Origin of the sequence: Roseicyclus marinus (assembly GCF_036322625.1) — a bacterium.
GTDB lineage: Bacteria > Pseudomonadota > Alphaproteobacteria > Rhodobacterales > Rhodobacteraceae > Roseicyclus > Roseicyclus marinus_A.
In genome coordinates this window covers 65,001-122,671 of record NZ_AP027266.1, presented here as the reverse complement: position 1 = coordinate 122,671, position 57,671 = coordinate 65,001, and the positions used below count along the sequence as shown (strand labels likewise).

Here is a 57,671-nt window from a genome sequence, read left to right as displayed (position 1 = left end):
CGTCGCGCAAGAGGTTGTGCAGGCCCGAGGCAAGGTCGAACCCCTCCTCCAGCGCCTGAACCAGCACCTTTTTCCACGCGGCCGAGATCACGCCGCCCCGGTTGGCCACGCCGATCACCAGCGTCTTGGCCCCCGCCGCCTTGGCCGCCGCCAGATCCATGTCGGGCAGGCGCACATCGGCGCGGCAGCCCTCCATCCGGAACTGGCCCACCGCGTTGTCGGGCCGCCAATCGCGGATGCCTTGGGCGACCTTGGCGGCCAATTGGTCGGGCGCGTCGCCCAGGAACAACAGATAGGGGGTCTGGATCATGACAGGATCTCCGGGCCGGAATGCGAAAAGGGCGACTGGCGGGAAGGATAGGCCCCTTCCCGCGCAGATCGGTCGCAATCTTCGCAAGCTTCCCCGGTATCTGCGCAGGTTTCTTGCGCAAGTCAGCCCGGCTGCAGGAAATCCTCTCGGCGCTCAGGCCGAGGGCAGGAAACCCGCCACGACATCGCCCGGCGTTTCGAAATCGACGGGGGCGCGCGTCTGGGCGGCGGTGTTGCGCTTGAACTCGTAGCGCATCAGGTCGCCATCCTGTTCCGAGGCGACGATCAGCGCCTGGTAGAGATGCCGGGGACCGTCATAGATGTCGATCAACCCGCGCAGATGCGGCGCATCCTCGGCATCGACGCAGAAGCCCCGTTCGGTCATCTCGAGGATCGGATAGGCCTCGTCGCCCACATGGACCACGCGCGTCGCACGGCGGCGGCGTGCCTGCCTTTGCGCTGTGGCCAGTTCGTCGCGCACGGCCTTGGGGAGAAATTCAGACATGGCCCGTCCTTCCGATCAACTTGCTGTGAAAGTGGCGCAAATCCCGATTAGGTCAATGATTTGAATATGCTGCACCTGCATCCGTCACAGTGCGGCCACAGCCGCCTCTGGACGACAGGCCCGTAAACCCGCATCGTGACATCATGATGGCGGGCCCGTGGACAGGATGCAGACGATCAAGGTTTCCGGCATGACCCCCGGCCATCCGGCCCTCGCTTTCCTCAACACCGTCACGGATGACGGCAAGACGCGCAAGCACGACAGCTTTGCCGACGGGGCGGAATTCATCGCGATCCTCGAGGATGCGGGTTTCGTGCCGCGCGGCCTGCCCCCGCCCGGCCCCGGTCAGATGACCGCGATCAAGGGCCTGCGCGAGGCGGGCCATGCCGTCCTGTCGGCCATGGCCGCCGGGCGCCGCCCCGGCCGCGAAGAGGCCCTGACGCTCGAGGCGGCGATCAAATCGGCGGTGCAGGACGCCTCCTTCGCCCTTGGGGCCAAGGGGGTTCACCTCATGCCCGGCCCCTTGGGCGGGCTCTACGATCACCTTGCGCTGGCGCTCTTCGACCTCATGCAACGCACGGATCTGGACCGCTTGCCGGAATGCGGTCGCTGCACCCATCTGTTTCTCGACCATGGGCGCGGGCCCGGGCGGCGCTGGTGTTCCATGGCGCGCTGCGGCAACCGGGCCAAGGTGGAAAGCTTCCGCGCCCGGCACCGCGCGGCTCCCTGATCCCTTGTGCTCGACATGTGCGCCCCTGCGGGGGCGGGTCTGCGCAGGGTCCGGTTACATGCGCCCGCCCCCTCCCATACCTTGCAGGGGGATGGAAAAGGAGGGCGCGACATGGGCCTGTTGATCGACGGCGACTGGCATGACCAATGGTATGACACCAAGTCCAGCGGCGGCGCCTTCCAGCGTCAGGAAAGCCGCTTTCGCAACTGGGTGACCGCCGATGGCGCGCCGGGGCCCAGCGGCACGGGCGGCTACAAGGCCGAAAGCGGGCGCTACCATCTCTATGTCAGCGATGCCTGCCCATGGGCAAACCGGGCCATGATCTTTCGCAGCCTCAAGGGGCTTGAGGGTCACATCGACGTGTCGGTCGTCCATCCCGACATGCTGTCGGACGGCTGGACATTTCACACCGACGACCATGGCGCGACCGGCGATCTCTTGTTCGGCAGCCGCTACCTGCGCGAGATCTACCAACGCGCCGACCCGCAGGCCACGACCCGCGTGACCGTGCCCGTCCTGTGGGACAGGAAAACCGGCACCATCGTCTCCAACGAAAGCGCCGAGATCATCCGCATGTTCAATTCGGCCTTCGACGGGCTGACCGGCAACCGCGACGATTACTACCCGGCAGCCCTGCGCGACCGGATCGATGCGATCAATGCGCGCGTCTATGACGCGGTGAACAACGGCGTCTACAAGGCGGGCTTCGCCACGACGCAATCGGCCTATGACGGGGCGGTCCATGCGCTGTTCGACGCGCTCGACTGGCTCGAAGACCTGCTCAGCGAAAACCGCTACCTCGCGGGCGACCGCGTGACCGAGGCCGATTGGCGGCTCTTCACCACGCTCGTGCGCTTCGATGCGGTCTATCACCTGCATTTCAAATGCAACCGCAGCCGGATCGTGGATTACCCCAACCTCTGGGCCTATGCCCGCGAGCTTTATCAATGGCCGGGTGTGGCGGGCACGATCAACTTCGACCACATCGTGCGCCACTACCATTACAGCCACGACAGCATAAACCCGCACCGGATCGTGCCCATCAACCCGGTGATCGACTGGCACGCGCCCCACGACCGCGCCCGGCTGAAAGCCGCCTGACGGATGCAATGCTTGCGGGATTATGCAGCCTTGTTAGTCTGAGCCCGGACCTCGAACCGACAGGGCTGTTTTGACATGAAGCGTTTCTTGTGTGCCGGGGGCCTTGCCCTCGGGCTTTTGACCGGGGCGGCAAATGCCCAGCAATGCGGCGGGGATTTCGGGCAATTCCTGCAAGGCCTCAAATCCGAGGCCGTGTCGCGCGGCCATGCGCAATCCACGGTCGACGCGTTTTTCCGCAGCGCGCGCTTTGACCAGCGCACGCTCGATGCCGACCGGCGGCAGGGCTTCTTTCAACAGCCCTTCACCGAATTCGCCCGCCGCCTGATCTCGCAGAACCGGATGGATGCGGGCCGGCGCAACGCCGAACGCTTCGATGCCGTCTTCGACGAGGCCGAGCGCCGCTTTGGCGTCTCGCGCGGCATCCTGCTGGCCTTCTGGGCCTTCGAAACCGATTACGGCGCGTTCCAGGGCGATTACAACACGCTCAACAGCCTCGTGACGCTGGCCCATGATTGCCGCCGCCCGCATATCTTCCGGCCCCAGATCTTCGCCGCGCTGGAATTGTTCGAGAACGGCGATTTCGATCCGGTGAACACGCAAGGCGCCTGGGCGGGCGAGATCGGCATGGTCCAGATGCTGCCCGAGGATATCGTGGAAAACGGCATCGACGGCGATGGCGACGGGCATGTCTACCTGCAGACCTCGGCCCCCGATGCGCTGATGTCGGGGGCGAATGTGCTCTCGTCGCTGGGCTGGCGGCCGAACGAGCCGTGGCTTGTCGAGATCACCGTGCCGGGTGACCTCGACTGGTTCCAGACCGGCGTCCACACCAGCCGCCGCGTATCGGATTGGGAAGCGGCGGGCGTGCGCGCCCGGGCCGGCGGCGCGCTGCCCATGCCGGGATCGCAGGCCTCGGTCGTGCTGCCGCAGGGGCGCAACGGACCGGCCTTCCTGGCCTATCCCAATTTCACGGTTCTCTTCGAATGGAACCAGAGCTTCACCTATGTCCTGACCGCCGCCTATTTCGCGACACGGCTCGAGGGCGCGCCGGTGTTCGACCCGCGCAACCCCGATCCGGGCCTGTCGGGCGACCAGATGCGCGCCCTGCAACAACGGCTGCAGGCGCGCGGGCATGACGTCGGCGCCATCGACGGCATCCTCGGGGCTGGCACCCGTGCCGCCGTGCGCGCCGAACAGCAACGGCTTGGCCTGCCCGCCGATGCCTGGCCGACCACGCAACTGCTGAACGCGCTCTGACCGGGACCGCGCGCCGCCTCCGCGATCCCCGCAACACAACCGCCCCCGGCCTATCCTGCGGTCCCCAACCGCAGGACAGGCCCATGGACCCCATCCAACACATCCCCCTCGACCAGATCGACGCCGCCGCCCTCCCCCGCGACCGGCTCGACCTCGACCCCATCGCGCTCTCCGACCTCACCCTCTCCATCGCCGCCCACGGGCTGCGCATGCCGATCGAGGTCTTCCCCGCCACCGGCCCCCTCCCCTATGGCCTCATCTCCGGCTACCGGCGGCTGATCGCGCACCGCGAGCTGAACCAGCCCACCATTCCCGCCTTCATCCGCCAGCCCGCCGACATCCCCGCGGCGCTGGCCGCCATGATCGAGGAAAACGAGATCCGCGCCGAGATCACGCCCTGGGAACGGGCCAGCATCCTGCTCACCGCCCTCGAGCACGGCCATTTCGCCACGCTCGACGACGCGCTCCCGGCGCTCTACCCCACCTACGACCGCTTCCGCCGCGCCCGCCTGCGCGCCGTGGTCGAGGTTGTCCAGCATTTCGGCCCCACCCTGACCGAGCCGCTGTCGCTCTCGCAGCAAAAACTCACCCGCCTTGCCGCGGGGCTGCGCGCCGGTCTGGGCCCGGTGATGGACGTGGCGCTGGCCGAATCCTCCGACCGCTCCCCCGCGACGCAATGGAGCCTGCTCTCCGCCATCCTCGACGAGATGGAGGAGGAGGCCCGCCACCCCCCGCCCCCCTACCGCAAGGACCGCCCGAGGCACTACCTCCGCACCGCGATGTCCCTCACCATAAGGCGCGAGCGGCACAAGGACGGCTGGCTCCTGCGCTTCACCGGACGGGACGCCAGCGGCCCCCTGATGGAGGATGTGATGGATTACGTGGAGGCTTGGTTGGGGGGAGGTGAGGGGGGCGAACTGCCTGACGGCAGCGCGGTATGGCATTTAAAGAACCGTTGCGGAAGCAGACGTCCCGGTGGATAGTCGCGAAATTGCAGCCGGATCTATCCCGAGAGATGAAAGCCTTTTGCCGGCGGTGTGTCACACGAGGTAGAACTGCCGCTCGCCTGCCTTGCAACAATCAGGCCATGTGGCCGAGGCTCGACCTACAGTTTTTTGAATTTCCCATGATGGGCAATTCGCACAACTAGGCGGGCCTCTTAGCCTTCATATTGCTCCAAGCTTTGCTAATCAAAGTATTGAAAGTACTTCTGTTGACCCACTGCGTTCGATGGTTATTTGAAGTAGCATCGGATTTTCTTAGGGAGATGTAAAAAATTGCGGCTTGCACGTAAATTGTGCAGTCTGCACAATTGTCAAAGAGGGATCTTCTGCGGATCGCGTCACCATGCAGTCCAACAAAAATCGCTGCGATGGCGCGCACGGCATCATGTCGGTCTCTGTCATTAAATACTCGCAGTACTGGAACAATATCAGCATCTACATGATGTCGCCCTTGAAGGAAAGCTCCGATTACCCACATCAGCTGCCAATCATGGAGGCGTGCATCTTCAACTTTAGATCTAAGAAATGCCAGCACCTCGTCCCTGTCAGTGAATTTTCCTAGATATGAGCAGTAAATCTGAGCCATGGATGGCCTTTTGTCAAAAGATGAAATCACATGCTCAATGGCGTAATCAGATTTAGCTTTAATGAATAAGGGTATGCAAAATCTCTCGACCTCCTCTTCGTATCCGCTGTAAAGATTTACAGAATCAAACAAAGATTTCGTTGCTTCAAGGTGAATTTTTGCATCATCATCATCTCCTTCATCCTCCCAATCCCACTCCTCCTGAAACCCATAGGCAGTTGAAAAATCGTTTTCGTCAAGCTGCTCTCTTATTTCTGCAATAGCTAAATCAAATAGCTCTTGAAGGTCAGGCTCTTCTGCGGTGAGTACATTCTTGGGAAGTATTTTTGACTTCGCCTCATTAAGCGACAGGTCAAGCTCACGTAACTTTGGAATAATCTTCTTAAGAGTTTCCTCTGCCTGATTTACGCTTTCAAAGAAAATATAAATGTCGTCTACATATCTTGCAGACTGAATTCCGATGTCGCTCATAAAGCGATCAAAAGGCTCGAGGTAGAAATTTCCAATTAAATCGCTCGGAAAAATTCCCTGAATAATTCCTCGAGACGATCTCGAGTTTGTGAAGCTGGTGAGTGTGACCTCTAAGCGCTCCACCACATCCCTTGAGAGCCCATGATCTAGCAGGTTGTTGACTAGCACATGCTGATTTATACTACCAAAAAAGTTAGCAATATCAATTTTCATAACATACTTAATTTCATCCGGATCAGAATATTCCTTAATGGCCCGCTGAAAATCGGCCCAGCATGCACGTGTGGATTTGAATAGGCTTTCCGGGTTTTCATAGTCTATTTGGTGGCTAAATGACCTAGCCCTGTCGGTTTTGCCTTCCACCACTGTAAGCGCATAATCTGCACAAAATTGATAGAACAGCCTATCTTCAGGAAAAAGTATGCTTCCTGGCCGAGTGTAATTTGGCCCAGGTCTAGGCGGATTTGACCTGACGCTTATCCTTGAAGCCTTCGGGACTTCAATCGTCATCGGCGTGCCAAGAACGTAATTTCCGGCCCTTAACTTCGACTTTAAAGATTCGATCAATTCGTCTGCAGCATATCGATAAATTAGCCGAAGATGTGGGGCAAAAATAAAATCCGAATTACTATCCGCAGAAATCCTAGCAACGGAGAGGGCCCAATCTGAACCATTAACCTTTTCGGGCTCAAGTCCAAATCCCTCACCCAGTCGAACAGGCATGAATATTTCCTAAAATGTTGCACAAATCGTTACGCTCTTCCGGCGCAATGATCACCGTTAGATCTACCTGGGTCAAGTTTGAAGGTCTGCCTTGCGTGCGCAGCATCCGAAGTGTTCTGCCGAGGTTGACAGTTCGCCAAGGGCCGGTCCCCAACACTCAACCCACACCCAACTCCCCGATCCCCCACAACGAACCCGCTCCAAGCCCCCATCACCCCCTTACCAAAACCCTAACAAAATCCCCTTTCTCCAACGATTCCAACCCCTTGACCCCTCCGTGCAAGCTTGCACACGGGCCGCGTCCCGACCCGCGCCCGGTCAGGCGGGCGGGGTCCACTGGACGTCCGACAGCCGCGGCGCATGGGTGGCGAGCATCACCAACCGGTCGAACCCCAGCGCACAGCCCGCCGCAGGCGGCATCCGGGCCAGCGCCGCCAACAGCTCCTCGTCCAGCGGGTAGCGGGTGCCGTAGATCGCCTCCTTCAGGTCCATGTCCGCCTCGAACCGCGCCCGCTGCTCCGCCGGGTCCGTCAGCTCCCCGAAGGCATTGGCCAGCTCCACCCCGCAGGCGAACAGCTCGAACCGCTCCGCCGTGCGCGGGTCCTGCGCCGACCGCCGCGCCAGCGCCGCCTCGGGCGCGGGATAGGCGTCAAGGATCACGGGGCCGGAACCCAGCTCCGGCTCGATCCGCGCCGTCAAAAGCCGCGAGAACAGGTCCGACCAGCTGTCGCCCGCGCCCGGTGCGATGCCGATGGCGGCCAGTTGGGCGGCAAGGGCCGCGGCATCGGGCACGGGCCCGTCCAGCGTGGCCAGAAGATCGACACCATGGCGCATCGCCTCGGCCTGCAGCGTGGTGCGGCGCGGACCGGCAAAGGGATCGCAGACGACATCCCGGTGGCGCAGCTCTGTCACGCCCGAGGCCTCCGCCGCCACCCGCATCAGCGCCGCGCAATCCTCCATCAGCACCTCGTAGCCTTCGCCCGCGCGATACCACTCGAGCATCGTGAACTCGACCGCATGGCGCGGCCCGCCCTCCCGGTTGCGCCAGACGCGCGACAGGGTGAAAATCTTTTCCTCCCCCGCCGCGAGCAGTTTCTTCATCGCGAATTCGGGCGAGGTGTGCAGGTAGCGGCGGCGCGGCGTCAGGCTGTCGTCCATCGCCACGGTCTCGAACGCGTGCAGATGCGTTTCATTGCCGGGCGAGACCACCAGATAGGCGGGGTCGACCTCGACAAAGCCCTGATCCTCGAACCAACGCCGGATCGCGGCGAGGATGCGGCCGCGCGCCATCAGCGCGGGGCGGCGGTCGGCGTGGGTGTCACGATGCCACCATGTCATGGCTGGCCCTTTCGCGGCGGATGCGGTAACGGCTGCCTCTAACGCGGGGGCGGCAGGCCCTCAAGCGACATCAAGTTCTGGAGGCTTGTCATGAAGGTCATCGCGTCCCAGCTGCGCAAGGGCAATGTCGTCGATATCGACGGCGTTCTCTACGTCATCCTCAAGGCCGAGAATTTCCACCCCGGCAAGGGCACGCCCGTGACCCAGGTGGACATGCGGCGCATCGACAACGGCACCAAGGTCAGCGAACGCTGGAAAACCACCGAGGGCGTGATGCGCGCCCATGTCGAGGAAAGCAGCTACACCTTCCTCTATGCCGATGGCGAAGGCTACCATTTCATGGAGCCCACCAGCTACGAGCAGATCACCGTGACCGAGGATGTCGTGGGCGACGGCAAGGTCTGGCTGCAGGATGGCATGTCGGTCTATCTCTCGGTCCACAATGGCGTCGCCATCGCGATCGAACTGCCCCAAAAGGTGACGGTCGAGATCATGGAGACCGAACCGGTGGTGAAGGGGCAGACGGCCTCCTCCTCCTACAAACCCGCGACGGCGGACAATGGCGTGCGCGTGATGGTGCCGCCCCATATCGGCGTCGGGACCCGCGTGGTGGTGAACACCGAGGATGCCACCTACGTCGAACGCGCCAAGGATTGAGGGCTGCCTGCCATGGCCGATGATGCGCCCGGCCCGGTGACGGTGCCGGGCCTTTTGTTTCTGGTCGCCGTGCCGGGGCTGGAAGCGCCGCTTGCCGCCGAGGCAAAGGCTGCGGGCTTTGCCGGCGTGACGGTCCTGCCCGGTGGGGTCGAGGTGACAGGCGGCCTGCCCGAGGCGATCCGCGCCAACCGGACGCTGCGCTGTGCCGTGCGCGTGCTGTGGCGCGTCGCGGCCTTTCGCGCGCTGCATCTGGCCCAGCTCGACAAGCGCGCGCGCAAGCTGCCATGGACCGAATGGCTCGGCCCCGATCACCCTGTCCGGGTCGAGGCCGTGTGTCGCGGCTCGCGGATCTACCACCACAAGGCCGCCGCCCAGCGCCTTGCGGGGGCCATCACGGCGGCAGGCATCCCCGTTTCGGGCCCCGGTTCGGGCGATGCGGCGATCCCGCTCAAGGCCCGGATCGAGGACGATCTGTGCACGATCTCGATCGACACCACGGGCGAGCCGCTGCACCGGCGCGGCCACAAGAGTTTCGTCGGCAAGGCGCCCCTGCGCGAAACCATGGCGGCGGGATTCCTGTGGCAGATGGGGTTCGACGGCAGCCAGGCGGTCGTCGATCCGATGTGCGGCTCGGGAACGATCCCGATGGAGGCTGCCGAGATCGCCATGGGCCTTGTGCCGGGCCGATCGCGCGATTTCGCCTTTGCCCATCTGGCAGGCGGCGGGAGCGAGGGGCCCTGCCCCTCGCGCTCCCCGGCATATTTGGAGAAAGATGAAGGGGACGCACGGTTTTTCGGTTTCGACCGGGATGACGGCGCGATCCGGGGCGCACGCGGCAATGCCGAGCGGGCGGGGCTGTCCGGGATCTGCAGCTTTGCGCGGCAGGCCGTGAGCGATCTGGCACCGCCCGAGGGCATGGCGCCGGGGATCGTCCTGACCAATCCCCCCTATGGGGCGCGGATCGGGGAGCGGAAGCTCCTGTTCGCGGTCTATGGCGCGCTTGGCGCGACGCTCAAGGCGCGGTTTTCCGGCTGGCAGGTCGGCATCATCACCAGCGACAAGGGGCTGGCGCAGGCGACCGGCCTTGCGCTCGAGGCCGTGGGGCCGGTCGATCATTCCGGCACCAAGGTCTGGCTCTGGCGCGGGCGCGTCGCGTGAGCCCTGCAAAATAGGGAAGGTCGACCCCGGATCGGAACACCCACCCTGATGCGCGTTCTCTCAATGCGCAAGGGAGGAACATGTGTTCTTGATTGGGCATAATCTCAGTCATCTTGTCCCGGCGCGCACCCTTGAAGAGGTCGGCACAGCGGTATAGCTGCGCGCGATGGGCCATTGGCTGGCCCGATCTGGAGAGATGCGATGTTCGAGACGCTTGGCCTTGAGATGTCCCCGCAAACGGCTTCGGTCTGGTTCGGCCTGATCCTGGGCCTGGCCTTCGGTGCGCTGGCGATGTTGACGCGGTTCTGCCTGCGGCGGGCGCTGGTCGGCCCGGTCGAGGACCGGAGCGAGGCGCGCGGCGTCTGGGCGCTGGCGCTGGCCGTGGCCGTTCTGGGAACCCAAGGGTTTGTCGCGGCGGGCCTCGTGAGTTTCGAGGCGCACCGGTTCCATGCCGAGCCTGTTCCGGTTGTGGGCCTTGTCGTCGGGGGTCTCCTGTTCGGGCTGGGCACGGTGCTGGCACGCGGCTGCCTGTCGCGGCTGACGATCCTGTCGGCCAGCGGCAACCTGCGGGCGCTCGTGGCGATCCTGGTGGCGGCGGTCGCGGCCCATGCGACGTTGCAGGGCGCGCTTGCGCCACTGCGGATGGCGCTGGGGTCGGTCACCGTATCCTTGGGCAGCGTGTTGCCGGGCGCGGGCTGGATCTGGGCCGCTGTCATCGCAGGCCTTGCATTGTTGGTGGTGCTGCGGTCGCGCATATCCGTCCCGATGCTTTTGGGCGGGGCGCTGATCGGCGCACTGGTGCCGGTGGCCTGGGTCGGCACGGGCTACGTGCTTTACGATGAATTCGACGCCATCCCGATCGAGGGGCTGGCCTTTACCGGCCCCTGGGCCGAGGCGCTGTTCTGGGGCGTTGCCGCCAGTGTCACGACGGCCGGCTTTGGCGCGGGATTGATCGGGGGCGTTCTGGCCGGGGCCTTCGCCGCTGCCATCCTGTCCCGGCGCTTTGCCTGGGAAAGCTTTGACAGCGCGGGCCAGATGGGTCGGAGCCTTGGGGGCGCGACGCTGATGGGCGTGGGCGGCGTTCTGGCGGGCGGCTGCACCGTGGGCGCGGGCCTTGCCGGTCTGCCGACGCTGGGCATTGCGGCGCTGATCGCCTTTGCCGCTGTCGTGGCGGGCATCCTTGGCGCCGATGCGGTGCTGAACCGGCGCGGGCTGGGGCGGGGCATCGTTCCGGCGGAATGACGGATCTCAGGCGAGCGTCACGCCCGCCTGAACCATCCCGTCCTGCGCGGCCGCCAGCGACCCGTCGAAATCGATGGCACGGCACAGGTCCTGCCGCACGGTGACATCGAAGCCGAGCCGCGCCGCATCCACCGCCGAGAAATTCACGCAGAAATCCGTGGCCAGCCCCACCAGCGTCAGCGCAGTGATGCCGCGCGTCCGCAGGTACCCTTCGAGGCCTGTGGGCGTTGTCTTGTCATTCTCGAAAAAGGCCGAATAGCTGTCGATCTTGCGGCGAAACCCCTTGCGCAGGATCAGCTCGGCCCGGCTCACCCGCAGACCGGGGTGGAATTCCGCGCCATGCGTGCCCTGCACGCAGTGATCGGGCCACAGGACCTGCGGCCCATAGGGCATCTGGGTCAGCTCCATTGGTGCACGGCCCCGGTGCTGGCTGGCAAAGGACAGGTGATCGGCCGGGTGCCAATCCTGCGTCAGGATCACGGTGGCGAAATCATCCATCAGCGCGTTGATGCCGGGCACGATCGCATCGCCCTCGGGCACGGCCAGGGCACCTCCGGGGCAGAAATCGTTCTGCACGTCGATGACGAGAAGGGCATGGGTGGCGTCTTGCATCGGGGCCTCCGGTCGCGGTCAGGTGCGACCAGCCTACGCCTTGAGGCGCAGGGTGCAACGGCGTATCTGGCCGGGCATGGTCATCGTCGCAACCCTCTACAAGTTCACGCCCTTTCCCGACCCCGCCCAGCTGCGCGGGCCGCTTCTGGACCTCTGTGCGGCGCAGGGCGTGCGCGGCACGCTGTTGCTGGCGGGCGAGGGGATCAACGGCACCATCGCGGGATCGCGCGCGGGGCTCGACGCGGTGCTGGCCCATATCCGCAGCCTGCCCGGCTGCGCCGATCTGGAGTGGAAGGAAAGCACGGCCCAGATCATGCCCTTTGGCCGCATGAAGGTGCGGCTCAAGCGCGAGATCGTGACCATGGGCGTACCGGGCACCGATCCGCGCAGCCTTGTCGGCACCTATGTGGACCCCGCCGATTGGAACGCGCTGATTTCCGCGCCCGATGTGGCGGTGATCGACACGCGCAACGATTACGAGGTCGCCATCGGCAGTTTCCGCGGCGCGGTCGATCCCGAAACCGCCAGTTTCCGCGATTTCCCGGCCTGGTGGGCCGCCAACCGTGACCGGTTCCACAACAAGCGGGTGGCGATGTTCTGCACCGGCGGCATCCGCTGCGAGAAATCCACCGCCTTCCTCAAGGCGCAGGGCGTGGAAGAGGTCTATCACCTCAAGGGCGGCATCCTCAAATACCTCGAGGAGGTGCCCGAGGATGAGAGCCTGTGGGATGGCGGCTGTTTCGTTTTCGACGAACGTGTGGCGGTCGGCCATGGGTTGCAGCCCCTGCCCCATCAGCTCTGCCGCGCCTGTCGGCGACCCATCCTGCCAGAGGATCGCAGCCGCCCGGAATTCGAGGAAGGGGTGCAATGCCACCTCTGCGTCGGGGAATATTCCGAAGAAGACCGCGCGCGGTTCCGCGAACGCCAGCGCCAGATCAAGCTGGCCGAGGCCCGCGGCCAGGAACATCTCGGGCTTGGGTAGGGTGCGCCTTGAGGCGCACCGTCACCTCGCCATGCCCCTGCGGTGCGCCTCAAGACGCACCCGCGGACCCGAACGGAAAAAGGGGCGCCCGTGGGCGCCCCTTCCGCTGTCTGTCCGAAGGGAGGTTCGGATCAGCCCTTGGTGAAGTCGGGATAGGCTTCCATGCCCAGTTCCGCGACATCGAGACCATTGACCTCGTCCTCTTCGCTCGGGCGCAGGCCCATGACCGCCTTGAGGATGACCCACACGATCAGCGAGGTGACGAAGACGAAGGCACCGATGGCGGCAAAGCCCATGATCTGCGTGCCAAAGCTCGTGCCTTCGGTGTAGAAGGGAACGGCCAGCGTGCCCCAGAAGCCCGCGATCAGGTGGACCGGGATGGCGCCGACAACGTCGTCGATCTTCATCTTGTCCAGCATCGGGACCGCGAAGACCACGATGACGCCGCCGATGGCACCGATCCACAGCGCCCCGAAGAGCGACGGATCAAGCGGGCCTGCGGTGATCGACACGAGGCCGGCCAGCGCGCCGTTCAGCACCATGGTCAGGTCGACCTTACCATACATCACCTGCGTCAGGATCAGCGCCGCGATGGCACCGGCAGCCGCCGCCATGTTGGTGTTGGCAAAGATGCGGGACACGTCGGTCACGTCACCCACGGTGCCCATGGCCAGCTGCGAGCCGCCGTTGAAGCCGAACCAACCCAGCCACAGGATGAACGTGCCGAGCGTGGCGAGGGCGAGGTTGGAACCCGGCATCGGGTTGACCTTGCCGTCCTTGCCGTACTTGCCGATCCGCGGCCCGAGGATGAGGGCACCGGCCAGCGCTGCGAAACCACCTGCCGCGTGCACCAGCGTAGAGCCGGCGAAGTCGGAGAAGCCCGCTTCGGACAGCCAGCCGCCGCCCCACTGCCAGGATGCCTCGATCGGGTAGATGAAGCCGGTCAGCACGACCACGAAGACGAGGAAGGGCCACAGCTTGATCCGCTCGGCCAGCGTGCCCGACACGATCGACGCGGTCGTCGCGCAGAACATCAGCTGGAAGAAGAAATCGGACCCGACCGACGCGTAGTCGAGCGTGGCTTCCGCCGCCGCAAGACCCACGGGCTCGAGCGAGGTGACGGCAAAGAACGGACCCAGCCAGCCTGCGATCATCCAGCCATCGCCGGGATACATCAGGTTGAAGCCGACCAGCCAGTACATGACCGCCGCGATCGAGAAGAGCGAGATGTTCTTGGTCAGCTGCATCGTGACGTTCTTGGACCGCACGAGGCCCGCCTCGAGCATGGCAAAGCCCGCGGCCATCCAGAACACGAGGAAGCCGCCGATCAGGAACAGCAGCGTGGTGAGGATATACGAGGTCTCGAGCGCGGGCGAGGTCGAGGCTTCCGCCTCCTGCGCCAGACCGAGACCCGGCAGGAGCGTGGCGGTCGCCACGGCTGCCAGGGGAAGGAGATACTTGGTTTTCATCTCGTCGGTTTCCTTATCGTCGAAAGGGCGCGCGGATCAGACCGCGTCGTCGTTGGTCTCGCCGGTGCGGACGCGCACGGCGCTCTGAACGTCGAGGACAAAGATCTTGCCGTCGCCGATCTTGTCGGTCTTGGCCGTCTTCTGGATGGTCTCGACCACCTGGTCGGCCATGCCGTCCGAGACCACGATCTCGAGCTTCACCTTCGGGACGAAGTTCACGGCGTATTCCGCGCCGCGGTAGATTTCGGTGTGGCCGGACTGCGAGCCGAAGCCCTTGATCTCGGTCACCATCATGCCGCGCACGCCGATTGCGGTCAGGGCTTCCCGGACCTCCTCGAGCTTGAACGGCTTGATCGCTGCGATGATGAGTTTCACGTTTTACCCCTTCCGGTTGCTGTTCCGGTTCGCCCGCAAGACCCACGGTCTCGTGAACGTCACGGGCCCAAATCACGGCCAGAGCCCCTGCAGGGCAACGGATCAGACCCCTTCGGACACAACCCACGGCGGAAACTGCTGCAAATTTGTGCAGAAAAAAATTAAAGCATATATTTTGGGCATTCAAAAAATGCGGCGGCGCGGCGAAGGGGGTCTACAACCGACTCGTTTTTCCCTATCTTGGTAAAAAAGAGGCAGGCAGTCGTCATGAGTTCATCCGGATCAGGCCGTCGTTCCACGCCCGGCGGGCGACGCAGCATCGTGGCCGACCGGAGGCCTGCAGCCGCTCAGAAACCCCAAGCCTCTGCGCGCAAACCGGCATCGGGGGGAACGGGGTCTACCCGCCGCCGCCGCCGATCCCGCGCGCCGCGCCCCCGGCCCCGTGGCCCGCTGGGCTGGCTCGGGGCGCTGGTGCGTTTCGTCTGGCGCATCATCTGGGGCCTGATCTGGCGCGGCACCGTGGCGGTGATGCTCCTCCTTGGGGCGGCCACCGCCTATTACTACGCCCAGCTTCCCGATCTGGCCGCCGCCGTGGATGCGCGCTATCGCGGCTCGGTCACCATGCTCGACCGCAACGGCAATGTCTTTGCCTGGCGCGGCGAACAATTCGGGGGCGCGATCGACCCCGAAACCGTCAGCCCGCATCTGGTCAACGCCATCGTCGCGACCGAGGATCGGCGCTTTTACCGCCACCTGGGCGTCAGCCCGCGCGGCATCGCGAGCGCCATCCGCATCAACCTGTCCGAGGGGCGCGGCCCCCTGTCGGGCCATGGCGGCTCCACCATCACGCAGCAGGTGGCCAAGCTCATGTGCCTTGGCGTGCCCTACGACCCCGATACCTGGGAGTCAGAGGCCGATTACGAACAGGACTGCCGCCGCACCACGATCTGGCGCAAGATCCAGGAAGTGCCCTTCGCGCTGGCGATGGAATTCCGCTACACCAAGGATGAAATCCTGTCGGTCTACATGAACCGCGCCTTTCTGGGCGCGGGCACGCGCGGGTTCGAGGCGGCAGCGCAGCGCTATTTCGCCACCTCCTCCGCCGATCTGAACCCGCAACAGGCCGCGATGCTGGCGGGGCTTCTGGTCGCCCCCTCCTATTATGCGCCGACCCGCGACCTGGACCGCGCGCAGCGCCGCGCCTCGACCGTGCTGCGCCTGATGGAGGATCAGGGCTACCTGACCGCCGAACAGGCCGCCGCCGCCCAGGCCAATCCCGCCACCCTGTCCGACCGCGCGCGGCAGGACACGGGCGGCGCCTTTGCCGACTGGATCATGTCGACCGGCCCCGATTTCCTGACCGGGGAGACCACCGAGGACGTGACGATCCGCACCACCTTCGACCCCGCGATGCAGGCCGCCGCCGAAGCCGCGCTCGAAAACGTCTTCGCCAACCAGGTCCGCGAAGGCTCCGAGGCGCAGGCCGCCATCGTGGTCATGTCCGCCGATGGCGCGGTCCGCGCGATGGTGGGCGGGCGCGATACGGCGGGCACGGGCCTGTTCAACCGCGCGACACAGGCGATGCGCCAGACAGGGTCAAGCTTCAAACCCTTCGTCTATGCCGCGGCCCTCGAACTCGGCTGGCGCTTCGATGACCTGATCCTCGACGCGCCGCTCACGCTCAACATCCCCGGCTCGGGGCCTTGGTCGCCCGAGAATTACACCGGCGAATTCTACGGCGAGGTGACCCTGACCGAGGCGCTGCGCCAATCGCTCAACACCGCCGCCGTCCGCCTGTCCGAAGAGGTGGGGCGCGATGCGGTCCGCACCGTCGCCGCGCAATTCGGCATCGAAAGCGATCTGGCCGATGGCCCGGCCCTGGCGCTCGGGGCCTCCGAATCCACCCTGATCGAGATGACCGGGGCCTATGCGGGCATCCTCAACGGCGGTTCCGCCGTGCTGCCCTACGGCGTGCAGGAATTGCGCCTGATCGGCGATGACCGCCCGCTCTTCGAACAGACCACCGGCATCCAGGAACGGGTCATCTCCGAAAGCGCCGCGCGCCAGCTGACTTACATGATGTCGGTCGCCGTGGCGCAGGGCACGGGCCAGCGCGCGCAATTGCCCGACCGCCCCGTCGCGGGCAAGACCGGCACCACCAACAGCCAGCGCGACGCCTGGTTCATCGGCTTCACCGCCGATTACGTCGCGGGCGTCTGGATGGGCTATGACGACAACACGCCGCTCTCGGGCGTGACGGGCGGCGGCCTGCCCGCCGAATTGTGGCGCCAGACGATGGAGGGCATACACCGCGATATCTCGCCCCGGCCCCTGCCCATGATCGACCCCGCAGCCGAGGGGCGGCGCGATCCGCAAGTGGTGGAATACGGCCCCGGCGGCCTGATCGGCACACCCCCGCCGCGCGGCACCCTGCTTGGCCCCGCCCCGCAAGATGACGCCGACCAGATCCTGATGCGCGTGCTCAACGGGCTTCTGGGGCGGAACTGACCGCATGAAAAAGGCGCCCCGCGGGGCGCCCTTGTCCTTCGAAAAGCGGGGGGTGTCACACCGCCTCGTCGATCCATTTCTGAAGCGCGGCCTTGGGCGCGGCCCCGATCTTGTTCGAGATCACCTCGCCGCCCTTGAACATGAACAGCGCCGGGATGCCGCGCACGCCCATCTGCATCGGCGATTGCGGGTTCTCGTCCACGTTGACCTTCACGATCTTCACGCGGCCGGCATATTCCTCGGACAGCTCTTCCAGCGCGGGGCCGATCTGCTTGCAGGGGCCGCACCATTCTGCCCAGAAATCCACCACGACGGGGATGTCGGACTGGCGCACTTCGGCGTCGAAGGTGGCGTCGGAAACGGAAACGGTTGCCATGGCGTCTGGCCCTCCTGGCGGTGTGTGTGTCGGGGGAGGAACCTAAGGATGGCCCGCCACAGGGTCAAGCAGTGCTTGCGCGCGCCAATGCGGCGGACACGATATCGTGTGGCAGCTCCATCAGGCGCGCGGTCCGCGTCCACAAGATCGCCGTCGCGATCTCGCGCCCTGGGTAGAGCGGCGCGAGCATCGCGGCATAGGCCCCCATCTGCCGCAAAAGCCCCTCCGGCACGGCCTCGACGCTGTCGGGCACCACGGCATTGGTCTTGAAATCCACCGCCAGAACCCGATCCTCGGTCACGATCAGCCGGTCGATCACACCCAGCATCGCACCGCCCAAGGCCGGGCTGTCGCCGGTCAGCGTCACCTCGGCCAAGGCATCGGGCGCGAAGAGATGCGCCAGATTCTGCGGGGTCAGAACCCCCACGGCCTCGGCCATCAGCCCGGACAGCTCGGCCTCCGTCACCTCGCCCGGTTCCAGCGCCACGATGCCCGGTGCGGCCTCGTGCCATCCCGCCTGCGGGATCCGCGGCAGATGCTCCAGAAGCAGGTGGATCAAGCTGCCCCGCCGAAGCGCGGCGGCTTCCTCCAACCCCTCGCGCGCGCCCCCCACGATCTTGGCACCGCCCAGATCCGACGGGCTCTTCGCCGGAACCGCCCGGACGGATGGCGGCGCGGGTGCCTTCGCCCAATCGGGCAGATCGGGCAAACCGGGCCGCGCCCCACCCGCAGCGGCAAGGCAGGTCCAATCCCCCGCCTGCAGCCGCAATCCCTGCTCCTCCTCGCCGTGCAGGATCAGGGGGGCAGCCCCCTCCTCCTCCATCGCGGCGCGGATCGTGGCGTACCAGCTTTTCGCGGGGTCAATGTCCTTGGTGTCCGTCTGCCCCGCCGCCGCCACGATCAGCCAGCTTTCCGCCCGCGTCATGGCGACATAGAGCAGGCGGTTGCGTTCCTCCGCCTCGGCCTGCGCGCGGGTGGCCAATGCCGCGCGCACATCCTCGGGCGCATCCGCCGACCTGGCCCAGACCAGTGGCCCGCCCTCCGGCGTCACCAGCTGGATCTTCGGCCCCCCGCCGCCACCCTTCTGGATCGCGGTATCGGGCAAGATCACCACCGGGGCCTCCAGCCCCTTGGCGCCATGCACCGTCATCACCCGGATCTGTCCGTTGGGCTTGGCCAGGTCGCGCTTGACCGTCACCTGCCCGCTATCGAGCCATCCGACGAAGCCCGTCAGGCTCGGCACCTCGATCGCCTCATAGGCCAGCGCCTGCGACAGCATCGCGTCGATGCCGTCCTCCGCCTCCGGCCCCAGCCGCGCGATCAGCCGCAGCCGCGCGCCGTGCTGGATCAACACCCGCTCCAGCAGGTCATAGGGCCGCAGGTAATCGGCCTGCCGCCGCAGATCGTCCAGCAGCGCGACCGCCTCGGGCCATTCCCCGGCCCGGTCCCGCAATGCCCGCCAAAGGAAAGTCTTTTCGCCCCGCCCATGGGCCAGCCGGAACAGCGCATCCTCCGACAGCCCCACGATGGGCGAGCGCAGCACGCAAGCCAGCGACAGGTCGTCCTCGGGCAACGCCAGGAACCGCATCAGGGCGATCAGGTCGCGCACCGCCAGGGGTTCGGCGATCTGCGCCCGGTCCACCCCCGCCACCGGCAGGCCCGCGGTCTTGAGCGCCGCGATGATCTTGCGAAACAAGGGCGACCGGCGCTGCACGAGGATGAGGATATCCTCGGCCACAACCGGGCGGGGGCCGTTCCTGGTCCAGATCGGATGGCCCGCCGCCAGCATATCCCCGATCCGCTCCGCGATCTTGCGCGCGAGGATGCTGTTGTGATGGTCGTCCGACACGATGTCCTGCGGATCGTCCCAGGCCACCTCGTCGGCATTGGACGGTGTCGCGGGCACCACGGGCCACAGATCGACGCGCCCGGGCTTTTCCCCGAAAAAAGCACGATGCTGCACGCCCGGCCCCACGCCGGGTTCACCCGCCCCCGCCGCCACACGGTCGACAAGCGACAGGATCACCGGCGCGGATCGAAAGGAATGGACCAGTTCGGCAGGCTGGAACGGCAGATCGGCCTCGGCATGGCGCGCGGCGAAATGATCGCGCATCCGGTCGAACCCACCGGGATCGGCCCCCTGAAAGGAATAGATCGACTGTTTCTTGTCGCCCACGACAAAGATCGTGCGCCGCGCATCGGGCCGCGCGCCCTGCCCGCTGGCGAATTCCTCGGCCAGCCGCGCCACGATCTGCCATTGCGCGGGGCTCGTGTCCTGGCTTTCGTCGACGAGGATATGGTCGATCCCGCCATCGAGCCGGAACAACACCCATTGCGCCATGTCGCGGCTGGTCAACAGCTTGCGGGTCGCCCGGATGAGATCGTCGAAATCAAGCCATCCGCGCTGCGCCTTGGCCTGCGCGTAAAGCGGCAGGAACGCCTCCGCGAAACGGTGCAGCGCATCGGTCCGCCGCGCGGTCAGATACCCCAGCCGCAGGGGCCGCACCTGCGCCAGACGTTCGGCCAGATCGTCATAGGCCGCCACCAGATCGGGCCCCATCGCCTTTCGCACAGTGGCATTGGCGATGGCCTTGGGCTGGCCTTCCTTCGCGCCCGATTGCGTAAGACACGCCGCTTCCAGCTCCGCCAGATCCGCAAGCGTCATCCTGTCCCATGGCATGCTCCCCAGGCGGTCGGCGAGCTTTGCCTGCGGCTGAACCGTCGTATCCAGATGCGCGATCAGGGACTTGGCCAGATCGGCCTCCGATCCGTCCAGCGCCATCCCCAGCAGACCCGCCTCGCTCAAACCCGGCGCGATCCCCGCCCAGTCACAGATCGCGGGCCAATCCCACGGCTCTTCCAGCGCCTCGGCCTGCCCTGCGACGGCGCGGGCCAGACGCTCCAACCCGTCATCCTCGCTCAGGGCCGCCGCCGCCAGATCGACCACATCGCGCGTCCGGGCATCCTCCGCCATCCGGTCCAGCAATTCGACGATCAATCGCGCCTGCACCCGTTCGTCGATCTCGGTGAAGCCGGGGCTGACACCCGCCTCCAACGGGAACCGCCGCAACACCGAGGCACAAAAGGAATGGATCGTCTGGATCTTCAAGCCGCCCGGCGTTTCGATGGCGCGCGCAAACAGCGTCCGCGCCCGGCCCAGCAACTCCGCCGACAGCCCCTCCACCCCGATCTCGGTCAGGGCATGGGTCAGGGCCGCGTCATCCTTCATCGCCCATTCGCCCAGACGCTTGAACAGGCGGTTCTGCATCTCCATCGCAGCCGCCTTGGTATAGGTCAGGCACAGGATATGCTCGGGCTTGACCCCGTCGAGCAGCAAACGCGCCACCCGGTCCGTCAAAACCCGCGTCTTGCCCGAGCCTGCATTGGCCGAAAGCCAGGTCGAGGTCGCGGGATCGGCCGCCCTGACCTGCGCCAGCGTCGCCTCATCCATCGCCATCATCCCCTGTCCGGCCCACCGGGATCAACTCGGGTGCCTGTGTCTCGTCCCATTCGCCGTAGCGGGCAAGCTGGTCGAAATCGCCCGCAAAGCGCGTGGTCTTGACCGCCCGGCGCGACGGAAACCCGCTTTCGGGGGCGGCCATGTGCAGCAACCGCCGCCGAAACGCCGCCGCCACCTCGGCCAGTTCCGCCCGGTCCACGTCATGGCCAAGGACAACGGGGCTGGCCCCCAGCCCGATATAGGCCGCATGGCCCACGATCTGACCCGGCGGCAGGCCGAAACTGCCGCCCTCGGCCATCAGCGCCATCAGCCACAGTTGCTTGGCGAACTGCTTTTCCTCCTTGGCGTCGGGGGGCGTGCCCGTCTTGTAATCGTAGATGGCAAGCCGCCCATCCTCCAACCGGTCGATCCGGTCGCCCTTGCCGCGCAGGGTGACACCGGTGCCCGGCACCGCCCATTCGCCCAGCGTCTCGAGGATCTCGGGGGTGCCAAGGCTGCGCCGCTCGGCCTCGGTCGACAGAAAGAACTCCGCCACCCGCGCCATGCGGGCCCGCCACAGGCGGCGCGCGGCGGGCCAGGGCGCTTCCTCGGCCAGAACCGCATCGGTCAGCGCCATCAACTGCGCAAGGGCCGTGGCGCGGTCGGGCAATCCCGCCTGCGTGTCCCTGACAAATTTCTCCATGACCTTGTGCAGAACCGTGCCCCGCGCCCGCGCATCGGCATCGCCGCGCAACGGGTCAAGCTTGCGCAACCCCAGCACCCGGCGCGCATAGATCGCATAGGGGTCGCGGATCAAAACCTCCACATCGGTCACGCTCAGGGTCTTGGGCCGCGCATGGGCCGGCGGCTGGGGGGCCGGGCGCGGCGCAAAGGCGACATCGGCCTCGGGCGTCAGCAACCGCTCGGCCAGCGCCAGATAGGCCGCCCCCCGCGCCTCCATCCCCGCCAGCGCGGCCTTGGCCGCCTCCCCCGATCCGGCCAGCAGGTTGTGCAGCCGGTTCAACCAGCGTGACGGCACGGTATCGGTCTCGGCATCCCGTTTCGCCCGCGTCAACCAGACCTCGGGGGCGGCGATCCCCTGCTGGAAATCATGCGCCGCCAAACCGATCACCCGATCCGGCAGCCGCAACCCCGCCTCGGCCCGCAGCTTGCGGTTCAGCCACGGATCGGCGGGCGGGGCGGCTGGCCATCCGCCCTCGTTCAACCCCGCAAGGATGATCAGGTCGGCCCCCTGAACCCGCGCCTCCTGCGTGCCCCAGATCAGGATGTCGGCATGCGGAAAGAGCGGCTGACGCACCTCCCGGTCGCGGGTCAGAGCGGTGAAAAGATCGCGGTAATCCGTGGCGCCGATCGGGCCACCCACGCCCGCCTCGGCCCCCAGATCCGTCATCAGCTTGTGCGCCGCCTCGCCGGGTTCCTTGTCGTAGAGCTCCCCCGACCCTTCGGCCAATGATCCCGCCGCCAGCCGCTCGGCCCGCGCCTTGTGATGCGCGACCCGCAGCTCCATCGCCATCGGCTCGGGCCGGGGCGCGACCAACAGCGTATCGGCCAGCCATGTCACCCAGCCCATCGCGCCCGGATCCTCCTTGCGCCCCTCGGCCCAGTCGACCAGCCGCGCCCGCGACGGCAGGCCGGGGCGCGCGCGCAGCACCTGCACCTCCAGATCACGCGCCCGCCGCAGATGGTCGTTGCGATCCCCCCCGCTATGACACAGCGGATGTTTCAGGATCACCGCCAGCGCCTCGGGGTCGAGCGGCGTGGCCTCCAACTCCGCGACATGGCGCAGGAACCGACCCGGCGCGGACAGTGACAGGGGTTGGCCCGCGCTGTCATCGGGCAGGATGTTCCACCGCGCCAGGGCTGCCGTCACCTGCCGCGTCAGCGTCCGGTCGGACGCGATCACCGCCGCGCGCTGGCCCTTGTCCACCGCCTCGCGCAGGCGCAGCGCGATGGCCGCGGCCTCCGCCTGCGGGTTCGGCGCCTCCAGCCACGTGACGCCCGCGAAAGCCTCCTCCAGCCCCGTCAGCTTCGGCCCTTCCTTCAGCCATTGATCCGTGACCGGCGCAGGCCGCAGCGCAAGCGAGATCACGGCCCCCCGCCCCCCGCGCGGCCGCTCCGATCCCGGCCAATCGGGAATGGCCCATGGGTCAAGCCCCAGCTTTTCCGCGAATTTCGCAAGCCGGAATTGCGGATGATCCTCGCCATCCAGCCCTTCGCGCCGCCCCTCCAGCAGCCGCGCCCAGATGTCTTGCGGCAGGTCGCGGTCGATGCCCGGCAAGACCACCGCCCCCTGCGGCAGACGCGCCACCGCCTCCATCAGCTGCGCAGTCGCCCCTCGCGACCCGGTCGAGCCTGCGACGATCACCGGATGTCGGGGCGGCTGGCCCTGCCATTGCCGCGCCAACAGCGCCACGATCCGGGTCTGCCGCGCCTCGCGGGTCAGGGCGGCATCGTCTTTCAGGTAATGGGTGACCAGCTCCAGAAAGGCCTGCGCGCGCTGCCAATGGGTGGCATGTTCTGCCACGTCCAGACCCGCGATGGTCTCGGGCCTCACGTCTTCCTCGAACATCTCGGCCATCAGGTCGGCCAGGCTGTCGGCCAGATCGTAAAGCGCCGAACGCGGGGCCAGTTCGGGCTGATTGTCCAACAGCTTGCCGATCAGCTGCACCAGCTCCAGCCGCAACCGCAGGGGCGGGATGGCGGCGGGCAGCCCCGCAAGATCGGCCTGATCGCCCAGCGCCTGAACCGGCCGGATGCGCGGCAAGAACCCCGCCCCCCGCGCCATGTAGAGCGTGCGCAACCGCCGCTCCATCCGCGCATTGGCGACATACAGATCGACATGCGCGATGGCCTCGGGCGGTTGCCCCGCGAGCATCCGGTCGAGCCCTTCCACCAACGCGGCGCAGAAATCGACGCCCAGCGGCGTGGCATAGACCCGGGGGCCGTCCTGACTGGCGAACAGATCACGCATCGGCCAGCATCCCCTCGGCCAGCGCGATCCCCTCCGGATGGCCCACATCGGCCCAGCGCCCGGGATGGATCACGCCGAAAAGCCGCCCCTCCTCCATCTGCTCCTGCCAGATGTCGAGCAGCGAAAACGCCGCCTCGGGCCGGGCCGCGATCAAGGCGGGGTCGATCAACTGCGCGCCGGTATGCACCAGCCCCGTCTCGCTCCGGTCCCATGTCAGACGACCTTGGGCATCCATCGCCACATCGCCGCCCCCCGTCCGCCCCACGGCGCGCGCGCGCGGCACCAACAGCATCAAGGCCCCCATCCGCGCCCCGTCCCAAGCCTCCGCCAGCGTCCGGATCGGCCCCGGACCGGTCCAGACGGCATCGGCATTCAGCGTGGCGATGGGGTTGCCCGCCAGATGCGGCAGCGCCCGCTTCACCCCACCCCCGGAGTCAAGGATTTCGGGCGCCTCCACCGACAGGTGGATATCGGGCATCCCTGCCAGATGCGCCGCGATCTGTTCGGCCCGGTAATGCGCATTCACCGCGATCCGCCCGCCGCCCTCGCGCGCCGCCGCGATGGCATGGTCCAACAGGGCGCGGCCCGCCACCTCGATCAGGGGCTTGGGCCTGTCGGCGGTCAGGGCCCCCATCCGCGTGCCGAACCCGGCGGCAAGGATCATCACGTCGGGCCGGATCGTCATGCCCATCCCTCCGTCTGGCGGCGCAGATGGGCCACCGGCGCGCGCAACTCCGACAGCGCCGGATGCGCCACCGCCCGGTCGATCAACGCCCCCGTGCGCGGCAGAAAGGCACGATAGGCGGGCTTGCCCAGCGCGCTGGCCAGACGGTGAAAGATGCCGAGGATGCGCAGGTTGCGCAAAAGCGACAGCACCGCGACCCGTGCCGCAACCTCCGCCACCGGCAGGCCCATGGTCCCGGCGAATTCCGCGATCAACGCCTCGCGCCAGCCCTCGGGCAGATCCCGGCGCGGATCATCGACCATCGAGGCCAGATCGTAGCCCAGCGGCAGCGCGACGGCATCCTGGTGATCCAGCAACCCCACACGCGCCGACCCCACACGCGCCGGCAACCAGATCAGGTTGTCTCCGTGACAATCGCGCAGCGCCAGAACCGGCGGGCCGGGGCAAAGCCGGACCAGTGCCGCCTCCAGCACAGGGCGCAGATCCGCCACGCCACCCGGATCGGGCAACATCCCCAGCGTCAGATCGATCATCCCCGCCTGCGCCCCGGCGTCAGGCCGCGCCGCCCAATCGGGCACCTCCGCCCGCGCCAGATGCGGCAGCACCTCGCCCGCCATCACGCCATAGGCCTCCCGCGCCATGTCGGGATCGCCGCGCAAAAGCCGGGCCAGCGTCGCATCCCCCAGATCCTCGATCAGAACCAGTCCCGCCGCCGGATCGACCGCCCGGATCTCGGGTGCCGACAGGCCCAGCGCCCGCAGATGCCCGCCCACCCGCAGAAAGGCGGCAAGGCTGCCCTGCTCCGCCGCATCGCTCACCGGGGCCTGCATCAGGATCGCGGTCGCGCCATCCGCCCGGACCAACCGCCCATAACGCCGGGCCGAGGCGTCGCCCGCCAGAGCGGACAGCACCGCACCTCCCCATCCCGCCGCCCGCAGGAATGCCTCGTCCCCGCCTTCTTGCACCACCGTCATGCCACCGCCATGGCGGCAAGACACCGCCGCGCCAGATCGCTTCCCGCCGGGGCCAGCAGCGTGGCGCCACGCGCCTCCGCCGCACCCGGCACCCGCTCAAGCCGCAGGCAGATCGCCTCCTGCGGCCAATCCGGCGCGATCCGGTCGGGCCATTCGATCAGGCAGATCGCCTCCTCCATCGCGGCATCGAGGCCCAGTTCCACCAGCTCCTGCGGATCGCCCATCCGGTACAGATCGGCATGCCAAATCTCGCCCGCCGCGCTGTCATAGGCCTGCACCAGCGTGAAGGTCGGCGAAGGGATCTCCGCACGCTCCCCCTCGGGTCCCATCAGCGCCCGGATCAGCGTGCGGGCGAAATGGCTTTTCCCGGCCCCCAATTGCCCCTGCAACAGGATCGTGTCCCCCGCCCTCAGGACCGGGGCCAGCGCATGGGCCAAGGCCTCCGTCGCCCCGGCATCCTCCAGCGCAGGCAGGGCGGTGGCGGTCCAGCCCTCGGGCGGCGCGGCAAGATCGGGATCATGGGGCAGGACAAGGGGCTGGCTCATGCGCCCGAGTGTAGCGATCTGCCCCGCCGCTGCAACGCGCGACACCCCTCATCGCTGCGGCGCGGGCGCTCGGGGGGCCGGACCACGGGTGACGGCCTCCTGCGCCTGTTGCGCGCCCCGCCCGGGAGCCGGTGCCATCTCTGCATCGACGGACCTGACCGGCTGCGCCCTGTCGCAGGCCGGCGCGCCCTCGGGCTCGAACCGGACCATGATCGCCCCGCCCGCAATCGCTGCGACCGAAAGATCCAGACACCGCCTGTCCCGCAGAACCAGCCGGGCGCGCACCTCCGGCTCGGCGGCCTTGCGCTCCGCGATACGGCGGATATCGCCCCAACACCCCGACGCCGCCGACGACGGCAGACAGGCGGCCTGCCACCGCGCCATCGCCTCGGGCAGAAACACCGGACGCGCCTCCGCCTCCTCGGGCAGGCGCCACAGCTGCCGATAGGCCCGGTTCGCCAACACCCTGCGCCCATCCCCCGCAAACACCGCCATGGCCCCCGGCTGCGCGTCGATCACCGCCCGGTGCAGCTCCAGCTCGCCGCGGAATTGCTGCGTCAGCGTCACCTCGGCGGTGATGTCCTCGAACATGAAAGCCACCGCGCCATCGGGATGCGGACGCCCCATCACCCGCAGGCTCTGCCCCCCCGGCAAGGCCCAGACATCCTCGTAGGTGCCCTGCTCGGCCCGCGCCTCCAGATGCGCGATGGAATCCCGCCAGCCCTTGTAATCCTTGGGCTCCGGCATCCGTTTTCGGTCCCGCAGCGCATCGAGGAAATCCACCAGCCGCGGCCGCCCGGCCAGCGCCTGCGGCGGCAAGGTCGACAGCGTGACCAGCGCCGGGTTGAACAGGACCAATTCGCGGCGCTTGTCGAAAATGGCCAGCCCGATGGGCAGATGGGCAAAAGTCTTGGACAGGGTCTGCACGAAATTGCGCAGCGCCGTCTCGGCGGCGACCAGCCGGTCGATGGGGGCGGCACAGAACATCAGGCCGTCCCCCCGCTCGATGGCCGTGACCTCGAACCAGAGCGTTCCGCCCTCCGGCCCCGGCTCGGTCTGCGCCACGCTCAGGCTGCACCGGCGCGGGTTGTCCGGTTCGGGACGGGGATGCACCTGCGCGCCGAACAGCGCGGGCAGCGGCCAGACAGCCTCCGCCCCCGCGCGCCCCGCGACCCGGTCGACCAGCGCAAGATAGGCCGCATTGGCCCAGATCACGCGCCCCTCCGCATCCACGGTCCAGATCGCGGCCCCGCCCAGATCCAGCGCATGGCGCAAATCCTCGCTCTCGGCCTGTATCGCCCGCAGCACGGGCACATCCACGATCTCGCGCCCGGTGCCGACCTCGGCGGGCCCTACCATCACGACCATCCGCCCCTTGGCCGAGCAGCCCGCGACCGACAGCGCATCGACCCCGAACCGACCCGTCAGCACAAAGGCTTCCCCCCGTCGCGCCAGCGCGCCAAGCCGTCCGGGCAGATCGGCATGCAGCATGGCCAGCGCCCGCGTCAAATCGCCGAATGCGGCCCCCCGATCCGTGTCGGGCGACAGAAAGGCGTCATTGGGATCGATCGGCGAAACCAGGTAGCCTTCGTGGAATTCGTAGCGGCGCATGGCGTCGATCAGAACCGGCGGGCGACCGTCGTTCCCCCCCGGCCTGACCCGGCGCGATATCAGTCCCGGAAGCCAAAGCGCGGCAAGCGCGCTCAACAGGCTGATCCCTCCGAAAAGAACCAAGTCGAACAGATCGGCCTGCATGCGGATACCCCGCCGGAACAAAGACAAGCAGAGGTTGCATCCGAAACGGTTAACAGGGCGTTAAACGGGAAATCAGAAGGGCTTCAAATCGGCCCGCGAAACGGGCGGCCCCCGCCCCGCGGCCGCCCTCAGGCGTCGAAGGGGCGGTTTTCGCCCAATGGCCCGGTCGCCTCGGTCAGGGGCACGCCGATGGCCGCCTGCGGCCAGACCACCTCGACGATGGCGCCGCTGCGTTCGGCCTTGTCCTCGGCCGACAGGAACGGGTCCGAGGCATTCAGGAACACCACCCTTGCCCCCGACCGTTCCAACAGCGTCTTGGCGATGAACAGACCCAGACCCATCCCCTCGTATCCGGGGCGCGCGGGGCTTTGGGCGCGCGCGCGGCGGCTCAGGAACGGATCGCCCAACCGCCCCAGCAGATCCTGCGGATAGCCCGGCCCGTCATCGGTGATCCTCAGCCGGATCTCGCCATCCCCCCAGCTCGCATCGACCCAGATCTGCGTCGCGGCAAAATCGACGGCATTCTGCACGAGGTTGCGCAGCCCGTGGATCACCTCGGGCTTGCGGCGGATGATCGGCTGGCCCTCGGGCGCGCCCGGATCGGCCAGGAAATCGTACAAGATCGCGATGCCCCGCCCGGAATGGGGCTCGGCCGCTTCGCGCACCACCGCCCCCAGCGGCGCGGAGCGCATGTGCAGATCGTCCTTCCCGGCCCGCCCCATCGACCGCAGGATGTCGCGGCAGCGGTCGGCCTGATCGCGGATCAACCTTGCATCCTCGGCCAGGTCGGGCTGGCCCTCCAGCTCCTCGGCCAGCTCCGTCGACACCAGCTTGATCGTGGCCAGCGGCGTGCCCAGCTCATGGGCGGCCGCCGCCACCACGCCGCCCAGATCGGTCAGCTTCTGTTCCCGCGCCAGCGCCATCTGCGTCGCCAGCAAGGCCTGGCTCATCGAATGCGTCTCCGACGTGATCCGCCGCGCATAGGCCGACAAAAAGACGATGCCGATCACGATGGAAATCCAGAACCCCAGGATGAACAGGTCCGGCAGGCGCAATATCTCGCCCGTCTCGGTCGCCAAGGGCACATGGAACAATCCCAGAAGCGAGATCATCACGATCGCCAAAAGCCCCAGGATCGTGGTCGACCGCACCGTCAGCGCCGTGGCCGAAATCGTGACCGGCGCAAGGATCAAGAGCGCAAAGGGATTGTTCAATCCCCCCGTCAGGAACAACAGGAAACTCAGCTGCGACAGGTCGAACAAGAGCGTCAGCATCGCATCGCGATCCGACAGGCGCTGGTTCTCGGGAAAGATCGTCATCGCGATCAGGTTCGAGATGACCGAGGCCCCGATGGCCAAAAAACACAGGCCCAGCTCGATCCTCAGCCCCAGGTGCAGCGAGGCGATGACCACCGTCACCGTCTGCCCAAGGATCGCCAGCCAGCGCAGCACCAGAAGCGTGCGCAGCCTGACCCAATCGCTGCGGGCGTCCTGGCTGACCAGCTCCAGCGCCGGATCGTTTGTGGCGGTCACCATCTTTGGAGGGGCTTTCTGTCACAGGCGCGGGATCGTGAATTGATAGGACGCGCGGCATAGGTAATCAACATTGACCGACACGACGGACGCATCCCGCGTCCCCAACCCGCGAGACCATGCCATGACCCGCACCTATGCCCTTGCCTCGGCCGCGCTGATCGGGGTGCTCGTGATCGGGGCCGCCGTCGCCGTCTATCTCGGCCAGGTGCGCCAAAGAGCCTCCGCCGATCCCTTCGGCCAATGCCGCGCCAGCGTCGTGGCGGGCGGCGCGGGCCAGATCGGCGGGCCCTTCACGCTCGTCACCGAAACCGGCCAGACCGTGACCGATGCCGATGTCATCACGCAGCCGACGCTTCTTTATTTCGGCTATACCTTCTGCCCCGATGTCTGCCCGCTCGACGCGGTGCGCAACGCCGAAGCCGTCGATATCCTCGAGGCCGACGGCTATGACGTGCTGCCCGCGATGATCTCGGTCGATCCCATGCGCGACACGCCCGAGGTCATGGCCGCCTTCACCGAAAACGTGCATCCCCGCATGCTCGGCCTGACCGGCACGCCCGAACAGACGGATGCCGCCGCCCGCGCCTATCGCGTCTTCTACCGCATCAACCGCGAAGGCGATGACCCCTATTACCTCGTGGATCATTCCGCCTTCACCTATCTCGTCCTGCCCGGTCACGGCTTCGTCGAATTCTTCAACCGCGAAACCACCCCGCAAGAGATGGCGCAGCGCACGGAATGTTTCGTGGATGCAGGCAGTTGACGCTTCGCGCCATGGTTGCGCGCGATAAATTGACCGGTCGAGACGATTGCCTGTAAGAAGGTTCAACCGCCTAAACGATCGGAAGGAGAGGCCCATGTCGCAGGAGCGCACCCAAAGGGATATCGGACCCGACAAATCCCTGCTGCTCGTGGACGATGACGAACCCTTCCTGCGCCGTCTGGAACGCGCCATGGAAAAGCGCGGCTTCGAGGTCGAGGCGGCGCTCTCCGTCGCCGCCGGCAAGGCCATCGCCACCGCCCGCCCCCCGGCCTTTGCCGTGGTGGACCTGCGGCTCGAGGATGGCAACGGCCTCGACGTGGTCGAAACGCTCCGCGCCAAACGCCCCGATTGCCGGATCGTCGTCCTGACGGGCTATGGCGCCATCGCCACCGCCGTGGCGGCGGTCAAGATCGGCGCGACCGACTACCTGTCGAAACCGGCGGATGCCAATGACATCACCTCGGCGCTTCTGGCCGATGACGAGGAAATGCCGCCGCCGCCCGAAAACCCGATGTCGGCGGACCGGGTGCGCTGGGAACATATCCAGCGCGTTTACGAGTTGTGCGACCGCAACGTCAGCGAAACCGCGCGGCGGCTCAACATGCACCGCCGCACGCTGCAACGTATTCTCGCCAAGCGCAGCCCGCGCTAAGAGATCGGCGAAACCGCCGGGGGGACCCGAGTCGCCCCCGTTTGCCCGGAGTAATGACCGATGCACGTTCGTGCCCTGACGATCCTTGCCGCAACGCTGGCGCTTGCCGCCTGTGTCACGACCGCGCGCGAACCCCAGCCCCCGGTCCTGACGCTCGACGCCCAGGGCATCCAACCCACGGTCAGCCAGCTCCGCATCGATTTCGGCCGCGCCCAGCCCGGCGTGATCGACACCGTCAGCCGTCTTCTGGGCGACGGACCCGAGGCGGTGACGACCAATGCCGAATGCGGCGCGGGCCCGGTGACCAGTGCCACATGGGAGGACGGCTTGACGCTGAACTTCCAGAACGGCGATTTCGTCGGCTGGGTCAGCAGCGATCCCGATCTTGGCGTGGCGGGCGGCTTCCGCCCCGGCATGTCCCGGCTCGAGATGCCCCAGACCTCGTTTCAGATCACGACGCTCGGCACCGAATTCTCCCGCAGCGACATCAACGGCATCCTGACCGAAGGCGATGCCGCCATCCGCCTGCTCTGGGCCGGGACGACCTGCTTTTTCCGATGAACGTCAGCGCAGGTCGTAGCGTTTCAGGATCTTGTCCACGACCTGCCCATCTTTCATCCTGTAGCCGGTGATCCGCCCGTAATCCTCGAAGCCGCGGGATTGGTAATAGATCAGCCCGCCGCCATTGTCGGCGCGGATATTGGCGTTGATCCAGGCATAGCCCAGCGCCAGCGCGGCGCGCTTGGTCGCCTCGAACAGCTTGGACCCGATCCCCAGACCCTGCCGCCCCGGCTTGGCGAATGTGGCGATTTCCGCCGCCTCGGGCGGCAGGTGATCCGCCCCCGGCGCGATCCATTGAAACCCCACGATCTCGCCCGTCTCGGTCTCGGCCACATGCCAGGCCGACGCCTCGGGCGCCTGTCCCATCCAGTCGCGGATATCCTCGGGCCCGATCCGGCCCGTGATCGCCGTGGTGCCGCCGATGGCGATCACCTCGGACAGGATCGCGGCCATGTCGCGGGCATCCAGATCATGGGCGGGGCGGACCGTGATCCTCATAGCGCCGCCATCAATTCTGCATGCCGCGCGGTAAAGGCGTCGCGCACCTCGACGGGCGGGCGCAGGACCAGCCGCAACCCCGCCGTCAGCGCCGCATCCGGACGGCCAAAGAACCGGTCGGCCTCGGCTTCCGCAAACCCGGCAAGCTGCACCGCCTCCAGCCATGCGGACACCCGGTCGGCCTGCTTGATCAGCGTCTTGACCGGCTTGGGCAGGATGGCAGGCAGGCCAAAGCGCAGGTGGATCGCGGCTGTCAGCCTGTCGTCGAGCGCCCCGTAACCGGGGCCCACCGCCGCCTTCACCGGGCTGATCATGTCGCCGATCACGTATTCCGGCGCATCATGCAAAAGCGCCGCCAATTGCCATCTCGCCCCCCATCCGGGCGCAAGCCGCGCGCAGATCTGTTCCACCAGCAGCGAATGCTCGGCCACCGAATAGGCGTAATCGCCCCGCGTCTGCCCGTTCCAGCGCGCGACAAAGGCAAGACCATGCGCGATGTCCTCGATCTCGATGTCGACGGGCGTCGGATCGAGCAGATCCAGACGACGGCCCGACAACATCCTTTGCCAGGCGCGGGGCGGGGCTTTGGGCATGGCGACCTCCGGTTTTGGCGTTTGATAGCATCTGCCGGATTGGGGGCCAGCCCCCAAACCCCCGGAGTATTTGGAAAGCAAAGACGGGAAAAACCGGCGATGGACTTGGTCGCTGTGGGCTGATCGGCATGCATCGACGCGGCCGGACCACCTGCCATTGCCGCAGCCCCCCCTTGGTGCTAAGTGCGCCGCAACGGAATTCCGATCATCTAAGGACAGTCGACGTGACCGATTACATCGTCAAGGATATCGCATTGGCCGAATACGGCCGCAAGGAACTGGACATCGCCGAAACCGAAATGCCGGGCCTGATGGCGCTGCGCGAGGAATACGGCGAGAAAAAGCCGCTCAAGGGCGCGCGCATCGTGGGTTCGCTCCACATGACGATCCAGACCGCGGTGCTGATCGAAACGCTGGCATATCTGGGTGCCGATGTCCGCTGGGCCTCGTGCAACATCTTCTCGACGCAGGACCATGCCGCGGCCGCCATCGCCAAGGCGGGCATCCCGGTCTTTGCGATCAAGGGCCAGACGCTGGAAGAGCATTGGGATTACCTCGACAAATCCTTCATGTTCCCCGAAGGGCCGAACATGATCCTCGACGATGGCGGCGATGCGACGCTCTACATCCTCCTGGGCGCGCGCGCCGAAGCGGGCGAAGAGATCATCCCCGTTCCCCAATCCGAGGAAGAAGAGGTCATCAAGGCGCAGATCAAGAAGCGCATGGAAGCAAGCCCCGGCTGGTTCACCAAGATGAAGGCCCAGATCAAGGGCGTCTCCGAGGAAACCACCACGGGTGTGCACCGTCTCTATGAATTGCAGAAGACCGGTGGCCTGCCCTTCCCCGCGATCAACGTGAATGACAGCGTCACCAAGTCGAAATTCGACAACAAGTATGGCTGCAAGGAATCGCTCGTGGACGGCATCCGCCGCGCCACCGACACGATGATGGCGGGCAAGGTCGCCGTCGTCTGCGGCTATGGCGACGTGGGCAAGGGCTCTGCCGCCTCGCTGCGCGGCGCGGGTGCGCGCGTGAAGGTGACCGAGGCCGATCCGATCTGCGCGCTTCAGGCGGCGATGGACGGCTACGAGGTTGTGCTGCTCGAGGATGTCGTCGACAGCGCCGATATCTTCATCACCACCACCGGCAACAAGGACGTGATCCGCATCGAGCACATGCGCACGATGAAGGACATGGCCATCGTCGGCAACATCGGCCATTTCGACAACGAGATCCAGGTCGCCGCACTCCGCAACCACAAGTGGACGAACATCAAGGAACAGGTGGACATGATCGAGATGCCCTCGGGCAACCGCATCATCCTTCTATCCGAGGGGCGCCTGCTGAACCTCGGCAATGCGACCGGCCACCCCTCCTTCGTGATGTCGGCCTCCTTCACCAACCAGGTGCTTGCACAGATCGAGCTTTGGACCCGCGGCGAGGCCTATGAAAACAAGGTCTATGTCCTGCCCAAGGTGCTGGATGAAAAGGTCGCGCGCCTGCATCTGGCCAAGATCGGCGTGAAGCTCACGCCGCTGTCCAAGGATCAGGCCGATTACATCGGCGTGGCCCCCGAAGGCCCGTTCAAGCCCGAGCATTACCGCTACTGAACGCGCGCGAGAGCGCAGCAGGGGCCGTCCGTTCGGGCGGCCCTTTTGCATGTGCGGGCGCGCAGTTTTGTCTTTGGACAGGACGCAGGCTCGGGTTAACCTTGCCCGGACCCGCGCCTTTTCGGGGCAGGTCGTGACACGAGTTTACGGGAGTGAAGGTACAAATGGGCAAGCGGGACGATCTGATCGCGAAATATGCCGACGATCTCAAAAACAAATGCGGAATGACGCCGGACATGGGCCTTTTGACCAAGGTCACCATCGGCTGCGGCCCCGCGATCTATGACGCCGACGCCTCCACCGTCGCAGGCAGCCAGCCGGGCGAACTGGAGACGGTGAAAAAGAATTTCCTGATCAAGAAACTGGGGCTGAAAGATGGGCCCGAGCTGGATGCCGCCATCGCCTCGGTGATCGAGACCTACGGCAAATCCGAGCGCAACAAGTATCGCGCCGTGATCTACTACATGCTGACCAAGCATTTCGGAAAGGAAAGCGTCTACGGCTGAAGCCGGACGCGATCCGCGTGACTGCCGCGACCCGCCCCGGCGGGTCGTTCGCATTTTCGGCGAACTCGTCTCGAATGCGGCGGGCAATTTCTTTGCGGCGGCGCGAAGGCTGGGCTATCCCGATCCCACGCCTGACCAGGACGGACGGGCCCGACATATCAACACGCGGAGCGAGTGAGCGTGTGGGTGGTGGAGGGTCCCGAGGGGTCGGGACCCTCCGTTTTTCACAAGTCTTGACGAATGCTTGCCAACAGGGCGTCGCGTTCACGCCTCGTCAGGATTTGCCTCGAAAAATTCACCCTTCCGAAAGACTTCGGCGGATATCCGGCCCTGTAGGGTGCGCCTTCAGGCGCACCATTCGCACCCATCGGGTCGTCGCCTCAAGACACGCCGTCGGAGCCACTCTCGACCCCACCCATCGCGCAGATGATCGCCCATTCCTCGGCCGTGACGGGCTGAACCGACAAGCGGGAATTCCGGACAAGAACCATCTTTGCCAGATCCTCCCGCGCCTTGATCGCGTCCAGCGTCACGGGGCGTGGCAGGACCTCCACCGCCTTCACATCCACGCAATCCCAGCGCGGATCGTCGCTGGTGCTGTCGGGATGGGACGTGGCGATCACCTCCACGATGCCGACCACCGCCTTGTCTGTCTGGCTGTGGTAGAAAAACCCGAGATCGCCCAAGGCCATCTCGCGCATGAAATTGCGCGCCTGGTAGTTGCGCACGCCCGACCATTCCTCGCCCACATCGCCCTTGGCCACCTGCTGATCCCAGGACCAGGCATCGGGTTCGGATTTGAACAGCCAGTAACGCATTGCTTTCACTCCGGTTTCAGGGGCCTGTTCAAGAGACGGTCAGCAATTTCGCCAACACTCGCCCGCCCATCGGCAAGGGCTGCAACGGCCTGCGCGATGGGGTTTTCCGCCCCGGCGCGCGCTGCGATCTGGCGGGCGGTATGCAGCCCCTCGACCGTCACATCGGGCGGCAGGCTTTCCCCCCGCGCAAGCGCCATGCCGTAGCGGAAATTGCGCGATTTCTCGGACCCGCAGGTCAGGATCAGATCGCCCAGACCCGACAGGCCGGACAATGTCGCCTCCTGCCCACCAGCGGCGACCGCGATGCGCGTCATCTCGGCCAGCCCGCGCGCCATCAGCGCCGCCCGCGCGCTGTCGCCAAGCCCCGCACCGATGACCGCCCCGGCCGCAATCGCCACGACATTCTTGAGCGCCCCGCCCAGTTCCGCGCCGATCACATCGGTGGTGCGGTAAAGCCGCAGCGCAGGCAGGGACAGGCTTTGCTGCAAGGCGCGGCCAACCGCATCATCGACACAGGCCAGCGTCAACGCGGTCGGCAATCCCGCCGCGATATCGACCGCGAAACTGGGGCCGGTCAGTTGCGCGACCGTCGCCTTGGAATGGCGCGCGATCAGGGCGGTGGGACCAAGCCCCGTGGCGCGGTCGATCCCCTTGGCGCAGGAGACAAGGATATCCGCGCGCAAATCCGTTTCCGCCAAAAACCCGCCCAAGGTCTGCGTGGGCAGCGCCAGAAGCGCACAATTCCCCGTCAGATCAGACAGATCGCCCGTCACGCGCAGCGCCTCGGGCAGGCGATGGCCGGGCAAGCGGCGGGCGTTTTCGCGGGTGCGGCGCATCTCCTGCGCGCCGTCGCGCGCCCAGAGCGTCACGTCGTGGCCCGCCTGCGCATAGGCAATGGCCAATGCCGTGCCGAAAGCCCCCGCCCCCAGAATGTCGAGACGGGCGCTCATGCCTTGGCCCCCTTTTTCCCCGAACCGAGGAGGGGTGCCGCGGCGGCATCAAGCGGCCAACGCGGGCGTGCCGACAGGGTCAGATCATCCCGCGCCCCCGCCTCGTGCAGCAGCAATCCCGCAAAGGCGATCATCGCCGCATTGTCGGTGCAAAGCGCCAGCGGCGGCGCGACGAAAGGCAGACCCGCCGCCGCGGCGACCGCATCGAGCCGCGCGCGCAAACTGGCATTGGCAGCGACCCCGCCCGCCACGGCAAAGCCCGTCAGCGCCCCTTGCCCCTCCAGCGCGCGGGCGGATTTCCCGGCCAGCACATCGGCGACAGCGGCCTGGAACCCGGCGCACAGATCGGCGCGATCCTGTTCGCTCAACCCGCCCTGCGCCGCGACCAGATCGTCGCGGACCCGCAGAACAGCGGTTTTCAGGCCCGAAAAGCTCATGTCGCAACCGGGGCGGTCCATCAGCGGGCGCGGCAGGTCGAACCGCGCGGGATCACCGGCCCTGGCCGCACCTTCGACGGCGGGCCCACCCGGTTGCGGCAGCCCCAGAAGGCGCGCAACCTTGTCAAAGGCTTCGCCGGGCGCGTCGTCGATCGTGCCGCCGAGCCGCCGAAAGTCCTGCGGGCCATCGACGCGCAAGAACTGGCAATGCCCGCCCGAGACCAGCAGCATCAGGTAGGGAAACCGCATCCCGTCCGTCAGAACCGGCGTCAGCGCGTGACCGGCCAGGTGGTTCACCCCGACAAGCGGCTTTCCCAGACCCATCGCCAGCCCCTTGGCCGCCATGACACCGGACAGAACGCCACCGATCAGGCCGGGCCCCGCCGTCACCGCCACGGCATCGATTTCGCAAAGCGCCACGCCCGCCTCGGCGAGCGCCTGTTCCACCATGATATCAAGCTTTTCGGCATGGGCGCGCGCCGCGATCTCGGGCACCACACCGCCAAAGGCCGCGTGCAGGTCGGTCTGGCTGGCCACGACATTGGACAGGATCACGGCCTTGTCCCCCTCACGGCGCAGGACGGCCGCGCCGGTGTCGTCGCAGCTCGATTCAAGACCGAGGATCGTGAGGGAGCGGGGCATCGGGCGCCTCGTTGCAGGCTGGCGCCTTGGCAGGTAACACTCGGGCTCATGTCTGACAATGGCGCGCCCCTTGTGATCCTGACCCGCCCGCGCGCGGCCTCGGACCGCTTTGCCGAGGCGCTGCGTGCCGAATGCGGGCCGATCGCGGTGGCGATCCTGCCCTTGATGGAGATCGCGCCCCTTGGGCAGGGCCTGACGCTTGAGGGTGTGTCGGCTTTGATCTTCACCTCCGCCGCCGGGGTCGAGACCTTTGCCAGCCTGAGCACGGATCGCAGCCTGCCCGCGTGGTGCGTGGGCGACCGCACCGCCGAGGCTGCCCGCGACATCGGGCTCAAGGCGATCTCTGCCGGGGGGGATGCCGCGGCCCTTGTGGGCCTGATGCTCGATGCGCGGCCGGAAGGGCGGCTGTTGCACCTGCATGGTGCACATCTGAGCGCGGATATCGCCGAAGCGCTGAGCCGCGAAGGTCTGAGGGCCGAGGGGCGGGCGATCTACGACCAGGTCAGCATCCCCCAGGGCGCAGCACTTGCCACGGCGCTGGCCCATCCCGGTCCCGTTTTCGTGCCGCTGTTTTCGCCCCGCAGTGCGCGCCTGTTCGTCCGGGCGGCGGGCGATGCAGTCAGCCGAATTCATCCGGTCGTGATCAGCGAGGCCACCCGCGCAGCCCTGCCCGATGATCTTGCCGAACGCGCGACTGTTGCGGCTGCGCCCGATGCGCCTGCGATGATCCGCGCAGTCTCGGCGCTCATTTCTTGCTAGGTGCAGCTTGAGGGGCGTGACACGCTGGTCTAGGCTTTCCGGGATGTCAGTGTCATGCGCTCTGGACAGTTTTGAAACTTACAGATGAAGGACAGTCAGGTGGCACGGGGAAGCTCGAAAAGCTCAGGCAGCACAAGAAATCGGCGCGATAACGCGGAAACGACCGCTCCTGTCGAAGACACGCAAAGCCCTGATGCGATCGAAGCACCGACCGAACAGGCCGATTCGTCCGAAGCGCGGACCACCACCGACGAAGCCCCTGCCGCAGCGGCGGATGTCGTCGAACAGGACAGCCCCCCAGCGACCGATGCGGACGAAACAGCGTCGCCCCAGCCCGATGGCCTTGCCGGGGATGACAGCGTGACCGGTGCCAAGGACGAGGTGGAAGAGGCCGAGGTGGTGCTTGAACCCGGCGACGGAAGCGAAACGCTTGCCACGCCCGAGCCGGAGCCAACCCGGCCCACGCCGCCACCTGCGCCGCCGCCGCCCCAACGCAACAGCCTTGTGCCCATGGTGATCGGCGGCGTTGTCGCAGCCGGTATCGGCTTTGGCGCGGCCTATATGGGCGTCTTGCCGTCGCGCGGGCCCGCACCAAACAGCGCACAGACCGGGGCCATCGCAGAGGCGCTGGCCACCCAGTCCGAAACACTCGCCGCGCTTCAGGCGCAGGTTGCCGCGCTGCAATCGGTACCCGCGACAGTCGGCGCGGCAGGCAACATCGACCTGACCCCCATCACCGATCAGATCGGTGCCTTGGCCGAAGAGATCGCCAGCGCGACCGAAGCGCTTGGAAGCCTGTCCGACAGGGTCGCCGTTCTGGAAGAGCGTCCGGTCTTCAGCGGCGACATCACCGCCGACAATGCCGCAGCGCTCGAAGCCGCGACCGCGCTCGAAGCCGAGCTCGAGGCGCAACGTGCTGCCGCCGCGGAACAGGCCGCGACCCTGCAGGCTGCTGCCGAAGCCGCCGCGCAGGCCGCTGCCGAGGCCGAAGCCCAAGCCGCCGCCGCCGTGGCCGAAGCCGAGGCACAAGCCGCCGCCGCCCTCGCACGGGTCGAAGCGGAAGCAGCACTGGTGCAAATGCAGGTGGCATTGGAAACCGGCGCGCCCTTTGGCGATGCCGTGGCCGCCCTTGGTCAGGTGACCGAGGTTCCCGCAGGGCTTGCCGATCTTGCAGCCTCGGGCGTGCCGACGCTGGGTGCATTGCAGGCGGAGTTTCCCGCCCTTGCCCGTGCCGCCCTGCCCCGCGCCTTGCAGGAGGCTGCGGGCGACAGCATGGGTGACCGTCTGGGTGCCTTTGTCATGGGTCAGATCGGAGGACGGTCCGTCGAACCGCGCGAAGGTGACGATCCCGATGCCGTGCTCAGCCGGATCGGGGCCGCGATCGAAGCGGGCGATCTGAACGGCGCGCTGGCAGAACTGTCCGCGCTGCCCGACGGCGCACAGGCCGAACTGGCGCCATGGGCCACAGGCGTTCAGGCCCGCGCCGATGCGCTTGCGGGGCTCGCCATCCTGTCCGGCGCGCTTGCGTCCAGCGGTAACTGAAGGGACACCATGATGCTTTGGTCCTTGCTCAAAGTCCTGATCTTCATCGCGCTGGTTGCCGGCCTGACCTTTGGGGTCGGACAGCTGACGGAAATGGGGGAACTGGCCACCCTGACCGTGATGGGGCGCGAATTCGTGCTGACGCCGCTCTTGGCTGTGCTGGGGGCCTTGGTGCTGCTTCTGGCGGTATGGCTTTTGTTCAAGACCGTCGGCCTCTTGGTCGCGACCCTGCGGTTCCTGAACGGCGACGAGACCGCGATCAGCCGCTATTTCAACCGCCGTGCCGAGCGCAAGGGCTACGAGGCGCTGGCCGAAGGCATGATGGCACTGGCCGCAGGCGAGGGGCGGCTTGCGATCCGCAAGGCGGAGCGGGCCGAGAAATACCTCGGGCGGCCGGAACTGACCAAGCTTGTCGTGGCCCAAGGGGCCGAGATGGTGGGCGACACGGCCCTTGCCACCGAAACCTTCAAGGCGCTCGTGACGGATGACCGGACACGCTTTGTGGGCGTGCGGGGCCTGATGAAGCAGAAACTGGCGGCGGGCGAGACCGAAACCGCGATGAAACTCGCGGAAAAGGCGCTCGCGATCCGCCCCAAGAACGAAGAGGTGCAGACAACGCTCCTCCAGCTGCAGGCACGGCACGAGGATTGGGCTGGGGCACGGGCGACGCTGGCCGCCGCGCTGAAATCCGGCAACCTGCCGCGCGACGTGCACAAGCGGCGCGATGCGGTTCTGGCGCTCGCCCATGCGCGCGACGCCATGGCCGAAGGCAAGATCGCCGAGGCCGTGCGCGATGCCGAAGCGGCGCAGGCGATGGCACCCGGTCTGGTGCCCGCCGCCGTCATGGCAGGCCGGTTGGCCATCGCCGATGGCAAGCCCAAGCATGCGACCAAGATCCTGAAATCCGCCTGGGACATGAACCCCCATCCCGACATCGCAGCCGCCTTTGCCGAGATCGTGCCGGACGAAACCCCGTCCGAGCGATTGAAGCGGTTCAAGCCGCTCATCGCCAAGCATGCAGGCAGTGCCGAGGCGCGCTTGCTCGAAGCCGAACTGCAGATCGCGGCCGAAGATTTCCCGGCAGCCCGCCGTGCCCTTGGCGATCTGGCCGAGACCAGCCCCACGGCGCGCTCCCTGACCATCATGGCCGCCATCGAACGCGGCGCAGGGGCCGAAGACAGGGTGGTTCGTGCCTGGCTGGCCAAGGCCGTCATGGCACCGCGTGGCATGCAATGGGTTTGTGATTCCTGCGGCCATGTGCATGCGGAATGGCGCCCGGTCTGTTCGCATTGCGGCAGTTTCGACCGGCTGAGCTGGCAGGAAGTGGCCCAGAGCGAGGCGGCCCTCATGGGTCCGGCACAGATGTTGCCGTTGATCGTCGGTGCCCTGGAAGACAAGCGTGAAAGCTCCGGCAAGGATGCGGAAGATGCCGAGGTTCTGGAGGCATCGTCGGATGCCGCGACGGGGCGAAAATAGGGGCTAGGAAACGCCGGGCGGGCTTGCTAATAGCGCGCAACACGCTGTTTGCGTGCTGCATTGAGGCCGGTTTCGGCACCAACGCAAAGAGAAGAATGCCGGTGTAGCTCAGCTGGTAGAGCACGTCATTCGTAATGATGGGGTCGGGGGTTCGAGTCCCTTCACCGGCACCATTCTTCTCTCCGAAATCATCCGATGACATCCTGAAAGGCCTGATTTACAAGGGTGATCCTCCCCCAATGAAGTGGTCCGCCGTTATGTTTAGGAAAACGGAGGATCAGAATGGCTACGAAGCGGCACAAGCCGGAAGAGATTGTCACAAAGCTGCGGCAGGTTGAGGTGCTTGTCGGGCAAGGCATGGCACGGGTGGACGCGATCCGCGAGGTTCGCATTACCGAGCAGACCTACTACCGCTGGCGCAAGCAATACGGCGGTATGGGAACAGACCAACTGAAGGAACTCAAGCGCCTCCAGAAAGAGAATGAACGGTTACGGAAAGCCGTGTCAGATCTGACGCTGGACAAGTTGATCTTGGCGGAGGCGGCACGGGGAAACTTCTGAGCCCCGCTCGTCGCCGTGCTTGCATTGAGCATGCTCGCAGCACGTTCGCGATCTCTGAGCGCCGGGCTTGTCGCGTCCTGGGCCAACACCGCTCCACGCAGCGGAAGCTGCCGCAGGGTCGCGCCGATGAGGTGCAACTGGTCGCGGACATGATCGAGCTGGCGCGTCAGTTTGGTCGCTACGGCTATCGTCGGATCGCGTCCCTGCTGAGAGATGCGGGATGGGAGGTGAACGACAAACGCGTCGAACGCCTGTGGCGGCGAGAGGGGCTTAAGGTGCCAATGCAGCAACCGAAGAAGGGGCGGCTCTGGCTGAACGACGGGTCTTGCGTCCGGCTGCGACCGGAGTATCGGGACCACGTCTGGAGCTATGATTTCGTGCATTGCCGCACGGAGGATGGGAAGGTCTTCAGGACGCTCAACATCCTGGATGAACACAGCCGCGAGTGTCTGGCGATCAAGACAAAGCGCAAGCTGAACTCAGGTGACGTGATCGATGCGCTGAGCGACCTGTTCATCATGCGGGGCGTGCCAGCGTACATCCGGTCAGACAACGGCCCGGAGTTTGTGGCCCAAGCCGTCCGCGATTGGATCAGCGCGGTCGGCGCCCGGACAGCCTACATCGAACCAGGGTCACCATGGGAGAACGGCTACTGCGAGAGCTTCAACGCCAGGTTCCGCGACGAACTGCTCAACGGCGAAGTCTTCTACAGCCTCCGCGAGGCACAAATCCTGATCGAACAATGGAGGAGGCACTACAACACCAAGCGACCCCACAGTGCCCTGGGCTACCGCCCGCCGGCCCCGGAAACCATCGTCCCGATGGACCGAAGGCCAGTCATGCACTAACACTCAAACTGGACCACTCAGGTGGGGCTGATCACCGGCGTGACCCACACACCTTCAAAGCGGCGCTTTTTGCAGCGACTTCGAGATGCTGTAGATTGCAGCGGGGAGTGGAGCATTGTGCGTCGAAGCAATGGCGAGATGCTGTTCCGTGCAGATCTTCTGACGAGAGTGAGTAAGGTGACGAAATTTCGCTAAACTTTGAGGGATCAAGAAGGCCTCTCGTTCCAAACCTCTAGAAGTTTTTGGGAAAAAACCATCACCTCACTCACTCTGCCTGAACGCCCGCCTCCAATCTTTGCTGAGCCGCCCCTCTGCAATCGCCCCTCGCTCGATCTCGCGAAGCTCCGCTCGGATCTCACGTCCAACCTGCGCCCGGCGCTTGGCCGCGGCGCGAGCGTCTTTCGTCATCCGCCCGTGCACGGTCTTGGCTGCCGCGATGCGAGCCCTACCCTCCTCGGTCCGAGGTCCGGTGCTCTTGCCGCCGTGACGCGTGCACCGCCCCGTGCGTTTCACCGCTGGGCGTTTGCAGGACGTACCGGCCTTAGTTCGGGCACCACAGCGCTCGCCCGGCCAGTCCGGTCCGAAGCGCGTTTCCGCGCCGATCTTGTTGCCTTTCAAAAACCGCATCCGGGTCCCCGATGTGAGTGTTATATTATCACATAAATCGGCGGTGGGATTAAGTACCGAGTTGCGGGAACCATGGCCCGTGCACCGAGGGCCGGGCTACGTTAGCCTTGGACCAAGGGCCTGACTCCTGGGACACTCCTTTGTACTGGATCCAGCGGTCAAGGCCACGGCAAACCTGTCGCAGCAAGATGCTTATAAACAGTGTTTCTTGAGACACCGAGCCTACGTGCGGTTAGCGCGATGTTGGAGTTGTTCTGTCGGTAAACTTTGCGAATTTCCCGACACTTGACTTCCTTCAGTGGGTTGCCGCGGCATGTTCCGCAGGGTTCGAGATCGGCGGACCCAAAATTCAGGTGCTTATAGACATGCTCCCGGCGGATCACGCCGGCCGGACAATGCACTGCGAGTCGGCGCAGTTCGGCATCGAGATCCGAAAGGTTCTTGACACGATGATGCCGGATCATCGCCTCGCAGGCGGACTTCGACAGCGTGTGTTCCTCCGAAATCGCTTTCATCATCGCCGTTGCTAAATGATCGAAATCGGTTCTTGCAGATAGTTCCGGCAGAGAGATCGGGATTGTGGCGATTTCTAACATTTCGTGATGCGTGTTCAAATAGTCATCCTCGTCAGTAGTCGTTTCAGTTAGAATGACGTTCCACAACCCGCGCTCATTGAGAGATGTGAGCCGGTGCAGGAGATCTCGCAAGCTCGCAATCTCCAGAGCATTGCGGCTCAGAGTGTCCTCGACGAGGACCGTCCCGCCTTTTGCGATCCAATCCGACGCTTGATCGGGCTGAGATGCGAGCTCGACCTCGAGGTCGCCGCTTTCGGCGAGGGCGCCACTTAAAACTATGAACGAGCCTTGCGGCGAACAAGTTGCGTGCAGATGGCGGGCCAGCGTTGTCTTTCCGCTACCCGCCGGACCTACGATTTGCACGGGCATGCCGTGGCGCATTGCACGCTGCCCGACCAGCAGGGCTTTGCGCACCTGTTCGTCCACATAGATCGGCTCTTCGGCGCTTGTCGGCACCCGCACCACTCCACCCGTGGCTGCGGCGAGGTTCATAACAACGCTGTGATTGCTGCGGCGCGGCCGTGTAAGCCTGACGCGCATGAAGTATGTTGCGTTCAGCCAGTCGCGTACTCGCAGATACTCGCCCCGTAGAAGCGCAGTCAGCGTGGGCGAGAAGCGGTTCTGGAACAGTCTCTCGAAAGAGGTCACGCCGACGAGATCGAGCCCCGTGAGAAACTCAGCTGCCCTGCGGTTTGCGCCAGTTATCTGGCCGTCTTGGTCCACCGACAGCATCGCCACGCTCTGCGTTGTGAGGTACTCTGAACGGGGGTGAAATTGAAGGATGTAGTCTTCGCGATGCGCTTCGACGAACACGCGGTTCTCGATATTGTTGGCGGCAAGAAGCACCAGCGCCTTGGTGTGTATCTGCCTGGCCGCGATTTCGGAGGACGCATCGAGAAGGCCGAGAATCTCGCCGCGTGATCCGAAGATTGGCGCGCTCACGCAGGACACTTCGGCATGGCTGTGGAAGAAGTGCTCTGCCCCTGTTACCGTCGCGGCACGACCGGTATGGAGGGCGAGCCCGAGGGCATTAGTTCCGCGCAAATCTTCGGTCCAGATCGACCCAACCCTGACGGCCTTAGCGCAGGGGGACTCGGCGAACTCGTTGTCCATGATTGCGTCGAGGATGACGCCCTCGGCGTTGGCAAAAGCCGCCATGAAGTTGGTGCCTGCGATCTGGCTGCTGAGAAGCTCCAATTCGGGGCGGACGTGGCGCATCAGGTGGGCTCGCTCCTTTCGCTCGCGTCTCAAGTCTTGGTAGGCGATCACCGCGTTGCGCGGCTCACCGCGCGGGTCGAGGCCGTGGGCCACTGAGCGCTCCCAGCTGTCACTGATGTCGCGTTCGACCTGACCGGTCTGCGGACGGGATCCATTCTCCAGCGCCTCCCGGGCTGCGGCCAATGATGCATCCATGATTATTTCCCTCCCCGGCGAGCGTGCAGGATTCCTCCAATACCTGACGCATGGCCGTTCGTAGCATGACCGCTGTCAGCTCAGAACAGTAATGTTGCCAACTGTTCAGTCTCTGAACACAGAATCCGGAGCGGATTCTTGAAACTGAACACCTGCCGCTGCCACAGACCCGAGTGTTTCTTCCTAAAAGCGATGCCAACGAAACAAGCCTTTCCGCAGGAGGACCTCATGAAGGCGCAAGTGCTCTATCGATACGATGACGCCCTGACCGCCCCCACTTGGGTGGAACACGCCGATGTACCAGATCCGAAGATCACTAAAGGATCGGACGTGATCGTTCGCATCGGCGGTGCGGGTGTCTGCCGAACTGACCTTCACGTCATCGAAGGCGTCTGGCGGCCGCATATGGACCCAACGGGAACCGAGCTGTTGCCGTTGATACTCGGGCACGAGAATGCCGGCTGGATTGAGGATGTCGGCCCGGAGGTCGAAAACCTCAAAAAGGGCGATCCCGTAATCGTCCACCCCAAGATCTCAAATGGCACCTGCCTCGCTTGCCGGCGCGGCGAGGATATGCACGGCGACGGCACTTTCCCGGGGCTCGACAGCGATGGCGGTTACGCTGAGGCTTTGGTGACGTCCGCGCGTAACATCGTCGCCCTGCCGAAATCGCTGAACCCCAAGGACGTGGCGCCCTATTCTGATGCGGGACTGACGGCCTACCGCGCCGCTAAGAAGGCGACGCGGCACCTGCTACCGGGCCAGTATTGCGTCGTGATTGGGGCAGGCGGCCTTGGCCATATTGCGATCCAAGTGCTGGCAGCGATGTGCGCCGCCGAGATCATCGTAGTCGACCGCTCAGACGTGTCGCTGAAGCTCGCTGAGCAATGCGGCGCCCACCATCTCGTCAAGGCGGATGGGGACGAGCTCCAGAAAGTTATGGAACTGACTGCGGGTAAGGGTGCCGAAGCCGTTCTTGATTTCGTTGGCGAACATGGCACGACGGGCAAGGGCCTTGCAATGACGCGCAACGCGGGAAGCTATTATGTGATCGGCTACGGCGAGAATGTGAACGTGCCGACTGTGGATCTAGTGATCACTGAGAAGAACATCATTGGAAATCTCGTGGGCACTTGGGCCGAACTGACCGAGTTGATGGAGCTTGCCCATCGCGGACTGGTTCAACTTGAAACGCGCGAATTCAAGCTCTCAGAGGCTAACAGCGCGCTGCGTGCCCTGCACGAGGGCAAGATCAAGGGCCGTGCTGTCCTGATTCCCTGACATTCGAACCGGATCGGTGGCGGCGTGGCCGCCTCCAATCCAACCGGAGCGCGCCCGTAAATACAGGGCGCCACAAAAAAACCCTACTTTGGAGGAACTAACATGAACCGCTATCTGAATCACTCAGTCTCAGCTCTGGCTGTTGCCGCCGTCGCAACCATCCAGCTTGGTACCGCGCCGGCTTCTGCGCAGGACTATACCCGCTTTGGCATCGTCGAAGACGTTCCCGGCGCCTGCAGCTACGCCTCGATCGACGCTCTCGATTATTCGGGACGGACCCTGAACGTAATCACCCACGCGATACCGGTGATCGGTGAACCCACCGCGCTTCATGCCGAACAATTCTCTGAACTAACCGGAGCCACGGTTAACGTGGTTCACGTGCCCTTTGGCGATCTGTTCCAGCGCATCATGATCCCCTTTCAGAGCAACCAGAACGCCTATGACGTGATGTTCTATGCCTCGCTTTGGATTGGCGATTTCAACCGTTTCCTCGCCCCGGTGCCGGAGAGTTTTCAACAGACCAGCGGCATGCAGGACGTGACAGACAGCTTCGCCGGCGTCGCGACTTGGAACGGGCAGATGATCCAGTATCCGATGGATGGTGACCGTCACTACCTGAAGTACCGACTCGACGTGTTCCAGAGCCCAGAGATGCAGGCGCGATATCTCGCCGATACCGGCAACGAACTGCGAGTTCCCGAGACCTGGGAGGAATACAACCAGATCGCAGCCTATTTTAGCGGCTTCGACTGGGACGGTGACGGCGAACTAAACTACGGATCGGCTGAGGTTGCGCGTCGCGACGACCTGATGTTTTCGGCTTTCATTAGCCGTGCCGCACCATACGCTAGACATCCTGATGTCGGCGGCGGCTTCTTTTTCGACCTCGAGACGATGGAACCGCTAATCAATACGCCGGGCTTCGTACGCGGGCTGGAACTGTTCGTCGAAGCCCAGAACAGCTTTCCACCTGGCGGCACCAATTTCGGCCTCGGGGACGAGATCTTCTCGTTCGGCGGAGGTCAGACCCTGATGAGTTACTCTTGGGACGACGCCTTCATTCAGGCCCAGCAGGAAAACAGCCGCATACGCAACCAAGTAGCCGCTGCGCCACTTCCCGGTGCTTACGAAGTCTGGAACCGCGACACCGGCCAATGGGATACCTTCGAGGAGCCGAACCGTGCGCCCTATATGACTTGGGGCTGGTCCTCGGCCGTCTCGGCGGCTTCTAACGAGCAGGAGATGGCGTTTAACTTCCTCTGCTTCTTCTCTAACGAGGCGAACGCAGCGCATGACCTGCAAATCGGTCGCTTCGGCGTAAACCCATACCGGAACGCTCATTTCGATGTCGACTTCTGGCAGGGCCTCGGCTGGGATCATGACGTTGCCCAAACCTATGTGGAGACGCTGTCGGGCATGGAGCAGAGTGGCAACCGCGTCTACGATTTGCGGGTGCCGGGCGTCGGTCAGTTCATGTCTTCACTCGCCAACGGAGTCGCCGCCGCGCTGGCCGGCCAGATGGAGCCGCAGGCCGCACTCGATCAGGTGGCCGCCGAATGGGCCGATATCGTCGACCGCATCGGCGAGGACCGTCTGCGCGAGGCCTACGCCAACGTGGTCCGTCTCGAAGACTTCACGGATTGATCGGTAGAGCGCGCACGGCGGCAAGTTTTCGCCGTGCGCGCCCCCAAAACCACTTAAGGATCCGGAAAAATGTTAAAGGCCAAGCATTTCTTTCTCTTACCCGCACTGCTTTCGCTCATCGCGATCATCCTGTTCCCGCTTTTGTTCACGATCCGGGTCAGCTTCTCGAGCTGGGACGTCTATCAGGCAGGGCTCGACTGGATCGGCGGACGCAATTTTGGCCGGGTATTGGAAGATGTACGGTTCTGGGAAAGCCTCGGGCGCCTGACACTTCTGTCACTCTTGACAGTGACTCTACAATACGTTCTTGGCTTCGCCTTGGCTCTCATGGTCTGGAACAACATCCGCGGCCGCCGCTTCTTCCGGGTTCTGTTTCTAGTGCCGATGATGACCACGCCGGTTGTCATGTCGGTGATCTGGCGCACGATCTTTCACGAAAGCCTAGGCCCCGCGAACGACATCCTGACGGCCCTCGGCCTGTCAGCGGTGCCCTGGTTGTCAGACGCTACCTTCGCCTTTGTCGCGGTTGTCATCGTCGAGGTGTGGCAGTGGACACCCTTCATGTTCCTGCTGCTGCTCGCCGGTCTTGTCTCGCTTCCGAAGGAGCCCTACCTCGCCGCCGCGATCGACGGGGCCAGCCCAGTACGTACATTCTGGCAAGTGACCTTTCCGCTGATGGCGCCGATCTCTATCGGGGCCATCATCATCCGGATCATCGAAGCCTCCAAAATCATGGACACCGTCTACGTGATGACCTCAGGTGGGCCGGGCACCGCGACCGAAACCCCGTCCTACTACATCTACATAAGGGGGCTTCGCGACTTTCAGGTAGGTTACTCGGCCGCGCTGTCGCTGACCTACCTCGTCATCATGATCGTCACCCTGACCTTCGTCGCAAAGCTCCTGACGCGGTTCCTCGTCGGAAAGGACAGCTGAAATGCCCCACCGCATCTATCACATCATACGATACGTCTGCCTGATGGGCTGGACCATCTTCGTAGTGTTCCCGTTCCTCTGGGCGCTGAGCACGTCGTTTAAAGACGCCAACGCCGTCACCGGCGGCGCTCGCTACCTGCCCTGGGTGGAGTTCGAACCGTCGACGCAAGGTTGGAGCGCGCTTTTCGCGTCAGGCAGCCAAGGCATCAACATCGTCCAGCCCTTCTTCAACAGTGCGCTGGTGACGCTGCTCTCCAGCATCCTGAGCCTCGTTCTTGGCACACTCGCCGCCTATGGCCTATCGCGGTTCCGCTACGACGCTGGGTTCATCAAGAACTCCGATATCACATTCTTCTTCATCTCGCAGCGCATCATGCCGCCGATCGTACTGGCGATCCCTTTCTTCTTGATGCTGCAGGTTGTCGGCGGGCTCGACTCTATCTGGGGTCTGACGTTGATCTACGTAGCGCTTCTGCTACCGATTGCGGTCTGGGTGATGACGGATTTCTTTGCCGGCATCCCCCGCGAGCTAGATGAGATGGCCATGATCGACGGCTGTTCACCGATCGAGGCGTTCTTCCGGGTGATCCTGCCGAACTCTATTCCCGGTCTCGTGGTGGCTGGCATGTTCTGCCTGATCTTCGGCTGGAATGATTTCTTCTTCGCCTTCACGCTCACTTTCACCGAAACCCAGCTACTCCCCGTGGCCATCGTGTCGCTTAACTCTTCCGTGACACCGTGGTGGTCGCTGTCAGCCTTCGCGCTGATCTCTGTCACACCGCTCGCCCTAGTAGCCATTGTGGTCGAACGCTTCATGTCCCGCGGCTCGCTGGCCGGTGCAATTAGGTAGGTTACCATGCTAGAAATCACAGACCTTTCCGCAACCGAAGGGCGCATCGCCCTCGACGGCTTAAATGCCAAGTTCATGCCAGGCCGGATCTACACGATACTCGGGCGCACCGGCGCCGGTAAGACCGAGCTACTGCGCACTCTTATGGGGCTCGATAAGGTCGATTCCGGCCGGATCGAGCTTGACGGAGCCAACCTTGTGTCCCGCCCGGTGAGGTTGCGGCAAATGGCCATGGTCTACCAGCAATTCATCAACTATCCGCATCTAAACGTACTTCGGAATGTTGCTTTCCCCCTGCGCCGACAGGGCATGGCGGCCACCGAGGCGGAAAGACACGCAAGTGAGGCGCTGGAGCTTGTCGGGCTCAGTGAGTTCTCAGACAGGATGCCCTATGAGTTGTCCGGCGGCCAGCAGCAGCGGGTTGCGCTGGCGCGGGCCATCGTCAAGAATGCGCGCATTCTCATGCTGGACGAGCCACTCGCCAACCTCGACTACAAGTTGCGCGAGCAGCTTCGTGAGGAGTTTCCCCGGCTGCTGCACGACAACGCATCCGGCATCATCCTATACACCACAACCGAGCCAGCAGAGGCGATGCAGCTTGGCGACGAGCTTCTTGTGATGGCAGGTGGCCATATCGTTGCGCAAGGCAACCCAGTTGACCTGTTTGAAAACCCGCCCACGATCGAGGTAGCCCGGGTCATCAGCGAGCCCCCAATCTCGATCTTTGAGGGCAAGGTCGTAGATGGTCGGTTGCTTCTGACGGACGGAACCGAGATCCCGTCAGTGGGACTGCGCTTACCGGTCGAAGGACCCGTGAGGATCGGAATTCGCCCAGATGCGCTGACCCGTGGCGGAGCCATTACGGCGACAATCTCCCTTACCGAGTTTTCCGGATCGGAGACAATCTTGCATCTGCACGTTCCATTCGGACAGGCGGTCATGCTGGTCGACGGGATCGAGCACCTCGAAGTCGGCTCTGAGTTGACGGTCCAGCTTGACCCCACCCATGTTCTTCTCTTCGACGCCGATGGGCGCAATGTGACCGAAAGGGCCTACTAATGTCCGAGATCCGCCTGCAGCAACTGGGCCATTCCTACCGTCCGAATCCTACTAAGGAGGAAGATTTCGCGCTGAAGCCTGTCGATCTGACATGGGCCGACGGAAAGACCTATGCCCTGCTAGGCCCCTCTGGTTGTGGCAAGACTACAATGCTGAACATCATCTCGGGGCTGCTGAAACCATCGCACGGGCGTCTGTGGTTCGATGGTCAAGATGTCACCGGAAAATCGACCTCTGAGCGCAACATCGCACAGGTCTTCCAGTTCCCGGTGATCTACGCGACCAAGACCGTGGGGCAGAACCTCGCCTTTCCACTGGAATGCCGAAATTGGGATACGGCCGCGGTAAATCGCCGGGTGGCCGAGATCGCCGACCTTCTCGAATTGCGGGACATGCTCAGCATGCCGGCCTTGAAACTGAGCGCCGACCAAAAGCAGCTCATTTCCCTCGGCCGCGGCCTCGTGCGCCCGGATGTAAGCGCGATCCTGCTCGATGAGCCACTGACCGTGATCGACCCGCAGTTGAAATTCGCGCTGCGGCGCAAGCTGCGCGAGATCAACCGCGCGACCGGCGTCACGATGATCCTCGTGACCCACGACCAAGCCGAGGCAATGTCCTTCGCGGACGAAATCGTGGTGATGCGGGATGGCCGCGTCCAACAATTCGGAGAACCCGCGATCCTATTCGAGCGGCCCGCAAACGAGTTCGTTGGTTACTTTATTGGCTCCCCGCCGATGAACATGCTCGCTCTCGCAGTGCGTGATGGTGGCCTCGTCTGTCCGGCGCTAGAGTGTCCTGTTCCGGGAATCTTGCGACAGAGTTCAGGCACTCTACGGCTCGGGCTTCGGGCCGAAAGAATCCAACTGATCGATCCGCGACCGGACACGCCGCGCGCTACAGTTGTAGAGGCTGAGATCTTGGGTGTAGAAGCTGTGATTACGCTGCGGACCGAAACCGAGGAACCCCTGCGCGTCAAGACTAGACACTACAGGTCCATTCGGGAGGGTGATGTCGTCGGGCTCGCCGTCGATCCGGTTGACATGCTTGTCTACAGCGATGGGGACTTACTTGGTGCGAACTGACAACTGAAATCGTAAGCAGGGGAGTGGTTCTAAAGTGCTTTGAATATCCGACCCCGAACCTCGGCTACGGCCGAACGAATTTACGTCAAACAAAAATTGGCTGCCCAACAACTAGGGCGGGCGTCAGCGCGCAGGGCCGCCCTAATAGAGGTGGCTGCGCAAATTTGAACAGCTGGGATAAGTGGATTTTCCGCGCAACAGCAGCATGATGCTGCAAGCGAGGAGAAGACTATGACAAGACGACCGCGCCGGAATCACAGCCCGGCATTCAAGGCAAAAGTGGCCGTGGCCGCGATCAAGGGCGAGAAGACGCTGATCGAGCTGGCACAAGATTTCGACGTTCATCCGAACCAGATCAAGCAGTGGCGCGATCAGCTGCTTGAGGGCGCGACTAGTGTTTTTGGGGACGCCGCGAAGGCTGAACCAGAACCGGTGATCGACGTGAAGACCCTGCATGCGAAGATCGGAGAGCTGACGCTGGAGAACGATTTTTTGTCCGGCGCGCTCGGGAAGGCGGGTCTGTTGCCGAGCGCAAAAAAATGATCGATCCCACAGCCAAGCTGAGCGTCAGCCGTCAGGCGATAATACTGGGGATCAGCCGGGGCAGTGTCTACTACACGCCTCGCCCGGTGTCGGACGCCGATCTGAAACTGATGCACCGGATCGACAAGCTGCACATGGAGTTTCCCTTCGCGGGCAGCCGTATGCTACGGGGCCTGCTGGCGCAGGAAGGCTTCAAGGTCGGGCGGCTGCACGTTGCCACTCTGATGAAGCGCATGGGTATCGAGGCGCTCTATCGCAAGCCGAACACCTCTAAACCGGCGCCAGGGCACAAGATTTACCCCTATCTTCTGCGAAAACTGCCGATCATCCGGCCCAATCAGGTCTGGGCGATGGACATCACCTATATCCCGATGGCGCGCGGGTTCATCTACCTGGCCGCAGTGCTGGACTGGTTCACGCGGCGTGTCCTAGCCTGGCGGGTGTCAATCACGCTGGAGGCGGATTTTTGCATAGAAGCCGTGGAGGAGGCGCTGGCGAAGCACGGCACGCCCGAGATGTTCAACACGGATAGTCATACGATTGGTGCCAGTTCTCGGGTGGTTTGACTCAAACACCGATCGACCATTCGCTGGGTTGGTGCCGCATGGCTTTCCGGTGTGATCTGACTCTCACTCCGATCGACCCGACGTGTCTTTCCCTGGACCTGTCGATCATCCGGGAACGCCCTGCGGCGAGCTTGTCTCAAAGGTGCGCCGTGACCCAAGAAGGGCCTGACCATCCGGTCTCATGACTGTCCTGTCCCAGCATTCTTCTGAGCGATGCTCGTTCACGTGCCGTAGGAAAGGATCATCGCATGGCCGATCACACCAAAGCATCTCGCGTCGTCGGGGGCGTCGATACCCACAAGGATTTGCACGTGGCGGCCGTTGTCGATCAACGGGATCGCGTCCTTGGTGTCGAGAGCTTTCCCACGACACGACATGGGTATCGCCTGATGCTCGCCTGGATGCGGTCTTTCGGCGATCTGCAGCGCGTCGGCATCGAATGCTCGGGCAGCTATGGCGCAGGATTGTTGCGTTACATGCAGGCATCTGGTGTCGAAGTTCTGGAGGTCACTGCCCCTGACAAGCATGATCGACGCCGACGCGGCAAGAACGACCACTTCGATGCGGAAAGCGCTGCCCATGCCGCCTTTGCCAAACGGCACACCGTGACACCAAGGAGCCGGGATGGAATGGTCGAAAGCCTCCGTGTTCTAAGGGTTTGTCGCAAGACAGCCGTTCAGGCGCGCCGCATTGCATTGCAGATGATCCAAACGACGATCGTCTGCGCCCCTGACAGATTGCGCGACCCCTTGCGGCAGATGACCCGCATGCAGCTGATCCGCACATTGGCAGCTTGGCGGCCTGATCTCACTGCATATCGGGAGGTCGAGGAAGCCTATCGCATCTCGCTCAAATCACTGGCGCGGCGTTATCTCGAGTTGCATGATGAGATCGCCGATCTGGATGACATGATCGAAGCCATCGTCAAGGAACTGGCCCCTGAACTGCTCGAACAGACGGCGATCGGCCTTAACAGCGCGGCGCAACTATTGCTGACGGCTGGCGACAATCCCGAGCGCTTGAAATCTGAAGCGAGCTTTGCCGCCCTTTGCGGCGTTAGTCCGGTACCCGCATCTTCCGGCAAAACGATCCGGCACAGGTTGAACCGAGGCGGTGATCGCGCGGCCAATAGCGCCATCCACATTATCGCGATTGGTCGGTTGCGTCTGGACCCACGCACCCAGGCCTACGTAGCCAAACGCATCGCTGCCGGAAACTCGAAGCTGGAAGCCATTCGCAGTCTCAAGCGCTATATCGCCCGAGAAGTCTTCGGCATCATCATGCGGCGTCAGAAGCAGATCAATCAGTCCCAAATCGCCGCTTGACTCTTAGAAGGGCGTCCAGGGCAGCCAGTTCACGTCCACCGACTTCATCAAGGTGCTGGCCGCACGCGAGATCAAAATCAGCATGGATGGCAAGGGCGCCTGGCGGGATAACGTCTTCGTCGAGCGTTTGTGGCGGAGCATCAAATACGAGGAAGTCTACCTGCGGGCCTATGCCAGCGTGTCCGAGGCCCGGGCCGGGATTGGCCGGTATCTGACCTTCTACAACAGCCGACGCCCACATTCATCGCTTGACGGCAGAACCCCCGATCAGGCCTACTTCAACCAGCCAATGCCCGAAGCGGTGGCGGCATAACCGAGGCGGAAATCCACTTAGAAAACGCCAGACACCTGTTCAAACAAGCCGAACCACCTCTGTGCGACTCGCCAAACGTTGACATGGCGTTGACATGAAACGCGCTGATAATCCCCCAGTGTTTTACTCGGAAACTAAGCGTTTGATATTGTTTGTGATTTTGGTTGCGGGGGTAGGATTTGAACCTACGACCTTCAGGTTATGAGCCTGACGAGCTACCGGGCTGCTCCACCCCGCGCCAATGCCTCGGGCGTGCCAATTAAGGTAGTCCGAAGCGGAAGATCATCGTAGAGAGATACGCGTGTTTCTTTCTAGGTTTGGCGGTGACCTACTCTCCCACGCCTTAAGACGCAGTACCATCGGCGCAGTGGCACTTAACGGCCGGGTTCGGAATGGAGCCGGGTGTTTTGCTCACGCTATGACCACCAAACCGAGGAAGAAACACGCATCCAAGTCAGCACACTCATGTGCGCTTTCGGATCCGATCGGCCATTCCTGGCTTTCACTGGATCAAATCAAGCCTATCGGGCAATTAGTACCGGTCAACTGAACGCATTACTGCGCTTACATCTCCGGCCTATCGACGAGATGGTCTATCTCGGCCCTCAGGGATACCTTGTTTTGAGGGGGGCTTCCCGCTTAGATGCCTTCAGCGGTTATCCTTTCCGTTCATAGCTACCCAGCACTGCCGTTGGCACGACAACTGGTCCACCAGTGGAACGTTCACCCCGGTCCTCTCGTACTAGGGGCAACTCCTCTCAAGTATCCTACACCCACGGCAGATAGGGACCGAACTGTCTCACGACGTTCTAAACCCAGCTCACGTACCTCTTTAAATGGCGAACAGCCATACCCTTGGGACCTGCTCCAGCCCCAGGATGAGATGAGCCGACATCGAGGTGCCAAACGATGCCGTCGATATGGACTCTTGGGCATCATCAGCCTGTTATCCCCGGCGTACCTTTTATCCGTTGAGCGATGGCCCTCCCACTTGGGACCACCGGATCACTATGGCCGTCTTTCGACTCTGCTCGACTTGTCAGTCTCGCAGTCAGGCTGGCTTCTGCCATTGCACTCAACGAGCGATTTCCGACCGCTCTGAGCCAACCTTCGCGCGCCTCCGTTACTCTTTAGGAGGCGACCGCCCCAGTCAAACTACCCACCACGCATGGTCCCGGATCCGGATAACGGACCGCGGTTAGACATCAAGCAAAGCAAGGGTGGTATCTCAAGGGAGGCTCCACAGAGACTGGCGTCCCTGCTTCAAAGCCTACCACCTATCCTGCACATGCTTGGCCTGATGCCAGTGCGAAGTTGTAGTAAAGGTGCACGGGGTCTTTCCGTCTAACCGCGGGAAGCCTGCATCTTGACAGGCAATTCGATTTCGCTGAGTCGATGTTGGAGACAGCGGGGAAGTCGTTACGCCATTCGTGCAGGTCGGAACTTACCCGACAAGGAATTTCGCTACCTTAGGACCGTTATAGTTACGGCCGCCGTTTACCGGGGCTTCAATTCGGAGCTCTCACCCCTCCTTTTAACCTTCCGGCACCGGGCAGGCGTCAGACCCTATACGTCGTCTTGCGACTTCGCAGAGCCCTGTGTTTTTAATAAACAGTCGCCACCCCCTGGTTTGTGCCCCCCGCCAACAGTTGCCTGCCAACGGGGCCTCCTTCTCGCGAACTTACGGAGGTATTTTGCCGAGTTCCTTCAACATCGTTCTCTCAAGCGCCTTGGTATTCTCTACCAGTCCACCTGTGTCGGTTTAGGGTACGATCTTATAGTGGGGCTATTTCCAGGAACCGCTCAGCAGCCCGACCAATCCGATAAGGCCGAACTACACCTGCGATCCGTCACCACCACATGGCCCAGGAATATTAACCTGGTTCCCATCGACTACGCCTTTCGGCCTCGCCTTAGGGGTCGGCTTACCCTGCTCAGATTAGCTTTAAGCAGGAACCCTTGGACTTTCGGCGACAGGGTCTCTCACCCTGTTTGTCGCTACTCACGTCATCATTCTCGCTAGTGATCTCTCCACCGGATGGCTCACGCCCCGGCTTCACAGAAAACTCCTTGTGTCCAAGCCGCCCGAAGGCGGTAAAGACACATGGAGTTATGTCACACTACGCTCCGCTACCATGCACTATGTGCATCCTCAGCTTCGGCTCATGGCTTGAGCCCCGTTACATCTTCGCCGCAGGACAACTTATTTAGACCAGTGAGCTGTTACGCTATCTTTAAAGGATGGCTGCTTCTAAGCCAACCTCCTGGTTGTTTTGGTCGTCCCACCTGCTTTCCCACTTAGCCATGAATTAGGGGCCTTAGCTGGAGGTCAGGGTTGTTTCCCTCTCCACGACGGGCGTTAGCACCCGCCGTGTGTCTGCCGTATAGTACTCCCGGGTATTCGGAGTTTGGTTAGGATCAGTAAGCCTGTGGGGCCCCATTACCCATCCAGTGCTCTACCCCCCGGGGTATTCGTACGACGCTCTACCTAAATAGATTTCGCGGAGAACCAGCTATCTCCGAGTTTGATTGGCCTTTCACCCCTAGGCACAATTCATCCCGACCTTTTTCAACAGGTGTGGGTTCGGACCTCCAGTAAGTGTTACCTTACCTTCATCCTGATCATGCCTAGATCACTCGGTTTCGGGTCTGATCCCACGAACTCAACGCCCTATTAAGACTCGCTTTCGCTGCGCCTACACCTATCGGCTTAAGCTTGCTCGTAAGACCAAGTCGATGACCCATTATACAAAAGGTACGCCGTCACCTCTCAAGGAGGCTCCGACTGCTTGTAGGCGTTCGGTTTCAGGTACTGTTTCACTCCCCTCGTCGGGGTGCTTTTCACCTTTCCCTCACGGTACTGGTTCGCTATCGGTCAGTAAGGAGTACTTAGCCTTCGGAGGTGGTCCT

47 protein-coding genes, 2 tRNA genes, 2 rRNA genes and 2 pseudogenes (2 of these 53 cut by a window edge) are annotated in these 57,671 nt (G+C 64.3%); 28 read left to right on the top strand and 25 right to left on the bottom strand.

The window, feature by feature from the left end:
* Positions 1-310: the 5' portion of an N-acetyltransferase DgcN gene (dgcN, locus tag AABA51_RS00600; protein ID WP_338273412.1), read on the bottom strand. It extends 692 nt beyond the left edge of the window; the window shows 310 of its 1,002 coding nt (coding positions 1-310); it begins with the start codon at positions 308-310; its stop codon lies beyond the left edge, outside the window.
* A gap of 153 nt (positions 311-463) precedes the next feature.
* Positions 464-814 carry a hypothetical protein gene (locus AABA51_RS00595; protein WP_338273411.1) on the bottom strand — a complete coding sequence of 117 codons (351 nt, stop codon included), beginning with the start codon at positions 812-814 and terminating at the stop codon, positions 464-466.
* Positions 815-980: 166 nt separating this feature from the next.
* On the opposite strand from AABA51_RS00595, the gene AABA51_RS00590 reads away from it, so the two are divergent.
* The 4 genes from AABA51_RS00590 (at position 981) to AABA51_RS00575 (ending at position 4,885) form a co-directional block, all read left to right on the top strand.
* A complete protein-coding gene (locus AABA51_RS00590) occupies positions 981-1,544 on the top strand; it encodes a CGNR zinc finger domain-containing protein (RefSeq protein ID WP_338273410.1) in 564 nt (187 codons plus the stop codon).
* Positions 1,545-1,655: 111 nt separating this feature from the next.
* Positions 1,656-2,645, top strand: a complete 990-nt coding sequence (locus AABA51_RS00585) for a glutathione S-transferase family protein (RefSeq protein ID WP_338273409.1) — start codon at positions 1,656-1,658, stop codon at positions 2,643-2,645.
* Between the two features lie 75 nt (positions 2,646-2,720).
* A complete protein-coding gene (locus AABA51_RS00580) occupies positions 2,721-3,902 on the top strand; it encodes a lytic murein transglycosylase (protein WP_338273408.1) in 1,182 nt (393 codons plus the stop codon).
* An 83-nt stretch (positions 3,903-3,985) separates the two neighbouring features.
* Positions 3,986-4,885, top strand: coding sequence for a ParB N-terminal domain-containing protein (locus tag AABA51_RS00575; RefSeq protein ID WP_338273407.1), 900 nt, complete (start codon positions 3,986-3,988; stop codon positions 4,883-4,885).
* 163 nt (positions 4,886-5,048) lie between these two features.
* Here the strand turns inward: AABA51_RS00575 and AABA51_RS00570 are convergent, their stop codons facing one another.
* Together AABA51_RS00570 and epmA are read right to left on the bottom strand one after the other, a co-directional pair.
* Positions 5,049-6,686 carry an RNA-directed DNA polymerase gene (locus AABA51_RS00570; protein ID WP_338273406.1) on the bottom strand — a complete coding sequence of 546 codons (1,638 nt, stop codon included), beginning with the start codon at positions 6,684-6,686 and terminating at the stop codon, positions 5,049-5,051.
* A 318-nt stretch (positions 6,687-7,004) separates the two neighbouring features.
* On the bottom strand, positions 7,005-8,024 hold the full coding sequence (epmA, locus tag AABA51_RS00565; protein ID WP_338273405.1) for an EF-P lysine aminoacylase EpmA: 1,020 nt from the start codon (positions 8,022-8,024) through the stop codon (positions 7,005-7,007).
* A gap of 90 nt (positions 8,025-8,114) precedes the next feature.
* Here epmA and efp point away from each other — a divergent pair, with 90 nt between their 5' ends.
* From efp to AABA51_RS00550, 3 genes are all read left to right on the top strand, one after another.
* Positions 8,115-8,681, top strand: coding sequence for an elongation factor P (gene efp / locus AABA51_RS00560; protein WP_338273404.1), 567 nt, complete (start codon positions 8,115-8,117; stop codon positions 8,679-8,681).
* Between the two features lie 12 nt (positions 8,682-8,693).
* A complete protein-coding gene (locus AABA51_RS00555) occupies positions 8,694-9,839 on the top strand; it encodes a THUMP domain-containing class I SAM-dependent RNA methyltransferase (RefSeq protein ID WP_338273403.1) in 1,146 nt (381 codons plus the stop codon).
* A 225-nt stretch (positions 9,840-10,064) separates the two neighbouring features.
* On the top strand, positions 10,065-11,081 hold the full coding sequence (locus AABA51_RS00550) for a YeeE/YedE thiosulfate transporter family protein (RefSeq protein ID WP_338273402.1): 1,017 nt from the start codon (positions 10,065-10,067) through the stop codon (positions 11,079-11,081).
* 6 nt (positions 11,082-11,087) lie between these two features.
* Here the strand turns inward: AABA51_RS00550 and pncA are convergent, their stop codons facing one another.
* Positions 11,088-11,693, bottom strand: coding sequence for a bifunctional nicotinamidase/pyrazinamidase (pncA, locus tag AABA51_RS00545; protein ID WP_338273401.1), 606 nt, complete (start codon positions 11,691-11,693; stop codon positions 11,088-11,090).
* Between the two features lie 76 nt (positions 11,694-11,769).
* Here pncA and AABA51_RS00540 point away from each other — a divergent pair, with 76 nt between their 5' ends.
* Entirely contained in the window at positions 11,770-12,675 is a 906-nt protein-coding gene (locus AABA51_RS00540) for a rhodanese-related sulfurtransferase (protein WP_338273400.1), read from the top strand.
* 131 nt (positions 12,676-12,806) lie between these two features.
* Here AABA51_RS00540 and AABA51_RS00535 read toward each other — a convergent pair whose 3' ends face one another.
* Positions 12,807-14,144, bottom strand: coding sequence for an ammonium transporter (locus AABA51_RS00535; protein ID WP_338273399.1), 1,338 nt, complete (start codon positions 14,142-14,144; stop codon positions 12,807-12,809).
* A 36-nt stretch (positions 14,145-14,180) separates the two neighbouring features.
* The gene (locus AABA51_RS00530) at positions 14,181-14,519 is read right to left on the bottom strand and encodes a P-II family nitrogen regulator (RefSeq protein WP_338273398.1); all 339 of its coding nucleotides are present in this window, start codon (positions 14,517-14,519) and stop codon (positions 14,181-14,183) included.
* A 267-nt stretch (positions 14,520-14,786) separates the two neighbouring features.
* Between AABA51_RS00530 and AABA51_RS00525 the strand changes: the two genes are divergently transcribed.
* Positions 14,787-17,027, top strand: a complete 2,241-nt coding sequence (locus AABA51_RS00525) for a PBP1A family penicillin-binding protein (RefSeq protein ID WP_338273397.1) — start codon at positions 14,787-14,789, stop codon at positions 17,025-17,027.
* 55 nt (positions 17,028-17,082) lie between these two features.
* On the opposite strand, the gene trxA is transcribed toward AABA51_RS00525, so the two are convergent.
* From trxA to regB, 8 genes are all read right to left on the bottom strand, one after another.
* Complete coding sequence (gene trxA, locus AABA51_RS00520; RefSeq protein ID WP_338273396.1) at positions 17,083-17,403, bottom strand: thioredoxin; 321 nt, start codon at positions 17,401-17,403, stop codon at positions 17,083-17,085.
* 64 nt (positions 17,404-17,467) lie between these two features.
* Complete coding sequence (addA, locus tag AABA51_RS00515) at positions 17,468-20,863, bottom strand: double-strand break repair helicase AddA (RefSeq protein WP_338273395.1); 3,396 nt, start codon at positions 20,861-20,863, stop codon at positions 17,468-17,470.
* Complete coding sequence (gene addB, locus AABA51_RS00510) at positions 20,847-23,834, bottom strand: double-strand break repair protein AddB (RefSeq protein WP_338273394.1); 2,988 nt, start codon at positions 23,832-23,834, stop codon at positions 20,847-20,849. The genes addA and addB overlap by 17 nt, the downstream gene beginning before the upstream one ends.
* A complete protein-coding gene (locus tag AABA51_RS00505; protein WP_338273393.1) occupies positions 23,827-24,519 on the bottom strand; it encodes a nucleotidyltransferase family protein in 693 nt (230 codons plus the stop codon). The genes addB and AABA51_RS00505 overlap by 8 nt, the downstream gene beginning before the upstream one ends.
* Entirely contained in the window at positions 24,516-25,493 is a 978-nt protein-coding gene (locus AABA51_RS00500) for an aminoglycoside phosphotransferase family protein (RefSeq protein ID WP_338273392.1), read from the bottom strand. Before AABA51_RS00500 ends, AABA51_RS00505 begins: the two co-directional genes overlap by 4 nt.
* Entirely contained in the window at positions 25,490-26,038 is a 549-nt protein-coding gene (gene tsaE, locus AABA51_RS00495; RefSeq protein ID WP_338273391.1) for a tRNA (adenosine(37)-N6)-threonylcarbamoyltransferase complex ATPase subunit type 1 TsaE, read from the bottom strand. The genes AABA51_RS00500 and tsaE overlap by 4 nt, the downstream gene beginning before the upstream one ends.
* A gap of 48 nt (positions 26,039-26,086) precedes the next feature.
* A complete protein-coding gene (locus AABA51_RS00490) occupies positions 26,087-27,793 on the bottom strand; it encodes a PAS-domain containing protein (RefSeq protein WP_338273390.1) in 1,707 nt (568 codons plus the stop codon).
* A 128-nt stretch (positions 27,794-27,921) separates the two neighbouring features.
* Positions 27,922-29,328 (bottom strand): sensor histidine kinase RegB, encoded by a 1,407-nt coding sequence (gene regB, locus AABA51_RS00485; protein ID WP_338273389.1) that lies wholly within the window; start codon positions 29,326-29,328, stop codon positions 27,922-27,924.
* A gap of 121 nt (positions 29,329-29,449) precedes the next feature.
* Between regB and AABA51_RS00480 the strand changes: the two genes are divergently transcribed.
* The 3 genes from AABA51_RS00480 to AABA51_RS00470 all read left to right on the top strand — a co-directional run bounded on the left by AABA51_RS00480 (position 29,450) and on the right by AABA51_RS00470 (position 31,304).
* Positions 29,450-30,091, top strand: coding sequence for an SCO family protein (locus AABA51_RS00480; RefSeq protein ID WP_338273388.1), 642 nt, complete (start codon positions 29,450-29,452; stop codon positions 30,089-30,091).
* 94 nt (positions 30,092-30,185) lie between these two features.
* Positions 30,186-30,743 (top strand): ActR/PrrA/RegA family redox response regulator transcription factor, encoded by a 558-nt coding sequence (locus tag AABA51_RS00475; protein WP_277825089.1) that lies wholly within the window; start codon positions 30,186-30,188, stop codon positions 30,741-30,743.
* A 60-nt stretch (positions 30,744-30,803) separates the two neighbouring features.
* Entirely contained in the window at positions 30,804-31,304 is a 501-nt protein-coding gene (locus AABA51_RS00470; protein WP_338273387.1) for a hypothetical protein, read from the top strand.
* 3 nt (positions 31,305-31,307) lie between these two features.
* Here the strand turns inward: AABA51_RS00470 and AABA51_RS00465 are convergent, their stop codons facing one another.
* Together AABA51_RS00465 and AABA51_RS00460 are read right to left on the bottom strand one after the other, a co-directional pair.
* The gene (locus tag AABA51_RS00465) at positions 31,308-31,802 is read right to left on the bottom strand and encodes a GNAT family N-acetyltransferase (protein ID WP_338273386.1); all 495 of its coding nucleotides are present in this window, start codon (positions 31,800-31,802) and stop codon (positions 31,308-31,310) included.
* Positions 31,799-32,395, bottom strand: coding sequence for an HD domain-containing protein (locus AABA51_RS00460; protein WP_338273385.1), 597 nt, complete (start codon positions 32,393-32,395; stop codon positions 31,799-31,801). The genes AABA51_RS00465 and AABA51_RS00460 overlap by 4 nt, the downstream gene beginning before the upstream one ends.
* A 224-nt stretch (positions 32,396-32,619) precedes the next feature.
* Between AABA51_RS00460 and ahcY the strand changes: the two genes are divergently transcribed.
* Positions 32,620-34,005, top strand: coding sequence for an adenosylhomocysteinase (gene ahcY / locus AABA51_RS00455; RefSeq protein ID WP_338273384.1), 1,386 nt, complete (start codon positions 32,620-32,622; stop codon positions 34,003-34,005).
* Positions 34,006-34,169: 164 nt separating this feature from the next.
* Positions 34,170-34,511: a DUF2853 family protein gene (locus AABA51_RS00450; RefSeq protein ID WP_338273383.1), complete on the top strand. Its 342-nt coding sequence runs from the start codon at positions 34,170-34,172 to the stop codon at positions 34,509-34,511.
* A gap of 380 nt (positions 34,512-34,891) precedes the next feature.
* Here the strand turns inward: AABA51_RS00450 and AABA51_RS00445 are convergent, their stop codons facing one another.
* The 3 genes from AABA51_RS00445 to tsaD are packed head-to-tail and all read right to left on the bottom strand — an operon-like array spanning position 34,892 to position 37,358.
* Complete coding sequence (locus tag AABA51_RS00445; RefSeq protein WP_338273382.1) at positions 34,892-35,329, bottom strand: EVE domain-containing protein; 438 nt, start codon at positions 35,327-35,329, stop codon at positions 34,892-34,894.
* 5 nt (positions 35,330-35,334) lie between these two features.
* Positions 35,335-36,279, bottom strand: coding sequence for an NAD(P)H-dependent glycerol-3-phosphate dehydrogenase (locus AABA51_RS00440; protein ID WP_338273381.1), 945 nt, complete (start codon positions 36,277-36,279; stop codon positions 35,335-35,337).
* Entirely contained in the window at positions 36,276-37,358 is a 1,083-nt protein-coding gene (gene tsaD, locus AABA51_RS00435) for a tRNA (adenosine(37)-N6)-threonylcarbamoyltransferase complex transferase subunit TsaD (protein WP_338273380.1), read from the bottom strand. The genes AABA51_RS00440 and tsaD overlap by 4 nt, the downstream gene beginning before the upstream one ends.
* A 48-nt stretch (positions 37,359-37,406) precedes the next feature.
* On the opposite strand from tsaD, the gene AABA51_RS00430 reads away from it, so the two are divergent.
* The 5 genes from AABA51_RS00430 to AABA51_RS00410 all read left to right on the top strand — a co-directional run bounded on the left by AABA51_RS00430 (position 37,407) and on the right by AABA51_RS00410 (position 42,544).
* Positions 37,407-38,117: a uroporphyrinogen-III synthase gene (locus tag AABA51_RS00430; RefSeq protein WP_338273379.1), complete on the top strand. Its 711-nt coding sequence runs from the start codon at positions 37,407-37,409 to the stop codon at positions 38,115-38,117.
* 84 nt (positions 38,118-38,201) lie between these two features.
* Positions 38,202-39,659 carry a COG4223 family protein gene (locus tag AABA51_RS00425; RefSeq protein WP_338273378.1) on the top strand — a complete coding sequence of 486 codons (1,458 nt, stop codon included), beginning with the start codon at positions 38,202-38,204 and terminating at the stop codon, positions 39,657-39,659.
* Positions 39,660-39,668: 9 nt separating this feature from the next.
* Positions 39,669-41,135: a heme biosynthesis protein HemY gene (locus tag AABA51_RS00420; RefSeq protein ID WP_338273377.1), complete on the top strand. Its 1,467-nt coding sequence runs from the start codon at positions 39,669-39,671 to the stop codon at positions 41,133-41,135.
* Positions 41,136-41,232: 97 nt separating this feature from the next.
* Positions 41,233-41,308 (top strand) — tRNA-Thr (locus AABA51_RS00415).
* A gap of 109 nt (positions 41,309-41,417) precedes the next feature.
* Positions 41,418-42,544 (top strand): IS3 family transposase gene (locus tag AABA51_RS00410; protein WP_338273376.1). Its coding sequence is split into 2 segments (ribosomal slippage): positions 41,418-41,682 and positions 41,682-42,544, totalling 1,128 coding nucleotides; the frame shifts between segments, so codons are not numbered across the junction.
* A 261-nt stretch (positions 42,545-42,805) separates the two neighbouring features.
* Here the strand turns inward: AABA51_RS00410 and AABA51_RS00405 are convergent.
* Both AABA51_RS00405 and AABA51_RS00400 read right to left on the bottom strand, forming a co-directional pair.
* Positions 42,806-43,171 (bottom strand): HGGxSTG domain-containing protein, encoded by a 366-nt coding sequence (locus tag AABA51_RS00405; protein ID WP_338273375.1) that lies wholly within the window; start codon positions 43,169-43,171, stop codon positions 42,806-42,808.
* A gap of 158 nt (positions 43,172-43,329) precedes the next feature.
* Positions 43,330-45,159, bottom strand: a complete 1,830-nt coding sequence (locus AABA51_RS00400; protein WP_338273374.1) for a sigma-54-dependent Fis family transcriptional regulator — start codon at positions 45,157-45,159, stop codon at positions 43,330-43,332.
* Between the two features lie 138 nt (positions 45,160-45,297).
* On the opposite strand from AABA51_RS00400, the gene AABA51_RS00395 reads away from it, so the two are divergent.
* From AABA51_RS00395 to AABA51_RS00355, 9 genes and pseudogenes are all read left to right on the top strand, one after another.
* The gene (locus AABA51_RS00395; protein ID WP_338273373.1) at positions 45,298-46,440 is read left to right on the top strand and encodes an NAD(P)-dependent alcohol dehydrogenase; all 1,143 of its coding nucleotides are present in this window, start codon (positions 45,298-45,300) and stop codon (positions 46,438-46,440) included.
* A gap of 102 nt (positions 46,441-46,542) precedes the next feature.
* Positions 46,543-48,087, top strand: coding sequence for an ABC transporter substrate-binding protein (locus AABA51_RS00390; protein ID WP_338273372.1), 1,545 nt, complete (start codon positions 46,543-46,545; stop codon positions 48,085-48,087).
* A 69-nt stretch (positions 48,088-48,156) separates the two neighbouring features.
* The gene (locus AABA51_RS00385; RefSeq protein WP_338273371.1) at positions 48,157-49,023 is read left to right on the top strand and encodes a carbohydrate ABC transporter permease; all 867 of its coding nucleotides are present in this window, start codon (positions 48,157-48,159) and stop codon (positions 49,021-49,023) included.
* Position 49,024: 1 nt separating this feature from the next.
* The gene (locus AABA51_RS00380) at positions 49,025-49,873 is read left to right on the top strand and encodes a carbohydrate ABC transporter permease (RefSeq protein ID WP_338273370.1); all 849 of its coding nucleotides are present in this window, start codon (positions 49,025-49,027) and stop codon (positions 49,871-49,873) included.
* Between the two features lie 6 nt (positions 49,874-49,879).
* Positions 49,880-50,932, top strand: a complete 1,053-nt coding sequence (locus AABA51_RS00375; protein WP_338273369.1) for an ABC transporter ATP-binding protein — start codon at positions 49,880-49,882, stop codon at positions 50,930-50,932.
* Positions 50,932-52,014: an ABC transporter ATP-binding protein gene (locus AABA51_RS00370; protein ID WP_338273368.1), complete on the top strand. Its 1,083-nt coding sequence runs from the start codon at positions 50,932-50,934 to the stop codon at positions 52,012-52,014. The genes AABA51_RS00375 and AABA51_RS00370 overlap by 1 nt, the downstream gene beginning before the upstream one ends.
* Positions 52,015-52,245: 231 nt before the next feature.
* A pseudogene (locus AABA51_RS00365) lies at positions 52,246-53,087 on the top strand (IS3 family transposase); the annotation flags it as partial.
* Between the two features lie 284 nt (positions 53,088-53,371).
* Positions 53,372-54,448 (top strand): IS110 family transposase, encoded by a 1,077-nt coding sequence (locus tag AABA51_RS00360; RefSeq protein ID WP_338273367.1) that lies wholly within the window; start codon positions 53,372-53,374, stop codon positions 54,446-54,448.
* A gap of 16 nt (positions 54,449-54,464) precedes the next feature.
* Positions 54,465-54,761: pseudogene (locus tag AABA51_RS00355) on the top strand (transposase); the annotation flags it as partial.
* Positions 54,762-54,922: 161 nt separating this feature from the next.
* On the opposite strand, the gene AABA51_RS00350 reads toward AABA51_RS00355, so the two are convergent.
* The 3 genes from AABA51_RS00350 to AABA51_RS00340 all read right to left on the bottom strand — a co-directional run.
* Positions 54,923-54,999: transfer RNA gene (locus AABA51_RS00350), tRNA-Met, on the bottom strand.
* A gap of 77 nt (positions 55,000-55,076) precedes the next feature.
* Positions 55,077-55,191 (bottom strand): 5S ribosomal RNA (gene rrf, locus AABA51_RS00345).
* Between the two features lie 81 nt (positions 55,192-55,272).
* Positions 55,273-57,671, bottom strand: a 23S ribosomal RNA gene (locus AABA51_RS00340) (it continues 430 nt past the right edge of the window).

Excerpts from the sequence above, each read along its gene's own strand:
- AABA51_RS00430 (WP_338273379.1), top strand. The coding sequence starts at position 37,407 with ATGTCTGACAATGGCGCGCCCCTTGTGATCCTGACCCGCCCGCGCGCG.
- addB (WP_338273394.1), bottom strand. The coding sequence starts at position 23,834 with ATGCGTGATCTGTTCGCCAGTCAGGACGGCCCCCGGGTCTATGCCACG.
- addA (WP_338273395.1), bottom strand. The coding sequence starts at position 20,863 with ATGATGGCGATGGATGAGGCGACGCTGGCGCAGGTCAGGGCGGCCGAT.
- AABA51_RS00595 (WP_338273411.1), bottom strand. The coding sequence starts at position 814 with ATGTCTGAATTTCTCCCCAAGGCCGTGCGCGACGAACTGGCCACAGCG.
- AABA51_RS00375 (WP_338273369.1), top strand. The coding sequence starts at position 49,880 with ATGCTAGAAATCACAGACCTTTCCGCAACCGAAGGGCGCATCGCCCTC.
- tsaD (WP_338273380.1), bottom strand. The coding sequence starts at position 37,358 with ATGCCCCGCTCCCTCACGATCCTCGGTCTTGAATCGAGCTGCGACGAC.
- AABA51_RS00425 (WP_338273378.1), top strand. The coding sequence starts at position 38,202 with ATGAAGGACAGTCAGGTGGCACGGGGAAGCTCGAAAAGCTCAGGCAGC.
- AABA51_RS00525 (WP_338273397.1), top strand. The coding sequence starts at position 14,787 with ATGAGTTCATCCGGATCAGGCCGTCGTTCCACGCCCGGCGGGCGACGC.
- AABA51_RS00475 (WP_277825089.1), top strand. The coding sequence starts at position 30,186 with ATGTCGCAGGAGCGCACCCAAAGGGATATCGGACCCGACAAATCCCTG.
- trxA (WP_338273396.1), bottom strand. The coding sequence starts at position 17,403 with ATGGCAACCGTTTCCGTTTCCGACGCCACCTTCGACGCCGAAGTGCGC.
- AABA51_RS00540 (WP_338273400.1), top strand. The coding sequence starts at position 11,770 with ATGGTCATCGTCGCAACCCTCTACAAGTTCACGCCCTTTCCCGACCCC.
- tsaE (WP_338273391.1), bottom strand. The coding sequence starts at position 26,038 with ATGAGCCAGCCCCTTGTCCTGCCCCATGATCCCGATCTTGCCGCGCCG.
- AABA51_RS00445 (WP_338273382.1), bottom strand. The coding sequence starts at position 35,329 with ATGCGTTACTGGCTGTTCAAATCCGAACCCGATGCCTGGTCCTGGGAT.
- AABA51_RS00490 (WP_338273390.1), bottom strand. The coding sequence starts at position 27,793 with ATGCAGGCCGATCTGTTCGACTTGGTTCTTTTCGGAGGGATCAGCCTG.
- AABA51_RS00555 (WP_338273403.1), top strand. The coding sequence starts at position 8,694 with ATGGCCGATGATGCGCCCGGCCCGGTGACGGTGCCGGGCCTTTTGTTT.
- AABA51_RS00500 (WP_338273392.1), bottom strand. The coding sequence starts at position 25,493 with ATGACGGTGGTGCAAGAAGGCGGGGACGAGGCATTCCTGCGGGCGGCG.
- AABA51_RS00590 (WP_338273410.1), top strand. The coding sequence starts at position 981 with ATGCAGACGATCAAGGTTTCCGGCATGACCCCCGGCCATCCGGCCCTC.
- AABA51_RS00385 (WP_338273371.1), top strand. The coding sequence starts at position 48,157 with ATGTTAAAGGCCAAGCATTTCTTTCTCTTACCCGCACTGCTTTCGCTC.
- AABA51_RS00460 (WP_338273385.1), bottom strand. The coding sequence starts at position 32,395 with ATGCCCAAAGCCCCGCCCCGCGCCTGGCAAAGGATGTTGTCGGGCCGT.
- AABA51_RS00370 (WP_338273368.1), top strand. The coding sequence starts at position 50,932 with ATGTCCGAGATCCGCCTGCAGCAACTGGGCCATTCCTACCGTCCGAAT.
- AABA51_RS00465 (WP_338273386.1), bottom strand. The coding sequence starts at position 31,802 with ATGAGGATCACGGTCCGCCCCGCCCATGATCTGGATGCCCGCGACATG.
- AABA51_RS00405 (WP_338273375.1), bottom strand. The coding sequence starts at position 43,171 with ATGCGGTTTTTGAAAGGCAACAAGATCGGCGCGGAAACGCGCTTCGGA.
- AABA51_RS00585 (WP_338273409.1), top strand. The coding sequence starts at position 1,656 with ATGGGCCTGTTGATCGACGGCGACTGGCATGACCAATGGTATGACACC.
- AABA51_RS00470 (WP_338273387.1), top strand. The coding sequence starts at position 30,804 with ATGCACGTTCGTGCCCTGACGATCCTTGCCGCAACGCTGGCGCTTGCC.
- AABA51_RS00570 (WP_338273406.1), bottom strand. The coding sequence starts at position 6,686 with ATGCCTGTTCGACTGGGTGAGGGATTTGGACTTGAGCCCGAAAAGGTT.
- AABA51_RS00360 (WP_338273367.1), top strand. The coding sequence starts at position 53,372 with ATGGCCGATCACACCAAAGCATCTCGCGTCGTCGGGGGCGTCGATACC.
- AABA51_RS00450 (WP_338273383.1), top strand. The coding sequence starts at position 34,170 with ATGGGCAAGCGGGACGATCTGATCGCGAAATATGCCGACGATCTCAAA.
- AABA51_RS00390 (WP_338273372.1), top strand. The coding sequence starts at position 46,543 with ATGAACCGCTATCTGAATCACTCAGTCTCAGCTCTGGCTGTTGCCGCC.
- AABA51_RS00505 (WP_338273393.1), bottom strand. The coding sequence starts at position 24,519 with ATGACGATCCGGCCCGACGTGATGATCCTTGCCGCCGGGTTCGGCACG.
- pncA (WP_338273401.1), bottom strand. The coding sequence starts at position 11,693 with ATGCAAGACGCCACCCATGCCCTTCTCGTCATCGACGTGCAGAACGAT.
- AABA51_RS00580 (WP_338273408.1), top strand. The coding sequence starts at position 2,721 with ATGAAGCGTTTCTTGTGTGCCGGGGGCCTTGCCCTCGGGCTTTTGACC.
- regB (WP_338273389.1), bottom strand. The coding sequence starts at position 29,328 with ATGGTGACCGCCACAAACGATCCGGCGCTGGAGCTGGTCAGCCAGGAC.
- efp (WP_338273404.1), top strand. The coding sequence starts at position 8,115 with ATGAAGGTCATCGCGTCCCAGCTGCGCAAGGGCAATGTCGTCGATATC.
- AABA51_RS00400 (WP_338273374.1), bottom strand. The coding sequence starts at position 45,159 with ATGGATGCATCATTGGCCGCAGCCCGGGAGGCGCTGGAGAATGGATCC.
- epmA (WP_338273405.1), bottom strand. The coding sequence starts at position 8,024 with ATGACATGGTGGCATCGTGACACCCACGCCGACCGCCGCCCCGCGCTG.
- AABA51_RS00575 (WP_338273407.1), top strand. The coding sequence starts at position 3,986 with ATGGACCCCATCCAACACATCCCCCTCGACCAGATCGACGCCGCCGCC.
- AABA51_RS00535 (WP_338273399.1), bottom strand. The coding sequence starts at position 14,144 with ATGAAAACCAAGTATCTCCTTCCCCTGGCAGCCGTGGCGACCGCCACG.
- AABA51_RS00420 (WP_338273377.1), top strand. The coding sequence starts at position 39,669 with ATGATGCTTTGGTCCTTGCTCAAAGTCCTGATCTTCATCGCGCTGGTT.
- AABA51_RS00380 (WP_338273370.1), top strand. The coding sequence starts at position 49,025 with ATGCCCCACCGCATCTATCACATCATACGATACGTCTGCCTGATGGGC.
- AABA51_RS00480 (WP_338273388.1), top strand. The coding sequence starts at position 29,450 with ATGACCCGCACCTATGCCCTTGCCTCGGCCGCGCTGATCGGGGTGCTC.
- AABA51_RS00550 (WP_338273402.1), top strand. The coding sequence starts at position 10,065 with ATGTCCCCGCAAACGGCTTCGGTCTGGTTCGGCCTGATCCTGGGCCTG.
- AABA51_RS00440 (WP_338273381.1), bottom strand. The coding sequence starts at position 36,279 with ATGAGCGCCCGTCTCGACATTCTGGGGGCGGGGGCTTTCGGCACGGCA.